Source organism: Micromonospora sp. NPDC048842 (genome assembly GCF_040649935.1).
GTDB classification, from domain to species: domain Bacteria; phylum Actinomycetota; class Actinomycetes; order Mycobacteriales; family Micromonosporaceae; genus Micromonospora; species Micromonospora hortensis.
Genome location: NZ_JBEZGK010000035.1, coordinates 1 through 56,115 on the forward strand (window position 1 = coordinate 1; position 56,115 = coordinate 56,115).

The following is a 56,115-nucleotide window of genomic DNA, read 5'->3' on the forward strand; positions in this document are numbered from 1 at the left end:
GTCTTAGAGTGACCACCCTCTATACCGGAGCTCCGCTGCTTTACGCCTCAGACACGCCTTGACGATCCGCCCAACCGCTTAACTGAACGGCGTTGCTTCTAGCTGTCGGCGACGAACACGCCCTGCCCCTGCTGACCGTGATCGAGACAAGGCGGCAGATCCGCTTCGAGTTTCTGGCCGTTCTTGCCGCCGGATCCCCAGGCGCGAACGTAGACGGCCCGGCGGTAGAAACCGTCGACCTGTCAGGCGTGCGCGGGCGGGTCGAGGAGGTCACGAGCGCCCTGCTGGAGCAGGTCGGCGGCGACGGAGGTCCCGAGGGTGATCGGATCCGCCGCCCATTCGTGTACGTCGAGCACTGTCTTACCGTCAACGCTGATCACCCTCGCCCGTAGGCCGAGGCGTCCGTCGGATTCGGTGCGGGCAAGCGCAGCGATGGGGGAGTGACAGTTCCCCTCCAGGATCCGCAGCATGGTCCGTTCCGCCACGGTCTCCCGCCAGGCCCGTGGGTCGCCGAGGCTGACTGCCAGGTCGCGGGTGCTCATGTCGTCCTCCCGGCACTGCAGGACCAGGGTGCCGGAGCCGACGGCCGGGACCATCGTGTCGACGCCGATCGGGTGGGTGATGCGGGCGGCCTGCCCGATCCGTTCCAGCCCGGAGACCGCGAGCAGCAGTGCGTCGTACCTGTCCCCGGCGTCGAGTTTGGCGAGCCTGCTGTTCGCGTTGCCCCGGATGGCCACCGGCACCAGGCTCGGCCAGTGCAGCGCCAGCTGCGCCACCCGCCGGACGGCGGAGGTGCCGATCCGGGTACCGGAGGGCAGTTGGTCGATCCGCAGCCCGCCCGGGTGCACGAGGCAGTCCCGGACATCGTCACGGGCCAGGTAGGCGGCCATCACCGTGCCGGCCGGTGCCGGCCGGTCTCCGGGGACGTCCTTGACGCAGTGCACAACCAGGTCCACATCCCCGGCGATCAGGGCCGCGTCCACCTCCTTGGTGAACGCCCCCTTGCCGCCCAGGGCAGCCAGGTCACCGTGCCAGCGGTCCCCGCTTGTCGACATCGACAGCACGTCCACTGTGACCTCTGGGTGCCGATCGGCGAGCATCGCGCGGACCCGCTCGACCTGGGCGAGAGCCATCGGAGAGTTGCGGGTGCCGATGCGCAGCAGGCGGGAGTCGGACATACCGGCGAGGGTAGTCCGCTCGCTGTGGGCGTCCGCGACCAGACCGGCCGCCCAGGCCGCGCGCCGTAACTTGACGCCCACATAGCAGATCAGAGCATGATCAGGGCTTCGTCCACAGTGGCGGTGGTTGTCCACAGGACGACGTCGTCACCCACCACCGTCCCGGCCGCCGCCATAGCGTCGCGCTGTGTCGCACGACGAGGAGACAGAGGTACGCCAGCGCCTGCGCCGGCTGACGGAGACGGCCGTCGTGCCACCGCCCCGGCCGGAGGTGCCGCTCGCGGGCGTACCCCCGTCGTCCCTGGTCGGCGCGCTGCCGGCGGACGTGCTGCCCTCCCAGCCCGCCGCGCTGGTCGCGGAGCCGACATCGGACGGCCTTGCGGTCCCGTCCGAGTCGCGGCTGCCCGGCCCCGGTGCGTTCGACCCTGGGCGGCGCGGTGTGCGGGCGTTGGCGGTGGTCGCCGTGGTGGTGGTAGTGGGCGCGGCAGGTTGGGCCTGGCAGGCCCGGCCGCAGTCGGAGCCGGTCGCCCCGCTGGCCAGCGACGCCGCGTCGGCCGCGCCGGCGGGTGACCCGAGCGTGTCCAGCTCCGCCGAGGTGGTGGTGGCGGTCGCGGGCAAGGTCCGAAAACCCGGTCTGGTACGCCTGCCGGCCGGGTCCCGGCTCGCCGACGCGGTGCAGGCGGCCGGCGGCGCGCTCCCGGGGGTCGACGTGGCGCTGCTCAACCCCGCCCGCAAGGTCACCGACGGCGAGCTGATCGTGGTCGGGGTGACGCCACCGCCACCGCCACCGCCGGTGCCGGGCGGCGCGGCCGGGCCTGCGGCGGGCGGCGCGGCACCCGCCACCGGGCCGCTGAACCTCAACACCGCGACGCTGGCGCAGCTCGACGCGCTGCCCGGGGTGGGGCCGGTGCTCGCCCAACGAATCCTCACCCATCGAGACCAGCACGGCGGGTTCAAGTCCGTCGGCGACCTACGCCAGGTCGACGGGATCGGTGATGCCCGTTACGAGCAGCTCAAGGATCTGGTGACGGTGTGAGCGAGTCCTCCGTCGCCGCTGGCCCTTCGCCGGCCGGTAGGGCTCAGCCCGAGCCGCTGGCCGGGCCGGCTCAGAGCACGCCACTGGTTGGCCGGGCCCGGCCCGAGCCGCCGGATCTGCGACTGGCTGGGCTCGCGGTGGCGGCCTGGCTGACGGCGCTCGCCGGCCTGCACCTCGGCAGCCGCACCACGCTGCTGGTGACGGGTACGGCAGCCGGGCTGACGGCAATTGGTGCCGTGCACCTGCTCGGCCGCCTCGGCAGTCCCCGAGCCGTGGTGCGGCGCTACGGGTGGGTCGCCGTGGCGGTCGGCCTCGGTGTGGTCTGCGGTGGTGCGGCTACCGCCGCCCAGCTCGCCGTCCGCGACGCGCCGGCGATCCGTGCCCTCGCCGAGCAACGCGCTCCGATCACCGCCGACCTGGTCGTCCGGGACGATCCGCGCCCGATCCGGAGCGCCGGGCGGCCGGGGATGCTGCTGGTGTCGTCCGAGCTGGTCCGGCTCACCGGCCCGGATGGTCGACGGATCCACGCATCGGTGCGGCTGCTCGTCCTGGCGACCGACCCGGCGTGGCGGGGGCTGTTACCCGGGCAGCGCCTCACCGTCGACGGCCGGCTCGGCGTTCCGCGGGGCGGCGACCTCACCGCGGCGGTGCTCAGCACCAACGGTCCACCGGAGCGGCACGGCGCGCCGTCCTGGGCGCAGCGCGCCGCCGGGACGCTGCGTACCGGCCTGCAACGGGCCTGCGCGCCGCTGCCCGACGACCCCGGCGGGCTGCTGCCCGGTCTGGTGGTGGGTGATACCAGCCGACTTCCACCCGCCGTCGAGGCGGACTTCCAGGCCACCGGGATGACACATCTCAACGCGGTCTCCGGCTCCAACGTCGCGATCGTGGTGGGTGCGGTGCTGTTACTGGCCCGCTGGTCGCGTGCCGGCCCGTGGCTCGCCGCGGCGCTGTGTGCGGTGGCGCTGGTGGGGTTCGTCATCCTGGTCCGCCCGTCACCGAGCGTCGTACGGGCCGCCACGATGGGAGCGATCGGGCTCGCCGCGCTCGCCGCCGGTCGACCTCGGGCGGCGCTGCCCGCGCTGGCCGCCGCCGTGACAGTGCTGGTGCTCGTCGACCCCGAGTTGGCCGGGGACCCCGGGTTCGCCCTCTCCGTGCTGGCCACCGGTGGCCTGCTGCTGCTGGCGCCGCGCTGGCGGGACGGATTGCGTCGGCGAGGCGTCCCGCCAGGGCTGGCCGAGGCGCTGGCCGTGCCGGCGGCCGCCCAACTCGCCTGCGGCCCGGTCGTCGCCGGGATCTCCGGCACTGTGAGCCTGGTGGCGGTGCCGGCAAACCTGCTGGCGGTGCCGGCCATCGCGCCTGCGACAGTGCTGGGCGTGCTGGCGGCCATGGTCTCGCCGATCTGGCCAGCCGGCGCCGAGTTCGTCGCGTGGCTGGCGAGTTGGCCGGCCTGGTGGCTGGTGGTCATCGCCCGCCACGGTGCTCGACTGCCAGGTGGCACCCTGCCGTGGCCGGGCGGGGTGCCCGGTGCCCTGCTGCTGACCGGGCTGACCGTCGCGCTGCTGATCGCTGTTCGCCGGCCACTCGTACGCCGGCTGGTGGCGGTGGTCGGGGTCGCCGCCGTGTTGGGTGCCCTGCCGGTCCGGCTGGTGGCTGCCGGCTGGCCGCCCGCCGGGTGGGTGGTGGTGGCCTGCGCGGTGGGGCAGGGCGACGCCCTGGTGCTCCCGGTCGACCCCGGCCGGGCCGTGGTGGTGGACGCCGGGCCGGAACCGGGTGCGGTGGACGGCTGCCTACGTCGGCTCGGCGTACGGGAGGTGCCCCTGCTGGTGATCAGTCACTTTCACGCGGACCACGTGGGCGGGGTGGCCGGGGTGTTCCGGGGACGGCGGGTGGGTGCCGTGTTGACGCCGTCGTCCACCGACCCGGAGAGCGGCCGGGACCTGGTTCGAGCGGCGGCCACCGGGGGGCGGGCCGCGCTGCTCACCACGGTGGCTGGCGCTCGCCACCCCGTGGGCGAGGTCGACCTGCTGGTGCTCGGCCCGCCGTACCCGCTGGCCGGGACCAGGTCCGATCCGAACAACAACTCGCTGGTGCTGCGCGCCACGGTGGCCGGGGTACGGATCCTGTTAGCCGGCGACGCGGAGACCGAGGAGCAGCACGCGCTGCTGGCGCGGGCGGCCCCCGGCCAGTTACGGGCGGACGTGTTGAAGGTCGCGCACCACGGGTCGGCGTATCAGGATCCGGGGTTCCTCGACGCGGTGCGGCCGACGGTGGCGCTCGTGCCGGTGGGCACGGGCAACACCTACGGGCACCCGAGTCCGGCGCTACTCGCCCAACTGGGCAGGGGCGGGGTGCGGGTGCTGCGCACCGACACGGATGGCGACGTGGCGGCGGTCCGAACGGGCGACGGTCTGGCGGTAGCCCGGCGAGGTGTGCCCGCAGGCCGGCAGCCCTGACCCGCGGGCGGACGGCCCTGACCCGCGCGGACGGCTCTGACCTGCGCGGACGGCTCTGACCTGCGCTGGCTGTTCTCGGTCACTGATCGACTCGGTTCCGCTGAACCCGGCGTATCACCGTGGTCCGACACCGCGGTCTCCTGATGGCGCATGTAGCAAGTAGGAACGCCGTTGCGTAAGACAGACTGCTGTTCGTCAATCCCACACTGCCCCGTCGATCATGGACTTATGGTGGGCGACAAAGGCCACCTTAAGGCGCAAAACAGGCACCACAACTCCATGATCGACAGGTAACCCCCGACCCCGCCCGCGATCTTGCAGTTGCTGTCGCGGCATGGAGGGCATTCCAGGCGTATGGGCGACCGAAAGTGCAAGATCGGGGAGATCGCGGACGCTGCGGCGTGGGTCATGAGGCGCGGGCGACTTGCGGATTAAGCGGGGAATTGAGTTGGATGTCTGGATTTGCGCTGTGTGCGGGCTGCGCCGATCAAGCAGCGAATGAGCAGGCACGATCCCGCCGCAGGCCGTGCGAATATGGGCGGCGTGACCCCCGCCAGCCTCGCCCCCATTCTGCTCGTCCTCGGTGACGAGGAACTGCTCGCCACGCGCGCGGTCACCGAAGCTGTCGCGAAGGTTCGCAGTGTCGACCCCGAGGTGGACGTCCGCGAGTACCAGGCCAGCGCGCTCACCGTCGGCGAGATCGCCGAGATGCTCAGCCCCTCGCTGTTCGGCGGGCGGCGGCTGTTGATCCTGCGTTCCGGCCAGGACGCCCGCAAGGACCTGGTCGCCGCGCTGTTGGCGTACGCGAAGAATCCCGACCCGGAGGTCCAGCTGCTGGTGCTGCACCTGGGCGGTGCCAAGGGCAAGGCGTTCGCCGACGGTCTGCGGGCGGCCGGCGCGACTGTCGTCCCGGCCGCCAAGCTCAAGGGGCACCGCGACCGGGTGGCCTTCGTCCGCGACGAGATCCGCCGGGCCGGCGGAAAGTGCACCGACGACGCCGCCGAGGCGCTCATCGCGGCGGTCGGCAACGACCTGCGTGAGCTGGCCGCCGCCTGTTCCCAACTGGTCGCCGACACCGATGGGCGAATCAGCGCCGAGACGGTCTCCCGTTACTACCGGGGCCGGGTCGAGGTGACCGGCTTCACGGTGGCGGACGCCACAATGGTCGGCGACGTGCCGGCGGCGCTGGAGGCACTGCGCTGGGCCCTGCACGTCGGGGTCGACCCGGTGCCCATCGCCGACGCCCTGGCCGACGGGGTACGCACTGTGGCCCGGGTGGCGTCGGCCGGGCGGGGTAGCGCGTACCAGCTCGCCAGCAGCCTCGGAATGCCCGCCTGGAAGATCGAGCGGGCGCAGCGGCAGGGGCGGGGCTGGACGCCGGAGGGCCTGGTCCGGGCCATGCAGGTCGCCGCCGAGTGCAACGCGGCCGTCAAGGGCGGCTCCGACGACAGGGCGTACGCCCTGGAGCGTGCGGTCTTCTCGGTCGCGGCGGCCCGGCAGGGCAGCACCAGGTGACGGGGGCGAACCGCCCAGCGTGGGCCACCATTCCCGTGGACGAGGAGCGCTACCGGCCGCTCTACGCCCGGCTGCTCGGCCTGCGGTTCGTCAACCCCGGCGGCGTGCTGTGCTTCCTCTTTTTCGAGGGTGCCATCGCTCTGGCGGTGCTGCTCGCCCTCGCCGAGCTGGTCAGCTGGTGGGCGGTGCTGGTGCTGCCGGTCGTGGTGGCCGCCATGGTGAAGCTCAACGACATGGTGGCCGCGATCGTGGTCCGCTCCGCCGCGCTCGTGCCCGAGCAGGAGCGGGACCGGTTTCGCCGGCAGATGGAACCGGTGGTCGGCCGAGCCCGGGTGGAGTGGGTCTCGCACAGCGTTCCCGGCGTGGTGATCACCGCCGATCCGGTGCCACCGCCCCGACGGGCCAACCCCTCAGACTGACCGCCGACCCGTCAGAGCCCACGCCCAGGGACGGCCGGCGGGAGAAACGCTGCCCGCATCCCGCACAGAACGGCCGGCCCGCAGAGAACGGCCGCCCGGATGAACACGGCCGGCCTCTGGACACACGGAAACCCCGGGCCTGGGGCCCGGGGTTTTCCGAATCAGTCTGACGGTTAAGTCGTCAGGCGGAGAGCGACACCACGCGCTTCGCGATCGCGGACTTGCGGTTCGCGGCCTGGTTGGAGTGGATCACGCCCTTGCTGACGGCCTTGTCCAGCTTGCGCGAGGCGTCCAGCATGAGCGCGGTCGCCTTCTCGACGTCACCGGCCTCGGCAGCCTCGTGGAACTTCCGGACGGCGGTCTTCAGCGACGACTTGACCGACTTGTTGCGCAGCCGGGCCTTCTCGTTCTGCCGGTTGCGCTTGATCTGGGACTTGATGTTCGCCACGCGACAGCCTCGTCTTGATAGCTCGGGTTGGTCAGCTTATTGCGCGTGATGACGAACGTGCGTCATCGCTGCGCGAAGAGCCAGGTTACCAGGTCGCCCGGGACGAGCCAAAACGGCTCGGCCTTCGCGCGGACGGACCCGGCCCGTCGGGGACCAGGTTACGCCCTCGAACACGGCGGCGGCCCACCGCCGGCCCTGGCGGCAGGCCGGTACGCGTGACCGGGAGTCCGGGCCGCTTCAGGCTGGTCAGCCGTCACCGCCAGCCCTGGCGGCGGGCCAGCCAGTCGAGCGACTGCTCGCCGCTCCACCGCTGGTGGGCGGGCAGGTGCGGCGAGGCCGTCGGCGGTGCCGCCGCCGCGCCGGTCAGGTAGTAGCCGGCCAACGCGGCCAGTGTCGCGTCCAACGCGTCCGCTGGCGCGCCGGCGGCGGCCGGGTGCGCGGCGAAGAGCCGGTCCGCGTCCAGCCCGCTGGCGTACGCGGTGAGCAGCAGGCCGGCCAGGTCGAACCAGGCCGGCCCGGAGCAGACCCAGGTCCAGTCGCAGAACCAGGCTCGGCCGTCCGTGCCGATCAGCACGTTGTCGACCCGCAGGTCGCCGTGGATCAGGCCGGTCGCGCCGACGGCGTACCGGGGGAGGAGGGACTCCAACTCCACCAGCTCGGGCAGCCGGCCCACCAGCGGCGCGGGCAGTGGTGGGGTCGGTTCCCGACCGGCGGCGACCTCCTCCCACCAGAGGATGTCCGACCGGGCCAGGTCGGCCAGGTGCGGCAGGTCGAGCGCTGTCAGCTCGGCCGGCGGGTCGGCCAGGGCGGCGGCGATGCGCGCGTACCCGGCGAGGGTGGCGTCCAACTCGGCGGGCACCCAGGGCAGGTGCGGTGTGTGCCCGTCGACCGCGTCGGTGCAGAGCACGAACCAGCCGGCCGCGGAGAGGGTCCACCGGGGGCGGGGCGCCGGCAGGTCGGCCGGCAGCCGGTCGAGGATCGCTGCCTCCCGGGCGTACCAGTCGACCAGATGCGGTTGCTCGGCGGCGGGTGCGGCCTTGACGAAGGCTTGACCACCGTCGGCGGTGTCGAGCACGGCGGCGAACCCGCGGGTGAAGCCCGCGCCCGCGATCCGGGCGGTGACCACCGGCGCGCCGAGCCGGTCGGCGACCGCGGTCCGCAGCGCCGCCGGCAACGCCGGCCACGACGGGCGCAGGGCACTCGCGTGGTACGGCACCGGCGGCAGCAGGGGAGGGGACATCCCACCATGCTGCCCCGGGGTACGTGCGCGACGCACGGCGACACTGCCAGACTGCCAAGCCATGAGGACCGAGGACTTCTGGAAGCTGATCGACGAGGCGCGGGCCGGCGGCGGGGGTGAACCCGGCCCGGTCGCCGCGCGGGCCGTGGCGTTGCTCGCGGAGCGCGACCCGGAGGACATCATCGGGTACGCGCGGCACCAGACGCGGGTGCTGGCCGCCTCGCACAAGGCGGATCTGTGGGGTGCGGCGTACCTGATCAACGGTGGTGCCTCGGCTGAGGGCTTCGAACACTTCCGGGGCTGGCTGATGACCCAGGGGCGGGCCGTCTTCGCCGGTGCGGTCGCCGAACCGGACTCGCTGGCCGAACTGCCCCAGGTGCGGGCAGCCTCGCTCAGCGGCGAGGAGTTCTCCGCCGAGCAGATGCTCTCGGTGCCCTGGGACGCGTACCGCAAGGCCACCGCCACCGAACTGCCGGCGGACCGCGACCCGGTGCGGACGCCGGATCTCAACGACTTCTGGGACTTCGACGACGAGGACGAGGCGCGTCGCCGGCTGCCCCGGCTGGCCGCGCTCTTCGTCGAGCCGCCGATGGAGTGAGGGGTCCTCGGGCCGTTCCATCGCCCGCGCAGTGGGCGCACCCCGGCGGCGTGGGAACATAGAGGGGGTCGGCGGCGCGCCGGCCTGTTCACGTCAGCCGACCAGAACGGACCGCTGTGCCACCGAAGCTCGATCCCGGCGCGAACGCCCCTGGTGCCACCGACCCCGGTCGCATCCGGAACTTCGGCATCATCGCCCACATCGACCACGGGAAGTCGACCCTGGCCGACCGGATGTTGCAGCTCACCGGTGTGGTCGACCCGCGGCAGATGCGCGCGCAGTACCTGGACCGGATGGACATCGAGCGCGAGCGCGGCATCACCATCAAGAGCCAGGCCGTCCGCATGCCGTGGACCATCCGCGAGGGTGAGCGGGCTGGTGAGCAAGCGGTGCTCAACATGATCGACACCCCGGGGCACGTGGACTTCACCTACGAGGTGTCGCGGTCGTTGGCTGCCTGCGAGGGTGCCGTGCTGCTTGTCGACGCCGCGCAGGGCATCGAGGCGCAGACCCTGGCCAACCTCTACCTGGCTCTCGAGAACGACCTGCGCATCATCCCGGTGCTCAACAAGATCGACCTGCCGGCCGCGCAGCCGGAGAAGTACGCCGAGGAGCTGGCCCACCTGATCGGCGGTGATCCCGCGGACTGCATCCGGGTCTCCGGCAAGACCGGCGAGGGCGTTCCGTACCTCCTCGACGAGATCGTCCGGCAGTTCATCCCACCGGTCGGTGACGCGGTGGCGCCCGCCCGGGCGATGATCTTCGATTCGGTGTACGACGTCTACCGCGGCGTCGTCACGTACGTCCGGGTCATCGACGGCCGGATCAGCGCCCGCGACCGGATCAAGATGATGTCCACCGGTGCTGTGCACGAGCTGCTGGAGATCGGTGTCATCTCACCCGAGATGGTCAAGGCTGAGGCGCTCGGCGTCGGCGAGGTCGGCTACCTGATCACCGGTGTGAAGGACGTCCGGCAGTCCCGGGTCGGTGACACGGTCACCATCAACACTCGGCCGGCGGCCGAGGCGTTGGGTGGCTACAAGGACCCGAAGCCGATGGTCTACTCCGGCCTCTACCCGATCGACGGGTCCGACTACCCCAACCTGCGCGAGGCGTTGGACAAGCTCAAGCTCAACGACGCCGCCCTGGACTACGAGCCGGAGACCTCCGGCGCGCTCGGGTTCGGCTTCCGCTGCGGCTTCCTCGGCCTGCTTCACCTGGAGATCATCCGGGAGCGGCTGGAGCGCGAGTACAACCTCGACCTGATCTCCACCGCGCCGAACGTCGTCTACCGGGCGATCACTGACGACGGCGAGGAGATCGTCGTCACCAACCCGAGCGAGTACCCCACCGGCAAGATCGCCGAGGTGTACGAGCCGGTGGTCCGGGCCACAGTGTTGACGCCCAACGACTACGTGGGCGCGGTCATGGAGCTCTGCCAGGGCCGTCGCGGCAACCTGCTCGGCATGGACTACCTCTCCGCCGACCGGGTGGAGCTGCGCTACACGCTGCCCCTCGCGGAGATCATCTACGACTTCTTCGACCAGCTGAAGAGCCGTACCAAGGGCTACGCCTCGCTCGACTACGAGCCCACCACCGAGCAGGCGTCCGACCTGGTGAAGGTGGACATCCTGCTGCACGGCGAGCCGGTGGACGCGTTCAGCGCCATCGTGCACAAGGACAAGGCGTACAACTACGGCGTCACCATCGCCGCCAAGCTGCGCACCCTGATCCCGCGCCAGCAGTTCGAGGTACCCATCCAGGCGGCCATCGGCAGCCGGGTCATCGCCCGGGAGACCATCCGGGCGATCCGCAAGGACGTGCTCGCCAAGTGCTACGGCGGCGACATCAGCCGTAAGCGCAAGCTGCTGGAGAAGCAGAAGGAAGGCAAGAAGCGGATGAAGATGGTCGGCCGGGTCGAGGTGCCGCAGGAGGCCTTCATCGCCGCCCTCTCCTCCGACTCCGGCGACGGCAAGGCCGCCGGCAAGAAGTAGTTCGCGCCGCCGTACGCGCCCGGGTGCCACCCGCACCCGGGCGCGTCGCGTTTCCGCGCACTTCGCCCGCACTGCCCCCCGTCGGGTCTGGCGGGCCGCCGAGACTGCCGGCCGAGCGCGCCCGTGTGGGGCGTGTGACCGCCGGGCGCGGAAAATTTTCTGTCGCTGTGCTGGGGCCGGCGGGTCGACGACATGGCCTCCTACCTGTGTGGACGTACTTACGCGCCAACCGACGCACCTCGAAAACATTGACGAGTGGCGTTGTCGATTGAGGTGAGTCGGTTTGGGCTTTCGGTGGCTCGGGCACTTAGCCGTCACGACAGGAAGCACACACCTCGTGTGTCACACATTCTTTGAAGGAGGGCGACCGTGGAGTTCACCGTGTGGGGCATCATCACTGCGATCGTTGTCGGTCTCATCGTCGGCGCGCTCGGCCGGCTGGTCGTCCCGGGCCGGCAGAACATGCCGATCTGGCTGCACATGCTGATCGGTATCGGCGCGGCCCTGCTGGGCACCGTCCTGGCGCGGGCCATCGGCATCGCGACCGAGACGAGCGGCATCGACTGGGGCGAGCTGCTGGTGCAGGTCGTGGTGGCCGCGATCGCTGTCGCGCTGGTGGCCGGTGTGGGTGGCCGCCGCCGCGTGACCCGGTAACACCACAGCACCAACTCGTACCACCGCGACACCTCCGATGGGCGTCCGACCGACAGGTCGGGCGCCCATCGGTGTTATGCCCGCCGCGAGGGCCGTCGCCGCGTCCTGCTCGACGTTCCCGGCGGGCTGGAACCCAGTGATCGACTCGGTTTTGGTGATGTCGCGGTGTCCCGGTCGGTCCAATGCCGCGGATTCAATGACCTCGTGTTGATCATGCGCCGACGGCTCGGCGGCTCGGCGGCTCGGCGGCCCGGCGGCCCGGCGGCTGGTGGGAGCGCTGTGGAACGTGTCCCTGTCGGCCAAGTCGTGATCGTTTGGTGAGTGAAGTCGGTTTGGATTTTCGGTGGGTAGGGCAATTAACGGTCACGACAGGAAGCACACGAACCGTGTGTCAGACATTCTTGAAGGAGGGTGGCCGTGGAGCTCACCGTGTGGGGCATCATCACTGCGATCGTTGTTGGTCTCATCGTCGGCGCGCTCGGCCGCCTGGTCGTCCCGGGTCGGCAGAACATGCCGATCTGGCTGCACCTGCTGATCGGTGTCGGCGCCGCGCTGCTGGGCACCGTCCTGGCGCGGGCCATCGGCATCGCGACCGAGACGAGCGGCATCGACTGGGGCGAGCTGCTGGTGCAGGTCGTGGTGGCCGCGATCGCTGTCGCGCTGGTGGCCGGTGTGGGTCGCCGCCGCAGCGTCACCCGATAACGACCCGGCATCATCTGGCGACACAGCACCACTGCTGGAACAGCACGACTGGAAAGGGCGCCCGGCCGAGAGCCGGGCGCTCTTTCGTGCTGGTAGGCCCGACTTTGGCCGGATGTTGGAGTGCCGGTCGTCGGGCCGCTGCGGTACGGTCGCCACGCTTCGGCCAGTCCCGCCCACTGTCGTAAAGGAATTCTCCGTACTAGGGTGCGGCGGAGAAGGTTAGTTCCAAGCGGCGCGAGGGGAGAAGTGGCGTGAACAGGTGGAAGCGGCTGGCCCCGGTCACCGCCATAGTGGCCTCGGCCGCGATGGTGCTGACCGGCTGTGGGGGCTCCAGCGACGATGCGGCCGACGACAGCAAGCTCACGGTCTGGATGATGGGCGAGGGCGGGGACGCGCAGAACTCCTTCCTCGACGGGGTCGAGGCCGAGTTCCGCCAGAAGCACCCCGACACCGATGTGGTCGTGCAGTACATCCCCTGGCTGGAGGCGCCCAAGAAGTTCCAGGCGGCGCTCGCCGGCGGTGAGGGGCCGGACATCACCGAGCTGGGCAACACCGAGACTCAGGGTTGGGCCGCCCAGGAGGCGCTCGCCGACGTGAGTGGTCGGATGGGCGGCTGGGCCGACGGCAAGGATCTGCTGCCCGACCTGGTGCGCAACGCTCAGCTCGACGGCAAGCAGTACGGCGTGCCCTGGTACGCCGGTGTGCGCGCCATCTACTACCGCACCGACTGGTTCGCCGAGGCCGGCGTGCAGCCCCCGAAGAACTGGGACGAGCTGGTCACAGTGGCCAAGGCCGTACAGGCGAAGAAGAAGGGCACCTACGGCATCGCGCTGCCCGGAAACTCCGAGCTGCCCTTCTACTCCTTCCTCTGGGGTGCCGGCGGCGAGATCGCCAGCAACCAGGGCGGCACCTGGAAGTCCGGCTACACCACGCCGGAGGCGCAGCGGGCCGTCAAGTTCTGGACCGACCTGGTGACAGTGCACAAGGTCGCCCCGCCGGCGGCGGCGGGTTGGAACGAGATCGACGCGCGTACCCAGTTCGCCACCGGCAAGGCCGCGATGGCCTTCGCCGGCAGCTGGCAGCAGGGCGCCATCAAGAAGGACAACCCCGAGATCGAGAAGGTCTGGGGCACGTTCCCGATCCCCGGCCCGGATGGCAAGGCGGCGCCCGGTTTCGCGGGCGGCTCGGACGTGGCGATCTGGAAGGACAGCGAGCGGCAGGACCTGGCCTGGGACTACCTGACCGTGCTGCTGAACAAGAAGAACGCACAGAGCTTCGCGAGCAGCCTCGGCTTCTTCCCGGTTTACAAGGACCTGGTCTCCGGTGACGCGTACGCGAACGACAAGGTGATGGCGTCGTTCGCCACCACGATGCAGAACACCAAGCTCACGCCGCTCACCCCGAAGTGGGTGGAGGTCAGCCGGACGAAGACGGTGACCCAGGCGATGAACAGCTCGGTCATGAAGGGTCAGAAGACGGTCGAGAAGGCTACCGCCGACGCGGCCGGTGAGATGGAAGGCATTTTGAACAGCAAGTGAGCTCACAGACCAAAAACCCGGAGACGGCCGCTGCGCGGGAGACCCCCGCGCGGCGGCCTCGCCGGGTGGACCGCCTGCCCTACCTGCTGCTCCTGCCCGCTCTGCTGATCATCGGGGTGCTGCTGCTCTGGCCGCTCGGCCAGGTGGTGGTGATGTCCTTCTACCGGCTGAACAGCGTCCGGCAACTGCGCGGCGATCGGGAGTGGCCGTGGGTGGGGTTCGGCAACTACGTCGACATCCTCTCCGACCCGTTCTTCCTGACCGTGCTGCGCAACACGGTTCTGTTCGCCGCGGCCAACGTGCTGCTCACCATGGTGCTCGGCACCCTGGTGGGGCTGCTGCTCAACCGGCTCGGTCGCAAGATGGCGACGTTCGTGGCCAGCTGCGTGATGCTCGCCTGGGCGACGCCGGCGCTGACCGGCACCATCGTCTGGAAGTGGATCTTCGATGACACGAGCGGCCTCGTGACGTGGTTGTTCAACGCGTTGCCGGACGGTCTCTCGAACAGCCTGTTCGGGCGCAGCGACTGGACCGGCTACGGCTGGTTCAACTCGCCACTGCTCTTCTTCGCCATCCTCACCCTGGTGGTGGTCTGGCACTCGTTCCCGTTCATCGCGGTGAGCGTGCTGGCCGGTCTGAAGAGCGTGCCGAGTGAGCTGCACGAGGCGGCCCGGGTGGACGGCGCCAGCCCGTGGCGGGTCTTCTGGAAGATCACTTTCCCGTTGCTGCGCCCGGTCTTCGGGATCCTGATCGTGCTCTCCACGATCTGGGACTTCAAGGTCTTCACCCAGCAGTTCGTGCTGGCCGGCGGCACCCAGGACCGGCCGACGTTCATGCTCGCCATCTACTCGTACGCCGAAGCCTTCTCCCCGCCGCCCAAGTACGGGCTCGGCGCGGCCATCGCGGTCATCCTCACGCTGATCCTGCTCGTGGTCACCGGCTTCTACGTACGGATGGTGCTCAGGCAGGAGGACGAGTCGTGAAGAAAATCGCCCTCAACGGCGCCGGGCTGCTGGTCGCGCTCTTCGCGGCGTTCCCGGTCTACTGGATGATCTCCACCTCGCTGAAGCCGAGCAACGAGATCTTCTCAGCCACCCCGCAGCCGGTGCCGACTCATCCGACGTTGGCGCACTATCGGGAGATCCTGACCGGCAACCTGATCCCCGGCGTCAGCTTCCTCGACTTCTTCCTCAACAGTGCGTTGGTAGCTGTCTCGACCGTGGTGCTCAGCGGTCTGGTGGCGTTGCTCGCCGCGACCGCTGTGGCCCGGTTCCGCTTCAAGCTGCGGACCAGCTTCCTGATCATGCTGCTGGTGGTGCAGATGATCCCGCTGGAGGCGTTGGTCATCCCGCTGTTCCTGATGATCCAGCGGCTCGGGCTCTACAACACCCTGCCCAGCCTGATCCTCACGTACCTTGGCTTCTCGCTGCCGTTCGCGGTCTGGATGCTGCGCGGCTTCGTCGCCGCGGTGCCGAAGGAGTTGGAGGAGGCGGCGGCGATCGACGGAGCCAGCCGGGCCCAGATCTTCCGCCGGGTGCTCTTCCCGCTGGTCGCGCCCGGCCTGGTGGCCACCAGCATCTTCTCCTTCATCACCGCCTGGAACGAGCTGATCTTCGCGCTGACCTTCATCAACGACCAGGGCAGCTACACGCTTCCGGTGGCGATGACCTTCTTCTTCGGTCGGGACGACACCAACTGGGGGCCGGTGATGGCCGCGTCGACCCTGTTCACCCTGCCGGTCATCATCTTCTTCCTGCTGGTGCAGCGTCGGATGGTCTCCGGCCTGGTGGCCGGCGCCGTCAAGGGCTGACCCCGCGTCAGCCCGAGGCCGACGTCGGCCTACGTGCGGGATGTCGACCCCCACGCTGCCGCCCTGCCCAGCCATGGACCGCCACTAGGCTGACGGTCATGACGGGCAGGGTGGCAGCGGTGAACCTCGGCATCGTGACCGAGGCTGGGTGGGCCAGCGACGCGAGCGGTCGCAGCGGCATCGACAAGCGGCCGGTCGACGGCCCGGTGTCGCTGCTCACCGGCGGCGTGGCGGGCGACTTCATCGCTGAGCGGCCCCAGCACGGCGGCCCGGACCAGGCGGTCTACGCGTACGCGGAGGAGGACGCCGCCTGGTGGGTGGCCGAACTGGGTCGCGCCATACCGCCCGGCGGCTTCGGCGAGAACCTGACCACCTACGCGGTCGACGTGACGGGTGCGGTGATCGGCGAGCAGTGGCAGGTCGGTTCGGCCCTGCTGCAGGTCACCAAGCCGCGTACGCCCTGCACCACGTTCGCCGGGTTCTGGGGCGTACCGGATCTGATCAAGCGGTTCACCGTCCGGGCATCGCCCGGGGCCTACCTGCGGGTGCTGCGCGAGGGGGAGGTCGGCGCGGGTGACCCGGTCGAGGTGGTGGACCGGCCGGCGCACGGTGTCACCATCGGCGAGGTGTTCCGGGCGACCAGCCTGGAACCGGAGTTGCTGCCCCGGCTGCTCGACGTCGAGGATCTGCCGGCGCCGATCAGGGAAAAGGCCCGACGACGCCTCGCCGCCCGGGGCTGACCGACCCCGACGACATCCGCCTCGACGCCGCGACGAGCACCGGCGGCGTCCGCGACGAGCACCGGCGACATCCGCCTCGACGCCGCGACGAGCACCGGCGGGCTCGGCGGATCCGACCCGGAAGAACCCCGATGACGGGTCCAGCGTCGGACTTGCCCGTATCGTCCCCACGGAGGGCGTGCGGCGGGGACCGGGTGGAGCGCGATGTCGATGGCGACGGACGGTGGTGCCGCAGGGGCGTCACCCCCCGATCCGGGCCTGGAGCGTCCGGCGTTCCTGGAGCTCTTCTTCGACCTCGTCTACGTCTTCGCGCTGGTCACCTTGGCGACGGTGCTGACCGAGAACCTGACCTGGACGGGCGCCGCGGAGACGCTGGTGCTGCTGCTCGGGTTCACGATGATCTGGGCGCTGACGGTGTGGACGGCGGACAGCGTCGACCTGACCCGCCCTGCCGGGCAGGGGCAGTTCATCTGGGTGGCGGCCGCCAGCCTGCTGTTGGCCGCGCTCGCGGCCGATGCGTACGGCGATCGCCGGCTGCTCTTCGCCACCACGTACGTGGTCATCCACCTCAGTACGGCGGCCTACTACATCCTGGTCGTCTCGCTCAGGAGGCCGCCGCGTCGCAGCATCCGCATCCTGATCTGGGAGGCCGTCGCGGGCATCGGCTGGATTGGTGGGGCGCTCGTCGGCGGTTCGGGGCAACTGGCGATCTGGGTGCTCGCTGTCGTCGTCGAGTACGGCGCAGCGGCGTTGGGCTGGCCGGTGCCCGGGATCGGTCGCTCACGACCGCGCGACTGGCGGCTGGTCGGCGGGCGGGTGGCCGAGCGGTACCGGCAGTTCGTCATCGTCGCGCTCGGTGTCTCGCTGTTCGTGACCGGAACGACCTTCAGCATGAGCGAGTACACGATGGAACGGGCCTGGGCGCTGGTGGTGGTGTTCAGCACGGTGGTGCTGATGTGGCGGATCTACATCTACCGCGCCGGTGAGCTGCTGACCGATGCGATCGCCAGGTCGTCCAACCCGGCGCTGCTCACCCAGTCCGCCGCGGTCACCCATTTGATCATGGTGGCCGGAATCGTCGGCGCGGCGGTCACCAGTCACCTGGTGGTGAGCCGCCCGTGGGGCGAGACCCCGTCGTCGTGGGCCGCGGTCATCCTCGGCGGCCCCGCGTTGTACCTGGTCGGCCGGGGTGTCCTCGACTTCACGGTGTTCGGGCGGATCTCAAGGTCCCGGCTGGCCGGGCTGGTGCTGCTGGCGGGCGTGGCGCCGGCCACGCCCCTGCTGCCGCCGGTGCTTGTCGCGCTGCTCGCCATGACCGTGCTGGCCCTGATCGCCGTGGCGAATCTGCTGAGCACCCGGCGACACGCGCGAACGCCGGCGCCGCCGATGCTGCGGTGACTCTTTCCCGGGGCCGCCGACGGCGCTTCATCGCGATGGCGCGGCGGCCCCGACCAGGCGGCTGCGCGCGGCCCACCCTTCGCCGACCAGGGTGATCAGCAGGACCAGGTTCGCCAGCACCAGGGCGGTCAGGGGTGTGAGCAGGAGTGTCGCGGGTGCCATCACGGCACACAGCACCACGATCGCCAGCACCCGGGACCAGAGGATCCGGCCGGTCACCACGGCGTCGAACAGGACGCTGCCGAGCAGGAACAGGACCGGTCCGCCGAGGGTGGCGACCACCAGCTCGGCCGGGGCGCGACCGAACGGCCGGTCGATGACCAGCGAGGTGCTGGTCGAGACCAGCACCACCCCGGCGACCATGACGAGGTGGCTGTACGAGGTGGAGGTGCCGGAGCGGACCCGTTCCACAGTTGCGACGCTCGGTGGTGCCAGGATCCGCTGGACCCGCTGGAAGTAGAGCTGGAACAGGAGAACCGCGCTGACGAACGCGACAGCGCCGGTAGCCACCGCGCCGGCCGTGAATCCGCTGCCGGCCAGCCCCGTGCCGGTGCTCAGGATCAACTCGCCGAGGGCGACGATGAAGATCGCCCGGTGCCGCTCGGAGAGGTGCACACCGGTGAAGATCTGGCTGGCGAGCTCGGTACGCCCCAGCCTCGGCGTCGGCCAGCCGATCCGAGCCGAGCCGAGGTCGATCGCCACCGCGAGCGACCAGAGCACCAGTCGGGCGGTCTCGTCCACGAACACTCCGGCCACCCAGGGCGTCACTGTGACGCCGAACCAGAAGAAGACCCGGATGCTCCTGGCCTGGATCGGGCGGTTCACTCGGGTGCCGGGGATCAGGACGGCGTCACGGACCAGGTGAATACCGAAGTACGCCGCGACGAAGAGCCACCCGTACCGACCGAAGGCGTACGGCGTCGCGATCGCCATCAGCAGGGTGCCGAGCATGACCACCAGGACTGTCGCCTGGATGATCGGCAGTCGGGGGTTGAACAGGTCGGTGAGCCACGCAGTCAGCACCCAGACCCACCAGGCGGCCAGCAGCAGGACGGCGGTCTGCGCCGCGCTCCGGACGGTGAGGTTCTCGGCCAGGCTGGCAGCGAGCCGGGAGAACATGAAGATGTAGACGAGATCGAAGAAGAGTTCCAGGAAGGTCGGGTATTCCGGCTCGCCGCGGCGGCGGAGGATCCGGGGGAGCGGAGCGGATGTCACTGCGCTGCCTCCTGTGCCACCCCACGCCCTGCGCACCACGCCCCGACCTGCGCACCCGCCACGCTACCGACAGTGCGGTCCCCGGTGGTCGGGAACGGGCTCGGCCCGAGCGGTCCGTCCGCGAACGTGGAACGGCCCCCTGCCAACGCTGAGCGTCGGCAGGGGGCCGTCCTACGAGCCGTGGATCAGCGGAGCCAGGGGATGTTGCGGTCGAGCAGACCGCGCTCCTTGAGCTCCTTACGCAGCGGGATCTCGTCGTCGACGTACCCGTCCCAGTTGATGCCCCAGTAGTTGGCGGTGTGGGTGCCCTCACCGATCAGCTGGCGCTGCACGGGGGTGCGGTTGCGGTACCACTCGCCGTCCACGTCGGGGTGCAGCTCGTCCAGGGGACGGATCCACCGGTAGGTGTACCCGACGAAGAGCATCTTGCGGGTGATGGTCGACAGGTTCGTCGACCGCGAGTGCCACTGCCGGCGGTCGAAGATGAAGGCGTCGCCCGGGTTGGCGGTGATCTCCACCGTGCCCTCCGGGTCGGGGTTCTGCACGGTGAGGTCCGCCGGCCGGGACAGCGAGTTCTTCAGGTGGCTGCCCGGGATGACCTTGGTGGCGCCGCGGCCGGTCTCGGAGAGGTCCGACAGCACGTACGCGACCTTCAGCGAGAACATCGGCCGAGGCAGGTTCGGGTCCATCGTCTCCGGGTCGGAGTTCTGGCGGTACCCGTCCTGGTGCCAACCCCAGTACGGCTTCTCCGGCTCGGCGGCCGGCGGGGTGACGTCCAGGTGGTTGTGGTGGGTGTAGATGTTCCAGCCGGCCAGCCCCCACATGTACGGGAAGGCGATCGGGTGGGTCAGCAGCTCACCGAAGAGCTCGTCGCGCTCCAGGAAGCCCAGCAGGTGCAGGGTGCCGTCCTTCTTGGTGGTGCCCTTGGCCTGCTCCTCCGCGTAGACGCGGTCGACCGCCGCCTCCAGCGCCGCCCGGTGGTCCTCCGTCAGGACGTTGCGCAGCAGGAGGAAGCCCTGCTCGTGGAACTCCTTGCGGTCAGTGTCGCTGATCGGTTCGTAACCGGTCCGGTCGCCGTAATCGAACACCGCGTCGTACCCCTCCCCATGAGGTGAAACCTTTTCTGGCACAGGCCGCCGATCGTAACGCGGCGGTCCAGGCATCGGGGAGGGTGTGGTGCGGGATTGGGCCAGTGTGGGACCCCGCGCAGCGAGAGAAACGCACAGAGTGAGATCCGGGAGATCAATAGTGCGATTAGATGGGCATTGCCCGATTGTGCGGTGACTGCCGGTTAAGAGATCCGGGTCGGTCAACCCTCGTTGAACACCTCGGCCACCACCTGGCCGGCGGGGTTCTGCCGACCGTCCACCCGGCCCCACGAGCCCTCGCGGGCGGTCCACTCCAGGTCGCCGAAGCGGACCCGCTTCACGCCGTGGTCCTGGGCGTGCGAGACCAGCCAGTGCGCGTACCGCCAGCCGTCGCGCTGGTCGCCCGGAGTCACCGCCAACCCGGTCGGGTCGGTCGGGTCGGTGCCCTTCAGTCCCCAGTCCAGCACCAGGTTGCGGGTCAGTTGCGCAGCCGCCGACGCGCCGTGCATCGCCGGGGTGCGCCCCACCGAGCAGGTGACCGCGCCGCTGGCGTCGCCGAGCAGGGCCCGGCTGAGCACCTCGGAGTCGTCGGCCCACTTCTGGTACGCCTCGGGGAACGCCGAGCGCTGCACCCGCTGCGCGGCGTCGGTGACCCGCATCTTCTCCCAGCCGCGCACCTTCTTGAGGGCCGCGTAGAACCGGTTGGCCGCGTAACGCGGGTCGCGGATCTGCGCCGGAGTGCCCCAGCCCTGGCTCGGCCGCTGCTGGAACAGGCCGACCGAGTCGCGGTCGCCGTCGGCGAGGTTGCGCAGCCCGGACTCCTGGTACGCGGTGGCGAGCGCGACCACGACGGCCCGCTCGGGCATTCCGCGCTTCGCGCCGATTGCCGCGATGGTCGCCGCGTTGGCCATCTGGTCGGCGTCCAGCGCGACACGTCCGTCGGCCTGCACCGTGCACTTCCGTGCCACCAGCGGCAACCTGAGGTTGTCGCCGACCTGTCGTACGACGAGCCAGATCGCGATCACGGCGACGAGGATGAGCACCACTCCACCCGCCACGGTTGCCCGAGTTCGCACCCACACCCCCAGATCGACAGTTCGCCAAGCGTACGTCCCCGCAGGCGCTGTCCGGGTCGTCCGCGCGGTTCGGGCCCAACCTGGCCGACTCTGACCGGTTCGGGGGCGCCTCCGCTGTCGCGTACCGGTTGGCGACGTTCCCGCTCTGGTCTCGATCTCACCTGCTGCGTCGTTCTGTCACCCGCCCCGGTGCGGGGCTGTCGTGAGCGTCACCGGGTAAGCGATATCGGGAAGCGATTGACCGGTCAAGGACTTAACCCGGTTGACATGTCAATTCGATCTACCACCGCATAGTCGGACGCGTGGGTCACCGCACGAGGAGGAGTTCCATGGGAACGCTCGATGGCAAGGTCGTTCTGATCACCGGCACCGGCGGTGGTCTGGGCCGCGTCGCGGCGCTGACTTTCGCCCGCGAGGGCGCGAAGGTCGTCGGGGCCGACCTCCAGGTCGCCGGTAACGACGAGACCGTCGAACTCGTCCGCCGCGCCGGCGGCGAGATGACCGGCATCGCGCCGGTCGACCTCACCGACCCCGAGCAGGTACGCAAGCTCGTCGACGACGCTGCCGCCGCCTACGGTGGCCTCGACGTGGTCTACAACAACGCGGCCGCGCTCCGCTTCGGCCCGATGCCCGACTTCTCCGTGGAGGACTGGCGCTACACCATCACCGGAGAACTCGACATTCCGTACTTCGTGTCGAAGTTCGCCTGGCCGCACCTGGTCCGACGCGGTGGCGGTGTCATCATCAGCGCCGCCTCCATGGCCGGCTTGATCGGCGGCCACGTCCCGCCGATGGTCGGTCACACCGCAGCGAACGCCGGCATCATCGGGATGACGCGACAGCTCGCGCTCGAAGGCGCGCCCCACGGCATCCGCGCGGTGGCGGTCAGCCCGGGGCCCACACTCACCCCGGCCAGCGAACGCGACCTCGGCGACAACCAGGAGGCCCGGGACGCCATCACCGCCAAGACGCTGCTCAAGCGCTTCGCGCGCCCCGAGGAGGTCGTCGAGCTGGTGGTCTTCCTCGCGTCCGACCGGGCGTCGTACATCACCGGGGCGAACTACCCGGTCGACGGCGGCGCGACCGCCTGGTGACCCGGCAGGACACCGGGGCGCCGCCGAACGACGGCGGCGCCCCCATCCTCAGTCGTCGAGAGCGGGCACCCAGCGCGCCGGTCGCTTTTCCCGGAACGCGGTGACCCCCTCGCGCCCCTCGTCGGAAAGGAAGTAGCCGGTCGAGACGGCGGAGAGCCGCGCCAGATCGGCGCGCAACTCGGCCGTACCCGGTCGGCGCAGCAACTCCTTCGCGCCGGCCAGCGCCCCGGGCGCACCGCGCACCAGCGAGTCGCAGTAGCCCCGTACCGCGTCGTCCAACCCGTCCGCCGGGACCGAGGCCGTCACCAGGCCGATCTCGGCGGCCCGGCGACCGTCGAAGGTGTCGCCGGTCAGGTACAGCTCGGCGGCGGCGCGAGGGTGCAGCCGGGGCAGCACTGTCGCCGAGATCACCGCCGGGATCACCCCGATGCGGACCTCGGTGAACGCGAACGTCGCCTCGTCGGCGCAGACCGCCAGGTCGGCGGCGGCGATCAGGCCCAGCCCACCGGCCCGCGCCGGCCCGCCGACCCGGGCCAGCACCGGCTTCGGGCACTCCCAGAGCGCCGCGAGCACGTCACCCAGCATGCCGGCCGGCACCGTCCCGCTGGCGTACGCCGCGGCGGTCTCCTTCAGGTCCGCTCCGGAGCAGAAGACCGGGCCGGTGTGGTCGAGCACGATCACACGGACCGCCTCGTCGGCGACCGCGTCAGCCAGCCCAGCCAGCAGTTGGGTCATCAGGCCGGTGGAGAGCGCGTTGCGGTTGTGCGGGCTGTCCAGGGTGAGGGTGGTCACCCCACGGGCCGTGGCGACCCGCACGAGGACGTCGGGAGAGGTCATGCCGGGCACACTAGTGGCCATGCCCGGCGTCCTTCCAGATGGTGAGACCGTCCCCGTCGACGGATCGTTGCCCGCCACCGCCACCACTGCGGTCGGCGCGCGCGGCTTCGGCGTGTACGTGCACGTCCCGTTCTGCGCCAGCCGCTGCGGATACTGCGACTTCAACACCTACACGGCGTCCGAGCTGGGCGGCGGCGCGAGCCGCGAGGGGTACGCGGACACGGTCCTGGCCGAGCTGAAGCTCGCCGGCCGGGTGCTCGGCGACACCCCGCCGCCCCGGGTCGACACCGTCTTCGTCGGCGGCGGCACGCCCACCCTGCTCCCCGCCGACGACCTGGCCCGCATCCTCGACGGCATCGACCGCACCTGGGGGCTGGCCGCCGACGCCGAGGTGACCACCGAGGCCAACCCCGAGTCGGTCACCCCGGAGTCGTTGAAGCTACTGCGGGCCGCCGGCTACACACGGATCTCGCTGGGCATGCAGTCCGCCTCCCCGGGGGTGCTGGCGATCCTGGACCGCAAACACAGCGCCGGCCGGGCCACCGCCGCCGCCCTGGAGGCGCGCGACGCCGGGTTCGAGCACGTCAACCTGGACCTGATCTACGGCACCCCGGGGGAGCGGGCCGAGGACTTCGCCGCCTCGCTGGAGCAGGTCGTCGCCGCCGGGGTGGACCACGTCAGCGCGTACGCCCTGATCGTCGAGGACGGCACCCGGCTCGCCGCCCGGATGCGACGCGGCGAACTGGCGTACCCCAGTGACGACGTGGCCGCCGACCGCTACCTGGCCGCGGAGGCCGCGCTCGACGCGGCAGGGCTCTCCTGGTACGAGGTCTCCAACTGGGCCCGCACCGAGGAGGCCCGCTGCCGGCACAACCTGCTCTACTGGACCGGCGCGGACTGGTGGGGGCTGGGCCCGGGGGCGCACAGCCACGTCGGCGGGGTGCGCTGGTGGAACGTGAAACACCCCTCGGCGTACGCCCAGCGGTTGGCAGCCGGCGCGTCTCCCGGCCTGGCCCGGGAGGTGCTCACTGTCGACGAGGCGCACATGGAGGACGTGATGCTCCGGCTGCGGCTGGCCAGCGGCCTTCCGTTGGCGGTGCTCGACGCCGCCGGCCGGGCCGGCGCCGAGCGGGCGTTGGCCGGCGGCCTCCTGGCCGCCGACGAGTACGCCGCCGGCCGGGCGGTGCTCACACTGCGCGGGCGGCTGCTCGCCGACGCTGTCGTCCGCGACCTGCTGCCCTGAGTGGCCCACCGCTGCCCGGACCGGGACCGCGGTGATCCGGACCGGCCGGGGGAGCGGCCGGCCCGGTTCACTTGATGAAGTTGGCAGTCATCGGGTAGCGGTACGGGGTGCCCTCGTTGGCCTTGATGCCGGCGATGATCCCGAACAGGATCTGGATCACCACGACGGCGATGCTGGGCAGGAAGAGCAGGCACCAGCTCACGAAGAGCAGCACGAACGCGATGATCGACCAGAGGATCTGGAAGTTCAGGGCGGCGAGGGCGTGCGCCCGGACGGTCGGCGACTGCTGGCCGCGGGCCAGGTAGGCGATCAGCGGGGCGACGAAGCCCAGCGGACCAAAGCTGACCAGCGCGCCGAGCGCGCCGCCGAAGTGCGCGACAAGCGCCCAGGTCTTGTCCTCGTTGGTGGCGTAGCCGCCGCCGGGGCCGCCGTAGGCCCCACCGGCCGGGTAGCCGCCGGGTGGGGGATAGCCACCGGGCGGGGGGTAGCCGCCTGCCGGAGGGTAGCCGCCTGACGGCGGTTGGTCACCGGTGGGCGGCGGATAGCCACCGGGCGGGGGATAGCCGGCTGGGCCGGGTGCCCCGGACAGTGGTGCGGTGGGCGGCTCGGCCGACGGAAACGGGCCTGGGGAGGTGGGCTCCGGCGGGTAGTTGCCGGGGTCGCCCGAGCCGGGAGGGCGAGGAGGTTCAGTCATGGATGTCACGGTAGGTGCCAGTGGCAACGCCGCACCAGAGCGACACCGCCTGGCAGTGTGGGCCGATCGGCCCCACAGGGTGGTGTGGGCCGCACCGAAGGGTGGCCGTTGATCATCGCGTCGGCGGGCCCGCCGACGTAGACTGGCACTCGTTACAGTCGAGTGCCAGGACGGCCCGACCGGCCCAGAGCGCCGGCGGCCGACGTGCGACAGGAGGTGCGGAGGATGGGTCTCGACGACCGGAAACTCGCAGTGCTCCGCGCCATCGTCGAAGACTACGTCTCCACCCAGGAGCCGGTCGGCAGCAAGGCGCTGGTCGAGCGGCACCAGCTCGGGGTCTCCCCGGCCACTGTCCGCAACGACATGGCCGTGCTGGAGGAGGAGGGCTACATCCGGCAGCCGCACACCAGCGCCGGCCGGGTGCCCACCGACCGTGGCTACCGCCTCTTCGTCGACCGGTTGTCCCGGGTCAAGCCGCTCAGCCCGGCCGAGCGCCGGGCCATCGAGCGCTTCCTGGTCGGCGCTGTCGACCTCGACGACGTGGTGCACCGCACGGTGCGGTTGCTCGCCCAGTTGACCAGGCAGGTCGCCGTCGTGCAGTACCCGAGCCTGGCCCGCTCCTCGGTGCGTCACCTGGAGCTGGTGCCGATCTCCACCACCCGGCTGATGCTCGTCATGATCGCCGACACCGGGCGGGTGGAGCAGCGACTCGTGGAGTTGCCCGGGCCGGTGCCCGCCGACGACGTCACCGACCTGCGCCGACTGATCAACGAGAAGCTCGCCAACGCCCGGCTGTCCGAGACGCCCCCGCTGGTGCAGGCGCTGGTCGAGGAAGCGCCGACCGGCCTGCGTCCGACAATGACCACGCTCGCCACCGTCCTGCTGGAGACGCTCGTCGAGCGGCACGAGGAGCGGATCGCGCTCGCCGGCACCGCGAACCTCACCAGGGGCGGCCTGCTCGACTTCCAGGGCTCCCTGCGGCCGATCCTCGAAGCCCTGGAGGAGGAGGTCGTGCTGCTCAAGCTCATCGGTGAGACCGAGCCGAGCACGACCCGGGTGCTGATCGGCGACGAGAACGAGTTCGACAACCTGCGCGCCGCCTCGGTGGTCAGCACCGGGTACGGCCCGGGCACCACGATCGTTGGCGGCCTGGGGGTGCTGGGGCCCACCCGGATGGACTACCCCGGCAACATCGCCACGGTGCGCGCCGTGGCACGCTACGTGGGCGAGTTGCTGGCCCAGAACTGATTGGTCAGGGCCGATGCGGCCGGCTGCGGCCGCCGACCGGCGCAACGCGAGACGAACATGAGGACACGGAACGCAGTGGCCAGGGACTACTACGGCATTCTCGGTGTGAGCCGGGAAGCCTCCGATGACGAGATCAAGCGCGCCTACCGCAAGCTGGCGCGCCAGTTCCACCCGGACGTCAATCCGGACCCGGAGGCTCAGGAGAAGTTCAAGGACATCAACGCCGCGTACGAGGTCCTCTCGGACGACCGGAAGCGGCAGATCGTCGACCTGGGTGGCGACCCGCTCGCCCCGGGTGGTGGCGGTGCCGGCGGCCCGGGTGGTCCCGGAGGCGCCGGCCCGTTCGTCGGTTTCCAGGACATCATGGACGCGTTCTTCGGCGGTGCCGGAGGTGGCGCCCGTGGCCCACGGCCGCGTACCCGCCCGGGCGCCGACGCGATCCTGCGACTCGAACTCGACCTGCACGAGACGGCGTTCGGCGTCGAGGCCCCGATCACCGTCGACACCGCGGTGCTCTGCACCACCTGCTCCGGCGCCGGCACTGCCGCCGGCACGCACCTGGCGACCTGCGAGGCGTGCGGCGGTCGGGGCGAGGTGCAGTCGGTGCAGCGCACCTTCCTCGGCCAGGTGGTCTCCGCCCGGCCGTGCACCGTGTGCCAGGGCTACGGCACCACCATCCCGCACCCCTGCCCCACCTGCGCCGGCGACGGCCGGGTGCGGACCCGCCGCTCGCTGACCGTCAAGATCCCGGCCGGCGTCGAGGACGGCATGCGGATCCGGCTGGCCCAGCAGGGCGAGGTGGGCCCCGGCGGCGGCACCGCCGGTGACCTCTACGTGGAGATCCACGAGCGCCCGCACGACGTGTACTCGCGCAAGGGCGACGACCTGCACTGCCGGGTCACAGTGCCGATGACGGCGGCGGCGCTGGGCACCCGGCTGACCATCAAGACGCTGGACAGCGAGGAGACCGTCGACGTCAAGGCCGGCACCCAGCCGGCCAGCACGCTGCGACTGCGCGCGCGGGGCGTGCCGCACCTGCGCGGCACCGGCCGAGGCGACCTCTACGTCCACCTGGACGTGCGGACGCCGACCAAGCTCGATCCGGACCAGGAGAAGATGCTGCGCGACTTCGCCAAGACCCGTGGTGAGGAGGTCGCCGAGCTGTCAAAGCAGGGCGGCTTCTTCTCCCGGATGCGCGACGCGTTCAACGGGCACGCCTGAGGTGTCCGCGCCGCTGTTCCTGGTCGAGGCGCTGCCCACCGGCGACGCGCTGACACTGGACGGCCCCGAGGGGCACCACGCCGCGACAGTGCAGCGGTTGCGCGTCGGCGAGGAGCTGCTGCTCGCCGACGGCCGGGGTGGCACGGCCGCCGCAGTGGTCACCGCCGTCGGCCGGGGCAGCCTGGAGGTCACCATCACCTCCCGGGGGTACGCGGACGCGCCAGTACCCCGTCTGGTGACGGTGCAGGGCATCGCCAAGGGCGACCGAGGTGAGCTGGCCGTGCAGGCGATGACCGAGGTCGGGGTGGACGAGATCGTGCCCTGGGCGGCCTCGCGTTCGGTGACCCAGTGGCGCGGTGACCGGGGCGTACGCGCCCGCGAGAAGTGGGTGGCCACCGCCCGGGAGGCGGCCAAGCAGGCCCGCCGGCCGTGGCTGCCAGTGGTGGCCGGTGCGCCGGACGAGTCCACCGCCACCGTTGCCCGTCGGATCGCCGGCGCCGCCGCCGGGTTCGTGCTGCACGAGGAGGCCGACGAGCGGCTCACCACCGCCGAGCTGCCCTCCACCGGCGAGATCGTGCTGGTGATCGGCCCGGAGGGTGGCATCGCCCCGGCCGAGCTGACCGCCTTCGCCGAGGCCGGCGGGCGACCCGTACGCCTCGGGCCGGCCGTGCTGCGCACCTCCACCGCCGGGGTGGCGGCCCTCAGCGTGCTCGCCACCCGCCTCGGCCGCTGGTGACAGCGGGCCTCGGGCTCGTTCAGGGCCGGGGAAAGACCGGCACCACCTCTTCCTCGGGCCCCAGGTCCAGCCCGGCCGGCCCGATGATCTGCGGGTCCGGTGCGCCGACCACCTCGGGGTCCTTGCCGGTGTAGTCGAAACGGTGCAGCACGTGCCGCATCGCCTCGAGCCGGGCCCGCTTCTTGTCGTTGCTCTTCACCACCGTCCACGGCGCGTCGGCCGTGTCGGTCCAGAAGAACATCGCCTCCTTGGCCTCGGTGTACTCGTCCCACCGGTCGAGTGAGGCGATGTCCATCGGGGACAGCTTCCACTGCCGGACCGGGTCGACCTGGCGGATCGCGAACCGGGTGCGCTGCTCGTTCTGGGAGACGGAGAACCAGAACTTGACCAGCCGGATGCCCGAGCGCACCAGCATCCGTTCCAGCTCCGGGGCCTGCCGCAGGAACTCCAGGTACTCCTTGCGGCTACAGAAGCCCATCACCCGCTCCACGCCGGCCCGGTTGTACCAGGAACGGTCGAACAGCACGATCTCACCTGCCGCCGGCAGGTGCGCCAGCCACCGCTGGAAGTACCACTGGGCGGCTTCCCGCTCGTCCGGCTTGGCGAGCGCCACCACCGACGCGCCACGCGGGTTGAGGTGCTCCATGAAGCGTTTGATGGTGCCGCCCTTGCCGGCCGCGTCCCGGCCCTCGAAGAGGATCACCAAACGCTCGCCGGACTCCTTGATCCAGTCCTGGAGTTTCAGCAGCTCGATCTGGAGCAGCCGCTTGTCGTGGTCGTACTCCTCGCGGTCCAGTCGCTCGTCGTACGGGTAGTCCTCGCGCCAGGTCTCGACGGGGGTGCCGTCGGGGCGGAGCAGGACAGGGTCGTCGTCGTGGCCGTCGGCCACCCGGTAGTCGGCGGTGAGGTCCAGCAACGCGGAGTCGGCCATGTCGGTGGGACTTACCCTCCCGCGAACCGCGAACCACCTCCCCGGTCGGGTGATCTGCCGAATGCGTCGACCTCAGCTGCGCAGGTAGGAGGCGCCGTTGAGGTCGACGATGGTGCCGGAGGCCCACTCGGACTGCGGCGAGGCCAGCCAGTGCACGGCGGCGGCGATCTCCTCCGGTTGGCCGACCCTGTCGAACGGGCTCTGCGCCCGGATGGCCGCGCCCCGCTCGCCGCGCAGGTGCTCGGTGGTCATGTCGGTCGCCACGAAGCCCGGCGCGACGGTGGCGACAGTGATGCCGTACGGCGCGAGCGCCACGGCGAGCGACTGGCCCAGCGCGTTCAGCCCCGCCTTGCTGGCGCCGTACGCCGGCTGCTCCGGTTCGCCGCGGAACGCGCCACGGGACGAGACGTTGACGATCCGCCCGCCGCGTTCGCGCATGTGCTGGGCGGCGCACCAGGTGACGTTGCCGGCGCCGGTCAGGTTGGTCTCCATGACCTGCCGCCAGCGCTTCTGCCACTCCTCGTACGAGGCGCCGAAGATCGGGTGCGGGTCGTCGCGGTCGCCGTACGTCCCGGCGTTGTTGACCAGCACGTCCAGTCCGCCGAGCAGTTCGGCGGCCCGGTCGACCATGACCCGGACCGCGTCCGGATCGGTGAGGTCGGCGCGGACCACGGCGTGCCCGGTGCCCGGCAGGTGCGCGCGCAGTTCCTCGGCCGCGTCGGCGGAGTCGCGATGGTGGATGGCCACCCGGTCGCCGCCGGCTGCGAACGCCTTCGCCACGGCGCGGCCGATCCCGCGCGAGGCCCCGGTCACGAGTACCGCCCGATCCGTCATGCCGGCCATCCTGCCTCAGCAGTGCCTTGGCCTACGAACGGGCCGGGAGCACTCCGGCGCGTGCTGCGCCGGAGTGCTCCCGGCCCGTTAGTCCTTACACTGCCCCGATGGGATCCGACTGCCTGTTCTGCCGCATCGTCGCCGGGGAGATTCCGGCCACAGTGGTCCGGGAGACCGACACCACGCTCGCCTTCCGCGACATCGACCCGAAGGCGCCGGTGCACGTCCTGGTCATTCCGAAGGAGCACTACGCCGACGTCGCCACGCTCGCCCAGGGTGACCCGGCGCTGGCCGCCGACGTGCTGGCGACGTCCGCCGCCGTGGCCGAGGACGAGGGGCTGCTCGGCGACGGTTTCCGGCTGATGTTCAACACCGGCGCGTACGGCGGGCAGGAGGTCTTCCACGTGCACGCGCACCTGCTCGGTGGTGCGCCGCTCGGCCCGATGCTCGCCCGGGACCTGGCGTGAGCGAGCGCAGCGAGCGAACCAGAAGGCTCAGTGGGGTGCCTCACGCCGACGCGCAGCGAAGCGGAGCGGGGGCGTGACCGGAGGTGCGGCGCCTGGCTCTCGGGCGGATGAGCACCTGGACCGGTTGGTCCGGCGGGTGCAGGCCGAAGCCCGGGTGCCGGCGGTGTCCGCGGCGCTGCACCGGGCCGACCGACCGCTCTGGAGCTGCACCGTCGGCGAGACCGGCACCGACAGCCCCCTGGGCGCGGGCACCCAGTTCCGGATCGGCTCGATCACCAAGACGTTCACAGCGGTGCTGGTCCTACAGTGCCGCGACGACGGGCTGCTGGACCTGGACGACCCGGTGGGACGGCACCTGGAACTGCCGGCGCACGGCGAGCTGACAGTGCGCCGGTTGCTGTCGCACACCGGCGGCCTGCAACGCGAGCCGTTCGGCGATGTGTGGGACAGCCTGCGCGCACCGGACGACGACAAACTGGTCGCCGAGCTGGGCCGAGCCGAGCGGGTGCTGCCGACCGGCCGGCGGTTCCACTACTCCAACCTGGGCGTGGCCGTCCTCGGCCAACTCGTCGCCCGGCTCCGCGGCGGCGGCTGGGCGCAGGCGCTCACCGAGCGGATCCTGACGCCGTTGGGGCTGACCGACACCACAGTGACCCCACTGCCGACGGCGGCCACCGGGTTCCTGGTCGACGCGTATTCCGACGAGGCGCACCCGGAACCGCCGACCGACTTCGGCGCTGTCGGCCCGGCCGCCCAGCTCTGGAGCACCGCCACCGATATGGCCCGCTGGGCGGCGTTCCTGGCCGACCCGGCGGCGCTGGACCCGACCGGCGCGGTCCTCGCCCCGGCCACCCTGGACGAGATGCGCTGGCCGCTGACCACCACCGACGAGACGCTCTGGGGCGCGGGCTTCGGGCTCGGGCTGATCCTGATCCCGCAGGGGGAGCGGGTGATGCACGTGGGGCACGACGGGGCGATGCCCGGCTTCCTCGCCGGGGCGTACGGCCGTCGCGGCGGTGACGGCACACCCGGCGCGATGGGCGCCGCGGTGCTCGGCTCGTCCGGAACGGCGAGCGAACTGTTCGACCTGTCGCACCGGCTGCTCGCCGCGGCGGTCGAGCACGACCCGGCCGAGATCGAGCCCTGGCGGCCCGGCGCACCCGCGCCGGCGGCCCTGCGGGGTGCGCTCGGCCGCTGGTGGGGCGAGGGCTCCGAGTACGTCTTCTCCTGGCACGACGGCACCCTGCGGGCGCGGGGGGTCGGTGATCCGACCGGACGTCCGCCGGCGATCTTCACCCCGCTGCCGGACCAGCCGGACGTGTTCCGGGTGGTCTCCGGTCGGGAGGTCGGTGAGCTGCTGCGGCTGACCCGGGATGAGGCCGGCGCGGTGGTCCGGATGCACTGGGCGACGTACCGGTTCACCCGCCACCAGGAGACCTTCGACAGGTACGACTTCCGGGCCGGGAGTTGATCGCGGCCAGCGGAAATGGGCGCGATGCGGCCCGCGTTGAACCGATACGATGGGTGTAACGTCCGCACGCCAGGCCAGGAGGCCGGCGCCGAGATCGAGAGCAGGTGGCGCAGGGCCCTTCGGCCCAACCTATGACCGGCACCCCACCTCCCGGCCCGCCCCGGGTGCAGACCAGGATCACAGTGCCCGACCCGAAGATCATGGTCAATCTGCTCGGCGCAGGCGACGAGATCCTCAGACTCGTCGAACGCTCGGTCACCAGTGACGTGCACGTCCGCGGCAACGAGATCACCATCACCGGTGACCCCGCTGACAACGCCCTCGCCGAGCGGGTCTTCAGCGAGCTCCTCGAACTCATCGAGAAAGGCGAGACCCTGACCACTGACGCCGTCCGGCGTACCGTCGGCATGCTCGAGCAGGGCAGCGCCGAGCGGCCCGCCGAGGTCCTGACACTCAACATCCTCTCCCGGCGCGGGCGCACCATCCGCCCCAAGACGCTCGGGCAGAAGAAGTACGTCGACGCGATCGACACCCACACCATCGTCTTCGGCATCGGCCCGGCCGGCACCGGAAAGACCTACCTGGCGATGGCGAAGGCCGTCCAGGCGTTGCAGGCCAAGCAGGTCAACCGGATCATCCTCACCCGGCCGGCGGTCGAGGCGGGCGAGCGACTGGGCTTCCTGCCCGGCACGCTCAACGAGAAGATCGACCCGTACCTGCGCCCGCTCTACGACGCGCTGCACGACATGCTCGACCCGGAGACCATCCCGAAGCTGATGGCCGCCGGCACGATCGAGGTCGCCCCCCTCGCCTACATGCGGGGTCGGACGCTCAACGACGCGTTCATCATCCTGGACGAGGCGCAGAACACCACGCCCGAGCAGATGAAGATGTTCCTCACCCGACTCGGCTTCAACTCCAAGATCGTCGTGACCGGTGACATCACCCAGGTGGACCTTCCCGGCGGGACGAGCAGCGGCCTGCGGGTGGTTCGGGAGATCCTGGAAAACGTCGACGACGTGCACTTCTCCCAGTTGTCCAGCTCTGACGTGGTCCGCCACCAGCTGGTCGGGGAGATCGTCGACGCGTACGCCCGCTGGGACGCCGAGCGGGAGAACCAGCAGGCGCAGGGCGTTCACGCCGTGCCTGGGCGACCCGCCCAGGGCGGCCGGGCCGCCCGCCGCCGCTAAAGCAGAGGAAAGCAGTTGTCCATCGAGATCGCCAACGAGTCCGGTGTCGACGTCGACACCGACGCCGTGCTCGCCGTCGCCCGGCACGCCCTCGACGAGATGGGGGTCAACCCCCTCGCCGAACTGTCAGTGCTGCTGGTCGACATCGACTACATGACCGAGCTGAACCACCGCTGGATGGGTGGCGACGGCCCGACCGACGTGCTCGCCTTCCCCATGGACGAGGGCAGCGTCGACCACGGCCCGGGTGAGTCCGCACCGGCCGGCGGCGAGCCCGCCCTGCTCGGCGACATCGTGCTCTGCCCGGAGGTGGCGGCCAAGCAGGCGGCGACCGCCGGGCACGCGCCGGCCGACGAGCTGCACCTGCTCACCGTGCACGGGGTGCTGCACCTGCTTGGCTACGACCACGCCGAGCCGGAGGAGGAGCGGGAGATGTTCGCACTCCAGGCTCGGCTGCTGGCGAGCTGGCGGTCGACCCGCACCCAGTGATGTCCACTCCTCCGTTACTCGCGGCCGGCGCCACCGCCGGCCTTCCCGACTTTCAGCTGATCGTCTTCGCGGCCGGTCTGGTGGTGCTGGCCGGCCTGATCGCGATGACCGAGGCGGCCCTCGCCGCTGTCTCACCGGCACGAGCCGCCGAGCTGGCCCGCGACGGCGTGCGCGGCGCTCGTACCCTCCAGGTCGTGGCCGGCGACGTCGTCCGGCACCTCAACCTGCTTCTGCTGTTGCGGCTGCTCGCCGAGCTGACCGCCACCACGCTGGTGGCGCTCGTGGCGGTGGACAGCTTCGGCGCCGGCTGGCGGGCCGCGCTGGTGACCGCCGGCGCGATGACAGTGGTCAGCTTCGTGGTGGTGGGCGTCGCCCCGCGCACCATCGGCAGGCAGCACGCCTACGCGGTGGGTCGTGCGGTGGCGCCGCTGGTCCGCTGGTTGGGCCGGGCGCTCAACCCGCTCGCGTCGCTGCTGATCCTGATCGGCAACGCGGTCACCCCGGGGCGCGGTTTCCGGGAAGGTCCGTTCGCCACCCAGGTGGAGCTGCGGGAGCTGGTCGACCTGGCCGAGCAGCGCGGCGTTGTCGAGCACGGCGAACGCCAGATGATCCACTCCGTCTTCGCGCTCGGCGACACCATCGCCCGTGAGGTGATGGTGCCGCGTACCGAGATGGTGTGGATCGAGGAGGGCAAGACGCTCGCGCAGGCGCTGGCGCTCTTCCTGCGCTCCGGTTTCTCCCGCATCCCGGTGATCGGCGAGAGCGTCGACGACGTGCTGGGGGTGCTCTACCTCAAGGACCTGATCCGGCGCTCCCGTGGCGGGGACCCGAGGGCCGAGCAGTTGCCGGTGGCCGAGCTGATGCGCCCGGCGACCTTCGTACCCGAGTCGAAGCCGGTCGACGACCTGCTGTCCGAGATGCAGGCGGCCCGCAACCACCTGGTCATCGTGGTCGACGAGTACGGCGGCACCGGCGGTCTGGTCACCATCGAGGACATCCTCGAGGAGATCGTCGGCGAGATCACCGACGAGTACGATGTCGAGCGCCCGCCCGTCGAACGTCTGGCGGACTCCTCGGTGCGGGTGACCGCTCGCCTGCCGGTGGAGAATCTCGGCGAGATGTTCGACACCGACCTGCCCACCGACGAGGTGGAGACGGTCGGCGGTCTGCTCGCCCAGTCGCTGGGGCGGGTGCCGATCCCAGGTGCCGAGGCCGAGGTCGCCGGTCTCCGCCTGGTCGCCGAGGGCACCACCGGCCGGCGCAACCGAATCGACACCGTCCTGGTCAGTCGGGTGGAGCCGGGCGATGAACAGGACACCGCGGGGCGCGGCGAGCACGCTGGCCCCGGAGACGACACTGACAACTATCGAGACGACGAGAGGCAACCCGCCGATGCCTGACACACCCGCCGCGCCTGCCGCCCGGCCCACCCCCACCGCGTCGGGCGCGCTGAGCGCCGAGGACGGCAAGCTCGTCGTCCTGGCCCGGGGAGCCCGCGCGCGGGTCGGCGCCGTGGAGGGCGCCGCGGTTCGCGACCAGGACGGCCGGACGTACGCGGCTGCCAGCGTCGCGCTGCCGTCGCTGACGCTCACCGCGCTGCAGTTGGCGGTCGCTTCGGCAGTGGCGGCCGGGGCGACTCGGTTGGAGGCGGCGGTGGTGGTGACCGAGGCGTCGACGCTGGATGGTGCCGGGCACGCTGCGGTACGCGACCTCGCGGCGGACGCACCGGTCCACGTGGCCGCTCCGGACGGCACTGTCCTCGGCACGGTGACCCAGTGAGCCCGGTGCAGGACCCGGAGGCGCGTCCGTACCGGGCCGGGTTCGGCTGCTTCGTCGGTCGCCCCAACGCCGGCAAGTCGACGCTGACGAACGCCATCGTCGGCACCAAGATCGCCATCACCTCGAACAAGCCGCAGACCACCCGGCACGTCATCCGGGCGGTGCTGCACCGACCGGAGTCGCAGCTGGTCCTCGTCGACACGCCGGGCCTGCACCGCCCCCGTACGCTGCTCGGCGAACGTCTCAACGACCTGGTCCGGTCCACCTGGACCGAGGTCGACGTGATCGGCCTGTGTATCCCCGCCGACGAGCCGGTCGGGCGCGGTGACCGGTTCATCACCGGCGAGTTGGCCGAGTTGAAGGCGACAGTGCTGGCGGTGGTCACCAAGACCGATCTGGTGGACAAGCGTCGCCTGGCCGAGCAGCTGCTGGCGGTCAGCAAGATGGGGGAGTTCGCCGAGATCGTGCCGGTGAGCGCGGTGTCCGGGCACCAGGTGGACACCCTCGTCGACGTGATGACCAAGTACCTGCCACCGTCGCCGCAGCTCTACCCGGACGACATGCTCACCGACGACCCGGAACAGGTGCTGGTCGCCGAGCTGATCCGGGAGGCCGCCCTGGAGGGGGTCCGCGACGAGCTGCCGCACTCCATCGCCGTGGTGGTGGAGGAGATGATCCCCGAGGGTCAGGTCATGAAGATCTACGCCGACCTGTACGTGGAGCGGCCCAGCCAGAAGGCCATCGTGCTCGGGCACAAGGCGAGTCGGCTCAAGGAGGTCGGCACCAACGCCCGCAAGCAGATCGAGGAGCTGCTCGGCGGTCGGGTCTACCTCGACCTGCACGTGCGGGTCGCGAAGGATTGGCAGCGCGACCCGAGGCAACTGCGCAAGCTGGGCTTCTGACTCACCTCATTCACCGCTGCCCGACCGGCGGCACGATCGCCCTCGGTCGGGCAGCGGTGGACGATCAGCGAGAGCCGAGATCAACGCTCGCTGATCGTGAGGTTGCCGCTGTTTGCCGAACCGTCGAGCACCAGGGACGCCGCCGGGTTGTCGGCGACGGTGACGGTCTTGTCGCCGGAGTCGGCGCTGGACCGGACCCGGTAGCTGCCCTGCGGCACCACAAGCGTGACGTCACCACTGGAGGCGTGGACCCGGGCCGAGGCGGGCTTGTCCAGCTCGACGTTGACATTGCCCGAGCTGGCCTCGGCGTCGACAGTGCCGCCCAGCCGGCGTGCGCTGATGTCTCCGGACGAGGCACGCAGCCGTACCGCCGCGGCGGCCTCACTCACCTCGATGTTGCCGGAACGGGCCTCCACCCCGACCGCGCCCGACGCACCGGAGATCCGCACGTCGCCCGAGCGCACCTGGAGGTCCACGGTGCCGACCCGACTCAGCTCGACGTTGCCGGAGCTGGTCTCGCCCTGCACCGCCACACCCTCCGGCACCGTCACCTCGTACGAGACGCTGCACCGTGAGCCACAGTCGGTGTCCAGCACCAGCTCGCTGCCCTTGATCTCGTAGCGGGTGTTGTCCGGTTCGCCGCCCTGGTAGCGAACCACTCGCTTGATCCGCACCTCGGACGCCGGGCCGGTGCCGCGGACCACCACGTCGCCCGAACCCCCGGAGACCCGGACCGTGGTGATCCGGACGGCCTCGGTGTTGTCGTAGTCGAGCCGACGGAACGACAGGTTGTCGCACCCGGCGAGCACGATGAGCGTGGTGGCGAGCCCTAGCGCGACGGGAGCGGCGACGCGACGACGGCGGGGGGTGGTGGTGGTCAGGTGCAGTGCCATGACCAGCACGCTACGACCGAGCACGAGGCGGCCGCATCGGGGTTCATCCGCGCTTGCACCCCGAACCAACCCTGATTTCACACCCCGAGGGAGAATGGTCCGATGGCCGGGTATCGCCGACAGCTCTACCGCGACGACGCGGTGGTGCTGCGTGTGCAGAAGCTCGGCGAGTCCGACCGGATCATCACCCTGCTCACCCGCCGGCACGGCCGGCTGCGCGCTGTGGCTCGAGGGATCCGCCGCACCACCAGCAAGTTCGGTGCCCGACTGGAGCCGTTCGGCCACGTCGACCTCCAGCTCGCCGGTGACCCGAAGGGCAACCACGGCAGTTCTCTGCACACCGTGAGTCAGGTCGAGGGCATCGACCTGTACGGCAAACGGTTCCTGGGCGACTATCCGCGCTACACGGCGGCCAGCGCGATCGCCGAGACCGCCGAGCGGCTGACCCCGGTGGAACGGGAGCCGTCGCTGCGGCTGTTCCAGCTCACCATCGGCGCGCTGAAGGCGCTGTCCCGGGGCGAGCACGCCACCACCCTGGTGCTCGACGCGTACCTGCTGCGCGGGATGTCCCTGGCCGGCTGGGCGCCGGCGCTGGTCGCCTGCGCGGTCTGCGGCACGCCCGGTCGGCACCGGGCGTTCTCGGTGCCGGCCGGCGGCGCGGTCTGCCCGGATTGTCGGCCCCCCGGGGCGGCTCATCCCGCCCCGGCCACCATCGATCTGATGTCCGCGCTGACCTCCGGCGACTGGGTGATCGCCGACGCCACCGACGCCGCCGTACGTCGGGAGTGCAGTGGGCTTGTCGCGGCTCACCTGCAGTGGCACCTGGAGCGCGCGTTACGCTCGCTGCCGCTGGTCGACCGGGGTTCCTCGGCGGCCGGCACGGCCCCGCCGCCGGAGGGCACCGGGGCCGTGGTGCTCCGGCCACGCGGTGACGTCGAGGCCGGGGCGGACGGCGCGAACAGGGAGTGACCGAGTGATCCGAACGAAAAAGGCCGACCGGCGCGAGCCGACGCCGCCGGTGCCACACCCGTCCGGGGCCCGCCCCCCGGCGCTGCCCACCGAGGCGGTGCCGAAGCACGTCGCGGTGGTGATGGACGGCAACGGCCGCTGGGCCAAGGACCGCGGGCTGCCCCGCACCAAGGGGCACGAGGCGGGGGAGCACAGCCTCTTCGACACCATCGAGGGTGCCATCGAGATGGGCATCCCGTACCTGTCGGCGTACGCGTTCTCCACCGAGAACTGGCGGCGCTCGCCCGACGAGGTCCGGTTTCTGATGGGGTTCAACCGAGACGTGATCCGTCGCCGCCGTGACCAGCTGGTCGACCTGGGCGTACGGGTGGTGTGGTCGGGCCGGCCCGGTCGGCTGTGGAAGAGCGTCATCTCCGAGTTGCAGACCGCCGAGGAGATGTCCCGCGACAACTCGACGCTGACCCTGCAGTTCTGCGTCAACTACGGCGGGCAGGCCGAGATCGGCGACGCCGCCGCCGCGATCGCGCGGGACGTGGCGGCTGGCCGGCTGGATCCGGCGAAGGTCACCGAGAAGACCGTGGCGAAGTACCTCTACCACCCGGAGATTCCGGAGGTGGACCTGTTCCTGCGCCCCTCCGGGGAGGAGCGGATCTCCAACTTCCTGCTCTGGCAGACCGCGTACGCCGAGTTGGTCTTCCTGGACACGCTCTGGCCCGACTTCGACCGTCGCCACCTCTGGTACGCGTGCGAGTTGTACGCCCAGCGGGACCGACGCTTCGGCGGCGCGTTGCCCAACCCGGTCGCGCCGGTTATCTGAGCCGACGCGCTTACCCGCACGTCACTCTGGGTATCAGAGACGTCAGAAGCCACTGACGGAGGTGAACCCACATGATCCAGAAGCGCATTGCCCAGTGGGCGGTGATGGCGATCGCGGTGCCGCTGGCCGCGGCCGGCGCCCGACGGCTCAGCCACACCCTGGAGGCCCGGCGTGGTCCCTCCGGGGCTACCCGGTTGCTGACCAAGGGTGCGGACCTGATCCGTCCGCAGAAGGCCAAGCGCCGCCGCTTCTTCTGACCGACCCCCCAACTGTCCCCGGCGCCCCCGCACCCCTCGTGCGGGGGCGCCGCCGCATCCCCCCGCCCCGCCCCGCCCCGCCCGTCGATCATGGAGTTGTGGTGGCCGGGTTAGGCGCCCTTGTGACTTATGTTCACCACCACAACTCCATGATCGACGCGACCCGGGGTGGGCGCGCGGCCGGTGGGCGGGTTGGGGTGGGTTGGTTGTTTCGGGGTCCTGCGCACGGGCGGCGGGTAGGGTCCGGAGGTGGTGGGACGACGGCGGTTGGGGGGCAGATGCGTGATCTCCGCTTCAAGATGATCATGGCGTTGAACGCCGCCGACCTGGGCGACCCGATGTGCGAACAGGTGGCCGAGATCTGCGCCGAGATCGCCGAGCAGCACTGCGCCGAGTTCGGCCACACAGCGCAGCTGCGCACCGGTGAGATCGCCGAACTGGCCACCGGTGAGCCGGCCCTGACCTGGGCGCCGTCGACCCCCGACGCCGGGCAGCGTGCCTGGTGACCGCGCCCGCGCCCGCCGTCGACATCCGTCGTGCCGATGATCGCTTCGCCACCCGAATCTCCTGGCTGGACTCCAAGCACTCCTTCTCGTTCTCCCGGCACTACGACCCGGCCAACACCCACCACGGCCTGCTGCTTGTCAACAACGACGACGTGGTCCGACCGGGGGCCGGCTTCGAGACCCACCCGCACCAGGACATGGAGATCGTGACCTGGGTGCTGCGTGGTTCCCTTGTGCACCAGGACTCCACCGGGCACTCCGGGGTGATCTACCCGGGTCTGGCCCAGCGGATGAGCGCCGGCACCGGCATCCTGCACTCGGAGAAGAACGACGCCTGGCGGCTCCACAACCAGGAGCCGCACACCGACCCGGTGCACTTCGTGCAGATGTGGGTGCTCCCCGACGAGCAGGGCGTCGACCCCGGCTACGAGCAGCTCGAGATCGAGGACGAGTTGCTACGCGGGGGCCTGGTGCCGATCGCCTCCGGCATGGACCGGTACGACGGCGCGTCCGCGATCCGGATCCGCAACCGGTACGCGACCCTGCACGCCGCCCGTCTCGCCCCCGGCGACGAGGTCACCATCCCGGACGCGCCCTACGTGCACGTCTACGTGCCCGACGGCACTGTGACCCTGGAGGGCAGCGGTCCGCTCGGCAGCGGCGACGCCGCCCGGCTCACCATGACCGGTGGCCGGCGTGTCACCGCCGACGAACCGGCCGAGATCCTCGTCTGGGAGATGCACGCCACTGTCGCCTGACCGTCACCCGCGCGGCCTACCTCCATGATCTCGCCCGAACATGGATGTAGTGGTCTCCCCGCCGGGGGGAGACCACTACATCAAGGATCGAGCACGATCACGGTGGCGCGCAGGGCGCCACCGCGGCTACGCCGGCGACTCGGTGCGATCGGCGGCCCAGGTGGTGTGGAACGAGCCCTCGCGGTCCACCCGCTGGTAGGTGTGCGCGCCGAAGTTGTCCCGCAGACCCTGAATCAGCGCGGCGGGAAGCCGCTCCGCCCGCAACGCGTCGAAGTACGCCAGCGACGACGAGAACGCGGGCGTCGGCACACCGGCCCGGGTCGCGTCGGCCACCACCCGCCGCCAGCTCGGCACGCCAGCGCTGACCGCCTCGGCGAAGTACGGCGCCACCAGCAGCGTCGGCAGGTCCGGCTGCTCGTCGTACGCCTCACGGATCCGGTTGAGGAAGCGGGCCCGGATGATGCAGCCGCCCCGCCAGATCGTCGCGGTGCCGCCAAGGTCGATGTCCCAGTTGTATTCCTGGCTGCCCGAGCGGATGTGGTCGAAGCCCTGCGCGTACGCGACGATCTTGGAAGCGAGCAGCGCCCGGCGGACGTCCTCGACGAAGGTCTCCCGGTCGGTCACCTGCCACTTCTCACCCGCGTCGGGGAACGCCCGGCGGGCCGCCTCGCGCTGGTCGACGTGCCCGGAGAGCGAACGGGCGAACGTCGCCTCGGCGATCCCGGTGATCGGGATGCCCAGGTCCAGGGCACTCTGCACGGTCCACCGACCGGTGCCCTTCTGCTCGGCCCGGTCCTGCACGATGTCCACGAACGACCGGCCGGTCGCCGCGTCGGTGTGCGCGAGCACGTCAGCGGTGATCTCGATGAGGAACGACTCCAGCTCGCCGTTGTTCCACTCTCGGAAGATCTCCGCGATCTCGGCCGGCGTTGCGTCCAGGCCTGCCCGGAGCAGGTCGTACGCCTCGGCGATGAGCTGCATGTCGGCGTACTCGATGCCGTTGTGCACCATCTTGACGAAGTGCCCGGCGCCGTCCGGCCCGACGTGCGTGCAGCACGGCACGCCGTCCACCTGGGCGGCGATCTTCTCGAACATCGGCCCGAGCTTCGCGTACGACTCGGCGGAGCCGCCCGGCATGATGCTCGGCCCGCGCAGCGCGCCCTCCTCGCCGCCGGAGACGCCGGTGCCGCTGAAGTGCAGCCCCTGCGCCCGCAGCGCCTCCTCACGGCGACGGGTGTCGGCGAAGTGGGCGTTGCCACAGTCGACGATGATGTCGCCCTCGTCGAGCAGCGGCACCAACTCGTCGATCACCGCGTCGGTGGGCGCACCGGCCTTCACCATGACGATGACCGCGCGGGGTCGTTCCAGTGACGCCACGAAATCGGCCATCGTCTCGCCCGGCAGGAACGTCCCCTCGTCGCCGTGCTCGGCGACCAGGCTGCGGGTGCGCTCCGGCGAGCGGTTGTGCACTGCCACCGTGAAGCCGTTGCGGGCCAGGTTGCGGGCCACATTGCGACCCATCACCGCCAGCCCGGTCACACCGATTTGTGCCCTCGCCTGATCAGCCATTCGTGCCGCCACCTCTCGTCACACCACTATCAGCGTTTGGAAACTTACCGTGATGTGAGCCGATACGGACCAGTGATCGACGTCCCTTTACTGCACGTAATGTGGACGTTGCCCCTGGCGGCTCGGGCTCTCGGCAGTGGTCGGTGAGCCCCGGGCAGGGAAACGTGTCGTCATCCCGCGCCGCGCGCGTCAGCCTTCGGCGAGACGGGCTTCGATTCGGGCGATCTTCCCGGTCAGCGCGTCGGTGACCCCGGGCCGGACGTCGGCCTTGAGCACCACACTCACCCTGGGCGCCCGTGCGGCGACCACGTCGACCGCCTGCTTCACCACCGCCATCACCTCGTCCCACTCGCCCTCGACGGTGGTGAACATGGCATCGGTCCGGTTGGGCAGACCGGACGCACGGACCACCCGCACCGCCTCGGCGACCAGGTCACCCACGGAGTCGTCACCGCCGAGCGGGGTGATCGAGAACGCGATCAGCATGTGTTGATCGTGCCAGTAAAAACGGATGCGCGTCGGTCGGGCGGTGGCTACGGTACGAACATGCGTAACTGACGCCCCCACTTCCGAGCCGGCCCGCCGTCCCGCGTCGCGGTCCGTGCGCTTCCGGGCGTCCCGCATTCCCTCCCCGCCGTTCGGCGGCGATGGCCCTGCCTGGCCCCGGTGAGCAGTCCCTTCCCCACTCGACCGTCGCGCAACGGCGGTCACCAGCCGATCCGACCGACCGCCGCAGCGCGGGACCGGCCGTGCCGGTCGGCATTTGAAGGAGGCCCGGATGCCTGCCAGGCGTAACCCGAAGAAGACCCGTACCCCGAGAGCGACGCCGCTCGGCGTCGACCCGGCGGCCGGCAACGGCCCGTTTCCACCCACCCGCCCCGACCTGGACCTCACGGTCGAACCGGCCCTGCCGGCGGTGCTGGTGGAGCCGGCCCTGCCGGCCGAGCCGGCCCTGCCGGCGGTGCTGGTGGAGCCGGCATCTGGCCTGGGCGAGGTGGCGCCGCCGGTCGATGTGCCGGCAGCGGTCGACGCGCCGACGGTGGGAGATCTGCCCAAGCCAGCCGCACGACCGAAGGCACCGACAGCAGGGCCACCGCAGGGTGGCGGCAACCGCTCCGGCGGCCGCAGCCAGCAGGCCGGCCAGGCCCGCCGCTACGCCTTCCGCCGCAGCTGATCGAGCCGCCCACCCCGCCCCGTCCGCCCGAGGCCGCCCGGCCCCGCCGCGCCCCACCCCGCCCCGGATCGCCCGGCCTAACCCACCCTGCCCCGGGCCGCCCGGCCCCGCTGCGCCCCGTGATCTTGCACTTCCTGTCCTCGCATAAACGGTATATCGGGATGAACCAACGACAGAAGTCGCAAGATCGGCGTAGGCGGGCGAGGGCGGGGGCGCTGGGCGCGGGGTGGTGACAGCAACATCAGGGATGTAGTGGCCTCCATGGCGAGCGAGGCCACCACATCCCTGATGCTGTGTGGATCTTGGTGCCTCGGCGGATCGCCCCGACCAGCAGGGCGAACGCGGTGGAGGCGAACAGCCGCAGCTTGGCCACCGGATCGCGGCCGGCGTCCACCCCGCGCGCCCGGCGGGCCATGGTGATCATCTGCCACTCCTGGCCGAGGAGCGGCACCAGCCGGAACGCGGCCAGCGCCCCGATGGCGAAGCGGGCCGGCGCCTTCGCGTTCTGGACCAACGCGTCGGCCAGGTCGGTGGGGTCGGTGGTCGCGAAGACGAGCACACCGGGTAGGGCCACCGCGAACACCCGCAGCACCAGGCCGAGCGCGGTGAGCAGCACGCCGGTGCTCACCAACACCGGCCCGGCGTCCAGCAGGACCCGGCCGGACCGGTCGGCGGCGAACAGCACCAGTGTGACCAGGATGCCGGCGGCGCTGAGCAGTAGGCGCACCGGAGAAACCAGTGGGGCCCGGCCGCGGCTGGGGTCCGTTCCCGGATTCGCGGGGCAGCGGGGCGTCGGCCGCCGTGCTAGAAACTCTCCGACGTGGCACGGGCGGGGCGTGCCGCGCGGACGGGGAGCGGTCTGGTGGAACAACAGGAGGCGGCCGGAGATCTCAACTCCGAACTGCTGGCCAGCGACGTGTGGACCGACGAGATGCTGGCCGGCGCCGGCATACCGGTGGTGGATGTCCCGTTCGTGACGGTCGGCGGCGGGATCGGCTCCTTCGTCACTGTGGACTACCTCCGCATCGCCGGAGTGGCTGCCGACCGGATCCGGGTGCTGTCCAACATCGACCATCCCTGGCAGACGTACGAATATCTGACCCGGGTGTCGCAGATTCCGCGCCACGAGCGGATCCGCTCCGACTCGTCCTCCCGGCCCGACAACATCTGGGGCTTCCCGTCGTACGCGGTGGCGGAGGCCTGGCAGGAGCGCAGCCTTCGGCCGCTGCTGCACGTGCTGGGTGAGCCGCTGTTCAGCGACTACTGGACGCCCCGGGCCGGGCAGGTGTTCGCCGGCCTGGAGCGGGAGGCGGAGCGGATCGGATACCGGGACATGCTGGTCGACGGCGTGGTGCGGATGGTCCGGCGGCGTGCCGGGGGCGGCTACTTCACCATCCTCACTCCGCCGGCCGGCAGCTCGTCGACCCGGCGGGTTGCCTACCGGTCCCGATTCGTGCACCTCGCGGTCGGCTATCCCGGCCTGCGTTTCCTGCCGGACCTGCAGCAGTTCCGCGAGACCCACCAGGATTTCGAGCACGTGGTCAACGCCTACGAGCCGCACGAGCACGTGTACGAGGTGCTCAAGACCCGGCCGGGCACCGTGCTGGTCCGGGGCGGCGGCATCGTCGCGTCCCGGGTGCTGCAGCGCCTGATGGACGACCGGGAACGGCACGGTCTGGGTACCGAGATCGAGCACCTGTTCCGCACCTATGTCAGCGGCGCGCACGGGCCGCACCCGTGGCTGCGCCGCCGGGGCGGCGACGGATGGGCGTACCAGGGGTTCAACTATCCCAAGTCGGTGTGGGGCGGCCAGCTCAAGGCCCGGATGCGCCGCCTCGAGGGCGCGGACCGGGCCGCCGCGTACGCCGCGATGGGCGGCACCAACACGCCGAAGCGCCGCCGCTGGCAGGAACAGATGCGCGCCGGCCGGAAAGGCGGCTGGTACCGCACCTGGCAGGGCACGGTCGACCAGGTGGAACCGACCGCCGACGGCCGGATCGCCAGCCGGGTCACCGGCGACGCCGGCACGAGGACGCTGCTCGCGGACTACGTCATCGACTGCACCGGCTTGGAGGCCGACATCGCCGAGCACCGAGTCATCGCGGACCTGCTCGAACATGGCGGCGCCGGCCGCAACCCGGTCGGCCGCCTCGACGTGGAGCAGCACTTCGAGGTACGCGGGACAGCGAGCGGCGACGGTGCCCTCTACGCCTCGGGCACGGCTACCCTCGGCGGCTACTTCCCCGGCGTGGACACCTTCCTGGGGTTGCAGATCGCAGCCCAGGAGATCGCCGACGACCTGGCGCGCCGAGGCTTCGGCGCCCGCCTCGGGCCGGTGCGCTCCACCGTGGAGTGGGTGCGGTGGATGCGTGGCCGGCCTGCCGGTCAGAAGGGCTGAGACGATGGTGCCCACCCTCGCCGGACGGATCCAGACCCGGCTCGTGCTCCTGGCGGTCGTCGGCTCACTCGTGACCGCGATCGTGACCCCGCTGCTGCCCTCCGGTGTCGGCTACCGGGACACCTTCGGGGTGCTGCTCGCCGTCGCCGTCCTCGGCGTCGGCTGGGAGCTGGTCTACCACCTGCTCATGCAGTTCCGCTGGGAGAAGGACTGGCCGCTGCTGTTCGGTCTGGGCACGGGGGTGCCCGAGGCGGCGCTGATCTGGCTGCTGCTCGACCACCACGCGCTGCCGGGGCTCGCCGGGCCACCTCCGCTCGGTGCGTTCCTGCTGCACTTCTCGGCGGTCTGGCTGGCGGTCTGGCTGGTCGCCAACGGCCCGATGCGGGTGCCGTTCCTGCGCTGGCGCTTCTTCGGCGGGCGGATCGGGTGAGCGGCCGGGAGCCGGACCCGGCCGTGCCGTTCACCGCGGTGCTGCTCGTCGCCGGCGCCACCGAGGTGGTCGCGACGACGGCCGGTGAGCCGACGGTCGTGCTGCCGGCGATGGTCGAGGGCGTGGACTGCCGGAACGGCCATTTCAACGACCCCGGGCTGCGCTACTGCCAACGCTGCGGCATCGCCATGCATCAGCAGACGCTCGCCACCCGGCTGGCGCCGCGGCCGCCACTCGGCGTGCTGCTCACCGACGATGGGGTCACCTTCCGGCTGGACACGGACTATGTCGTCGGGCGCCGTCCGGAGCAGCATCCGGACGTCCGGGCCCGGCGGGCGCGGCAGGTCCGGCTCACCGGCGAGATCTCCGGAGTCTCCCGCCTGCACTTGCGGATCCAGCTGCGCGGCTGGCAGGTGGCGGTGGTGGACCTAGGCTCCGCCAACGGCACCATGCTGCGCGAGGCAGCGGACGCCGACACCCGGCGGGTGCCCGCCGGCGAGCCGGTCGTGATCCGGCCCGGCACCCAGATCGAGTTCGCCGCACGGTGGCTGCGGTACGAATCCCACCGGAACCCCTGAGGAAGCCCGTGCGCGGCATCGCCGACTACACCTTCATCCGCCCGCTCGGCTCAGGTAACCACGGGACCTTCTACCTGGCGAACCGGCCGGCCCGGCTCCCGATCCCGGCCGACCTGGTCGCCGTCAAGGTGCTGCACGCCGAGTCCGAGGAGACGGCGTTCCGGCGGGCGACCCGAGAGCTCGCCGCGTTCGCCGCGGTCAGGTCCCCGTGCCTGGTCGACCTGTACGACGCGGGTCAGCACGACGGCTTCTTCTACTACTCGACCGAATACCTGCCGGACGGCTCGCTAGCCCAGCCCGCCGTACCGGTCGACCGGTCGACCGCGCTGCGGGCGCTCGCCGACGCGGCCCGGGCGCTGTCGGCCCTGCACGCTGCGGGCATCGCGCATCGCGACATCAAGCCGGGGAACGTGCTCCTGCGCGACGGTGGCGGTCGGCTGGCCGACCTCGGCCTCTCGCAGATCTTCACCGAGGGCGCCACCATCACCGGGATGGGGTCGGCCGACTCGGTCGAGTACGTCGACCCGGCGGTGCTCCTCGGCGACCCCGCCGGACCCGACGGTGACGTCTGGTCCCTCGGCGCGACCGTGCACCGGGTGCTCGCCGGCAGCGGCGTCCACGGCGAGTTGCCCCCGGGAAACGCGCTGCTCGCCCTGCGGGCGGTGCTCGCGCGGCCGCCCCGCGTCGACCCCGACCTGCCGGACGCGCTGCGCGGGCTGGTGGCGGACTGCCTGGCGCCCGCGGGCGACCGTCCCACCGCGGCGCAGGTCGCGGCCCGGCTCGACGGGATCGCCGCGGAGAACGAGGCGTGACCGCGCACGCGGTCGGCCAACTCCTGCTCGCCCTGGCCGTCGTGATTGCGCTCGCCCGCCTGCTCGGGGCGGCGGCGAAGCGCCTCGGGCAGCCGCCGGTGGTGGGCGAGATCGTGGCCGGTGTGCTGCTCGGTCCGACCATCTTCGGTGCCGAGCTGAGCGGGCGGCTGTTCCCCACCGAGATCCGGCCCGCCCTGTCCGGGCTCGCGAACGTCGGTCTCGTGCTGTTCATGTTCATCATCGGCTACGAGCTGGACCAGTCGCTGGTGCGGGGCCGGCTGCGGGCGGCGGCCGCGGTCTCGCTGGGATCGATCGTCGTGCCACTTGGCCTCGGCGTCGGTCTGGCCGGGTGGTTGGCGGGGCGGCACGACGTCGACCGGGTGGTGCCGTTCGCGTTGTTCCTCGGCGCCGCGATGGCGGTCACCGCCTTTCCGGTGCTGGCGCGGATCCTCGCCGATCGGGGGATGGTCCGGACGGAGTTGGGCGGACTGGCGCTTGCGAGCGCCGCCGTCGACGACGTGGTCGCCTGGTGCCTGCTGGCCGGGGTCGTCGCGGTGGGCGGTGCGGAGGCCGGATTCCCGTGGCAGGTGCTGCTCGTGGCACCGTACCTGCTGGTGATGTTCGGCTGGGTGCGGCCGATGCTGCGCCGGTTGACGGTCGTCCGGGCACGTGCCGGCCGACTCACCCCGGACGTGCTCGGTGTCATCCTGGTCGGCCTGCTGCTGTCCTGCTATGCCACGGAGCTGCTCGGCCTGCACGCCATCTTCGGTGCCTTCGTCTTCGGCGCGATCATGCCGCGGGTGGACGGTGCGGCGCTGCGGGAGGAGATCCTGGAGCGCCTGGAGCAGGTCTCCGTGCTGCTTCTGCTCCCGGTCTTCTTCGTGATCGCCGGGCTCCAGGTCGACCTGTCCCGGATCGGTCTCTCCGGTGTGGTGGACCTCGCCCTCATCCTCGTCACGGCGATCGGCGGCAAGTTCGTCGGCGCGTACCTCGGCGCCCGTTCGCAGCGGGTCGCCCGACGGCCGGCGGGGGCGCTCGCGGCCCTGATGAACACCCGTGGCCTCACCGAGATCGTCATCCTCACCGTGGGTCTGCAGCTCGGCATCCTCAACCCTGAGTTGTTCTCGCTGATGGTGGTCATGGCCCTGGTCACCACCGTGATGGCCGGGCCACTGCTCAATGTGATCTATCCCCGTCGCCTGGTGGACCGGGACATCGCCCAGGCACAGCGGGCCGCGCTCGGTGGGCCCGACACCCACCGGGTGCTGGTGGTCGTGCCGGAGGGTGAGCGGGCGGCCGAACTGACCGCGCTCGCGGTCGACCTGGCCGGATCCCGAAGACCCGCCGAGGTGGTGCTGAACCGCCTGCTGCCGTACCCGGTAGCCGCCGTGGAGGTCGGTGCGGGCCTGCACACGGAGCTGGCGGGGATGACCGCCGCGATGGGGGAGCTGGCCCGGTTGGCCGAGTCGGTCCGCAGCGCGGGTCTCGGCGCGCCGGTGCTGGTGCGGTATGCGACCGACCCCCGAGGTGAGCTGGCGGGCGAGGTGGCGACGGCGCAGCCGGCCGTGGTGCTGTCCACCCAGCCCGCCGACGTGGATGTGCCCGACGCGGTGTGGGTCACGGCGCACCGGTTGCCGGCCCGCCCCTGGCCCGCCGTGGCGGTCGCCGCGGACGGCGCCGACGGGCCGGCTGCGCTGCGGGTGGCCGCCCAGCTCGCGGCGGGCGCGGGGGTGCCGCTGATGGTGGAGCCGGTCGGTTCCGGCGGCGGGGCCCGGCGGGCCAACGCGGCTGTTCGCGCGCTGGTCCGGCAGGGGGTGACCGTGGACACTGGCGGGGAGGCGCCGACGGGGGTCCTACGGATTGCCGGCCGCGACGCCGCCTCCGACGGGGCGCACCTCACCGTCCAGGGTGGAAGGTCGGTGGACGCCGCCGCTGGGCAGTGGTTGGTTCCGCCGCGGTCCCGGGATGAGCGGGACGGGTGCGATACTGTGCCGGCTCCCGGCGCGGACCGGGCGTGAGGCACGGAAGTGGGACGGGATGACGGGCGATACCACCGAAGACCTCCAGCCGCTGCGCCCTGGCGATCCCCGGCACCTCGGGACGTGCCGGCTTCTCGGCCGGCTCGGCGAAGGTGGGATGGGCACCGTCTTTCTGGCGGAGCAGCCGGGTGGCCGACGGGTGGCGGTCAAGGTGATCCGCACCGACCGCTCCGACGACGCCGAGTTCCGGCGGCGCTTCCGGGGCGAGGTGAAGCGGGCCCGGCAGGTTCCTCCCTTCTGCACGGCCGAGGTGCTCGACGCGGACCCCGATCATGAGCCGCCCTACCTCGTCGTCGAATACGTCGACGGACCGAGCCTGGCTGCCGTCGTGGCGGAGCGGGGGCCGCTGACCGCTGGCAACCTGCACGGCCTGGCGATCGGCGTGGCGACGGCGCTGACCGCCATCCATGGTGCCGGCGTGATCCACCGCGACCTCAAGCCGAGCAATGTGCTGCTGCCGCCGGGCAGCCCGAAGGTGATCGACTTTGGCATCGCCCGGGCGGTTGAGGGCAGCGCCGTCACCCGGACCGACCAGGTGGTCGGGACGGTCGCGTACATGGCGCCGGAGCGGTTCGAGCCGGCCGGCAGTGGGACGCTGACCGCCGCGGCCGACGTGTTCGCCTGGGGCGCGGTCGTCGCGTTCGCCGGTACGGGTCGGACCCCGTTCGCAGCGGACACGCCGCAGGCCACCGCGGTGCGTATCCTCACCCAGGAGCCGGGCCTGGACGGGTTGACCGGCCCGTTGCGCACACTGGTGGAGCAGGCGCTGGCGAAGGATCCGGCGGGCCGGCCCGGTGCGCGGGAATTGCTGGACCGGTTGCTGACGGTCGCTCCGCGGCCGGAGACCGGCTCCGCCGAAGTGACGGCCGACCGGTCCGCGCTGCTCGCCGCCGTCGAGCAGGCGCAGGCGGCGACCGACCAGCGTCCCCTCCTCGAAACCGAGCTCGCCGGTCGGCGGCACACCACCCACGGGTCCGTGGTCGCGTCCGGTGCCCCTGCCACGCCGCCTGCGGACGACGACGCCACCACCCGGTGGGGTGTCTCGTCCGCCACCCCGACGCCGAGGCCGACCTCCGTCGCGAGGCCGGCGGACGCCCTACCCGCCTCCGCGCCCCCGCCCGCGACCTCCGCGCCCGCGATGAGCCCGCCCGCGCCGACTCCCCGGCGGTGGCCGTTCGTCGCCGCCACGGTGCTCTCCGCCCTGGCGCTGGTCGCCGCACTGGCCGGCGTCGGCGTGCTGACCGGGGTGCTGCGGGGAGGCCCGGGCGAGCCGCTCGGCCTCGCCCCGACGCCGTCCGTCGGGCCGTCCGTCGGGCCGTCCGTCGGGCCGTCCGGCGCGACGCCGGCACTGCCGTCGGTGGTGATCCGGGATCCGCTCACCGTCACCAACTACTGGCGGACCCGCACCGACGAGAAGAACCGGGTCAGCTGCGCGTTCGACGGGGCGTACGTGGTGACGAAACGGTCCGAGGGTCCGTACCGCTGCCTGGGGCCGCAGCAGTCCTTCGCCGACTTTCAGGTCGAGGTGGACGTGGCGTTGCGGCGGCCCGGCAGTTGCGCCGGCATCTGGTTCCGCTTCACCGACCTGACGGGTGGGCACGCGCTGCGGGTCTGCCCGGACGGATATCACCTCGTGGCGCACGGAGTGGACAGCCCGAACGCGGTCACCCCGGCGGGCACCTTCCCCTACCCGGCTGGGCAGCTGGCACTGGGCCGGACGATCCAGGTGGGCATCGTCGCCAGGGGCGGGCAGCTGCGGTTCCTCCGGGAAGGTGTGGAGATCGGCGCGGCCCGGGACGGCGCCCCGGTGCCGGGCCGGGTGGTGCTCGGCATCTTCCGCGACCCGGGCCGGGACGAGCCCGCAGAGCCGCCGTACGAGGTGGCCTTCCGCGACGTCGAGATCCGGCAGCTCGACTGAACGTCCGGTCAGTGCTGCCCGGCGCAGCAGGGCAGCGGGTCCGGCACCTCGCACGGGGCGACGCCGGCGGCCCGGTACGGCGTGGCCATCAGGATCAGCTCGCCGGCCTGCCACTGCGGCCGGACGAAGTCCCGGGTCTGCACCACGGTCTCCCGTCCGGCCGGCGGCGCGCCCAACACGATCACCCGCTGGATGGCGCTGGCGTCGAGCAGCTCGGCGACGGTCAGCGTCCCGACCAGACGGTCGACCCCGGGTTAGCGCACCGCCCGACCCGAACGGCGGGTGGCGTGCTCCATGGCCGCATGGTCGGCGGCCTGTCTCAGCTCGGCGGGGCTCGCCGGCAGCCCGGCCAGCCGGTCGTCGGACAGGTGCTGCCCAGGCTCAGGGCCACGTGTGGATGCGGTGCCCAGGACAGGTGGGTGCAGGCCACCAGGTCGGGCAGGTCGAGCGGGGGTACGTGCTCGGCCAGCCAGTGCTCGGCCTCCCGTACTGTCCGGTGGCCCAGGCTCAGTCCGACGATCACCGGTTCAGCGCCCAGGCGTAGCAGCCCGACCCGTACGCGCGGCAGTGCTCGGCGACCGGGGCGGAGCGGTCCAGCGCCGGGAGTCCGTCGGTGGCGGCCGTCTGGTCGTGGTCATCGCGGGGAGCCGGTCCGTGTCCCATGTGCTGCTCCAGTCGCGTTCGCGGGAGGCGTCCGGGTCAATCTGCTGCGGCCAGCGGAACGTCGGGTGTCCCGGTCACGGCAGGAACGCGAACAGGTGACTGCGTAGCCGCCCTCAGCCGAGCAGCGGGCGGAACGTGCCGAGCAGCACGCTGACCGTCAGCGCCGCCCCGGCCAGCGCCGCTGCACCGGCGACCAGCAGCCCGTCGGCCGCCGTGAAGCGCTGCCGCCGGGCGACGGTACGGGGTGTGCCGGCGTCGAAGCCCCGCGCGTCCATCGCCACGGCCAGCCGGGTGCCTCGACGGATCGCCCCGACCAGCAGGGCGAACGCGGTGGAGGCGAACAGCCGCAGCTTCGCCACCGGGTTGCGTCCCGCGTCGACGCCCCGCGCGCGTCGGGCCATGGTGATCATCTGCCACTCCTGGCCGAGCAGCGGCACCAGCCGGAACGCGGCCAGCGCCCCGATCGCGAAGCGGGCCGGCGCCTTCGCGTTCTGGATCAACGCGTCGGCCAGGTCGGTGGGGTCGGTGGTCGCGAAGACGATCACACCGGGCAGGGCCACCGCGAACACCCGCAGCACCAAGCCGAGCGCGGTGAGCAGGACGCCGGTGCTCACCAACACCGGTCCCGCGTCCAGCAGGACCCGACCGGACCGGTCGGCGGCGAACAGCACCAGGGTGACCAGGATGCCGGCGGCACTGAGCAGCAGTGGCCAGGCCCGGCGGGCCAGCACCCGGTAGCGGATGCCGAACAGCGGCAGGACGGCCAGTTCGAGAGCGATGGCGATCCCCGGGGCCACCGGGTCCAGGGTCGCCAGCAGTGTGAACGAGAAGACCAGTGCGGCGGCGACCTTCGCCACCGGGTTGCGGCGGGCCAACGGCGCGTCCGGCGCGGCGACCGGCTCGATGCTGATCATCGGTGGTCGTCCGGGGCCCGGTGCAGGGTGACGGTGCGGTCGGCGAGCGCGGCGACGAAGTCCGCGTCGTGGGTGACAGTGACCACGCCGTGCCCGGCGTCGCGCAGGTCGGCGAAGAGGTCGACCAGCTCCCGCCAGGTCCGCCGGTCCTGGCCGAAGGTGGGTTCGTCGCAGATCAGCAGGCGTGGCGCGGTGGCCAGGGCGGTCGCCACGCTCAGCCGCCGCGCCTCGCCACCGGAGAGGGTGTACGGGTTGGCGGCGGCGAGCCGGGCCAACCGCAGCCGGTCCAGCAGCCCGGCCACTGTCTCCTTGACGGCCGCCTCGGGTTGACCGGTGCGGCGCGGGCCCAGCGCCAGCTCGTCGAAGACCGTGCTGGTGACGAACTGGTGCTCCGGATCCTGGAAGACCGACCCGATCCGTCGGGCCAGCGCGGGCGCCCGCCACCGGTGTGGGGGAGTGCGGTGGTCCGCGCCGGCCAACTCGGTGGACGCGGTGACCCGCCCGCTGCCCGGCCGGAGCAGACCGCCGAGCAGCAACGCCAGGGTGGACTTGCCGGCACCGTTCGGTCCGCGTACGGCGAGTGCCTCACCGGCGCGTACCGCCAGGTCGGTGGAGCCCAGCCGGGGCGGCAGGCCGAGCCGGTCGGCGGTGAGCAACAGCTCCCCGGGGCCGGCGGTGGCCGGCCGGGGCGCGATGGGGTGACCGGGCACCCAGACCCCCTCGGCGGCCAGGGCGGCGCCGTGGGTGGCGAAGACCGCCTCTGGTGTGCCGTCCGCGCGGACGCCGCCGCCCGGTTCCAGGACGACCACCCGGTCGACGAGCGGCAGTGCCTCGGCGACCCGGTGCTCGACCAGGATCAGCGTGGTGTCGGCGTCGAGCGCGCCGGCCACCGCGTGTCGGACCAGCTCAGCCCCGGCCGGGTCGAGGTTGGCGGTCGGCTCGTCGAGCAGCAGCAGGGCGGGGCGCAGGGCCAGCGCGCCGGCCAGGGCGAGGCGTTGCTGCTCGCCGCCGGAGAGCGCCGCGGTGTGGCGGTCCCGGGAGTACGGGAAGCCGACCCGGTGCAGCGCCTCGTCCACCCGGGGCCAGATCTCGTCGGCCGGCACTCCCCGGTTCTCCAGCCCGAACGCGACGTCGTCGCCGCAGCGCGCCATCACCAGTTGGGTCTCCGGGTCCTGGAAGACGATGCCGACCCGTTCCCGCCCCTTGCGTGGGTCGAGCCCGTCGATCTCGACGGTGCCCTCCTGCTCGCCGGAGTCCTCGGGGAGCAGCCCGGCCAGCGCGGCGAGCAGGGTGCTCTTCCCAGCCCCCGAGGGCCCGAGAAGCAAAACCCGCTCCCCAGCCTCGACCCGCAGGTCAACCCGGCGAACGGCCCAGGCGCGCCGCCCAGCGTGCCGCCACCCGAACCCCCGCAGCAGTACCCCGCCCACCGAACCCCCTTCCGGTCCGCGCTCTCGTCCGTTGATCAAGAGGTTTGCGTCAGGAAATCGCCGTCCGCTGACGCAAACCTCTTGATCAACGTAATCAGGTGGGGGTTAGATCAGGGCTCGGTTTCGGCCTGCGGGGAAGCGGTCCAGGACTCCGGTGTTGGCCAGGGCGTTCGTCAGCAGCCAGCCGCCCAGGCCGGCGATCACTGTGGCGCTGACGATGGTGAGCAGCGCGTACGGGATGCGGTAGTCGGTCAGCGCGTAGTCGACGTTCCACACGAAGAAGTCGAACAGCGCGGCGCTGAGGCCGGTCAGCGCGCCCGCGAACACAGCGGTCGGCAGCCGGAACGACCGGTACCGGAAGGCGGCGAAGGCCAGCTCGGCGCCGATGCCCTGCACGATGCCCTGCGGGATGACCGTGCCGGCCCACTGGCTGCCCAGCAGCGCGGACAGGACCGCGGCCACGGTCTCGCAGTAGAGCGCGGCGCCGGGCTTGCGGATCACCAGCCCACCGATCACCGCCGGCATCAGCCAGACGCCGTAGAGCAGCGTCTGCGCCGGCGGGAAGAAGGCGAACGCGCCCTCGGTGGCGCTCCAGACCAGGCCCCAGGCCCAGAAGATGACGCCGAACGCGACAGCGATCACCGAGGCGACCACGATGTCGATGGTGCGCCAGCGGTGTGTGTCGGTGGTGGAATTCATGTGTTGCTCCCAGTTCGTGAGTGCGAACCAGGAGAAGACGCACGCCGCGTCCGGTGGCACCGGACTGCGGCGCGGCTGGAGGTCGACCGAACTCCCTGCGCTGGCATTACCCAGATCAGGTTCGAGGGTCTGCGGGCGTGCCCGCACTCTCAGCGCTGTGCGCTCCCCTGTCGGATATGAAGTTGTCTCGCTGACGCTAACACCGACCGGGGTCGCGGGCCCAGCAGGGCATCCGCCTGACCTGCGGGAGCGACCGGCCGACCGCCGGCTGGGTACGCTTCCGATCATGCGGGTTGACGCGCGAGGCTTCACGTTCGAGGTGACCGTCGGCGGTCCGACGGACGGCGTACCCGTCCTGCTGCTGCACGGTTTCCCTCAGCACAGCGGCGAGTGGGACGACGTGGTGCCGGCGCTGCACGCGGGTGGGCTGCGCACGTACGCGCTGGACCAGCGCGGTTACTCACCCGGCGCCCGGCCGACGGCGGTGGCCGACTACCGGATCCCCGAACTCGTCACCGACGTGGTGGCGGTGCTCGACGCGCTCGGGCTGGACGCCGTGCACCTGGTCGGCCACGACTGGGGCGCGGTCGTCGCCTGGGCGGTTGCCGCCGGGCACCCCGAGCGGGTTCACACGCTGACCGCGGTGTCCGTACCGCATCCGGCGGCCATGGCGCACGCTCTGAGCACCGACGCGCAACAGAAGGCCCGCTCGTCGTACATCGCGCTGTTCCGCAAGCCCGACAAGGCGGAGAAGGTGCTGCTGGCGTGGCACGCCACCGCGCTGCGCAAGCTGCTCGGCGGGGTGGGCGACACGTCCCGGGTGAACCGGTACGCCGACCCGATGCGTGAGCCGGGGGCGCTGACGGCCGCGCTGAACTGGTACCGGGCGATGTCCGGCGCCGACCTGGCCGGCGTCGGCCCGGTCGCGGTGCCCACCACGTACGTCTGGAGTGACAGGGACGTCGCAATCGGCCGGACCGCCGCCGAGTCGTGCGCGCAGAACGTCACCGGGGACTACCGCTTCGTGCAGCTGCCCGCTGTGAGTCACTGGAT

At 71.6% G+C, this 56,115-nt stretch carries 57 protein-coding genes, 1 pseudogene and 1 riboswitch (1 of these 59 only partly in view); of the genes and pseudogenes, 38 read left to right on the plus strand and 20 right to left on the minus strand.

What is annotated here, in order from left to right:
• Window positions 1-242: 242 nt before the first annotated feature.
• Entirely contained in the window at window positions 243-1,178 is a 936-nt protein-coding gene (hemC, locus tag AB0C19_RS30955) for a hydroxymethylbilane synthase (protein WP_357191037.1), read from the minus strand.
• 187 nt (window positions 1,179-1,365) lie between these two features.
• Here hemC and AB0C19_RS30960 point away from each other — a divergent pair, with 187 nt between their 5' ends.
• From AB0C19_RS30960 to AB0C19_RS30975, 4 genes are all read left to right on the plus strand, one after another.
• Window positions 1,366-2,214 (plus strand): ComEA family DNA-binding protein, encoded by an 849-nt coding sequence (locus AB0C19_RS30960; RefSeq protein ID WP_357191039.1) that lies wholly within the window; start codon window positions 1,366-1,368, stop codon window positions 2,212-2,214.
• Window positions 2,215-2,270: 56 nt separating this feature from the next.
• Window positions 2,271-4,670, plus strand: a complete 2,400-nt coding sequence (locus AB0C19_RS30965; RefSeq protein ID WP_357191141.1) for a ComEC/Rec2 family competence protein — start codon at window positions 2,271-2,273, stop codon at window positions 4,668-4,670.
• Between the two features lie 534 nt (window positions 4,671-5,204).
• A complete protein-coding gene (gene holA, locus AB0C19_RS30970; protein WP_357191042.1) occupies window positions 5,205-6,185 on the plus strand; it encodes a DNA polymerase III subunit delta in 981 nt (326 codons plus the stop codon).
• On the plus strand, window positions 6,182-6,604 hold the full coding sequence (locus AB0C19_RS30975; protein ID WP_091409841.1) for a hypothetical protein: 423 nt from the start codon (window positions 6,182-6,184) through the stop codon (window positions 6,602-6,604). Before holA ends, AB0C19_RS30975 begins: the two co-directional genes overlap by 4 nt.
• A gap of 181 nt (window positions 6,605-6,785) precedes the next feature.
• Here AB0C19_RS30975 and rpsT read toward each other — a convergent pair whose 3' ends face one another.
• Both rpsT and AB0C19_RS30985 read right to left on the minus strand, forming a co-directional pair.
• Entirely contained in the window at window positions 6,786-7,052 is a 267-nt protein-coding gene (rpsT, locus tag AB0C19_RS30980) for a 30S ribosomal protein S20 (RefSeq protein WP_030491765.1), read from the minus strand.
• A gap of 253 nt (window positions 7,053-7,305) precedes the next feature.
• Window positions 7,306-8,292, minus strand: coding sequence for a phosphotransferase (locus AB0C19_RS30985; protein ID WP_357191045.1), 987 nt, complete (start codon window positions 8,290-8,292; stop codon window positions 7,306-7,308).
• A 61-nt stretch (window positions 8,293-8,353) separates the two neighbouring features.
• Between AB0C19_RS30985 and AB0C19_RS30990 the strand changes: the two genes are divergently transcribed.
• From AB0C19_RS30990 to AB0C19_RS31030, 9 genes are all read left to right on the plus strand, one after another.
• The gene (locus AB0C19_RS30990) at window positions 8,354-8,890 is read left to right on the plus strand and encodes a DUF4240 domain-containing protein (protein WP_357191047.1); all 537 of its coding nucleotides are present in this window, start codon (window positions 8,354-8,356) and stop codon (window positions 8,888-8,890) included.
• A 116-nt stretch (window positions 8,891-9,006) separates the two neighbouring features.
• On the plus strand, window positions 9,007-10,884 hold the full coding sequence (lepA, locus tag AB0C19_RS30995) for a translation elongation factor 4 (protein ID WP_357191050.1): 1,878 nt from the start codon (window positions 9,007-9,009) through the stop codon (window positions 10,882-10,884).
• Between the two features lie 369 nt (window positions 10,885-11,253).
• Entirely contained in the window at window positions 11,254-11,538 is a 285-nt protein-coding gene (locus AB0C19_RS31000; protein WP_091409827.1) for a GlsB/YeaQ/YmgE family stress response membrane protein, read from the plus strand.
• Window positions 11,539-11,955: 417 nt separating this feature from the next.
• Window positions 11,956-12,240: a GlsB/YeaQ/YmgE family stress response membrane protein gene (locus AB0C19_RS31005; RefSeq protein ID WP_203122726.1), complete on the plus strand. Its 285-nt coding sequence runs from the start codon at window positions 11,956-11,958 to the stop codon at window positions 12,238-12,240.
• A 251-nt stretch (window positions 12,241-12,491) separates the two neighbouring features.
• Window positions 12,492-13,778, plus strand: coding sequence for a sugar ABC transporter substrate-binding protein (locus AB0C19_RS31010; RefSeq protein ID WP_357191053.1), 1,287 nt, complete (start codon window positions 12,492-12,494; stop codon window positions 13,776-13,778).
• Window positions 13,775-14,761, plus strand: coding sequence for a sugar ABC transporter permease (locus tag AB0C19_RS31015; RefSeq protein ID WP_357191055.1), 987 nt, complete (start codon window positions 13,775-13,777; stop codon window positions 14,759-14,761). The genes AB0C19_RS31010 and AB0C19_RS31015 overlap by 4 nt, the downstream gene beginning before the upstream one ends.
• Window positions 14,758-15,588, plus strand: a complete 831-nt coding sequence (locus AB0C19_RS31020; protein ID WP_238678492.1) for a carbohydrate ABC transporter permease — start codon at window positions 14,758-14,760, stop codon at window positions 15,586-15,588. The genes AB0C19_RS31015 and AB0C19_RS31020 overlap by 4 nt, the downstream gene beginning before the upstream one ends.
• Window positions 15,589-15,686: 98 nt before the next feature.
• Window positions 15,687-16,328, plus strand: a complete 642-nt coding sequence (locus AB0C19_RS31025) for an MOSC domain-containing protein (protein ID WP_357191058.1) — start codon at window positions 15,687-15,689, stop codon at window positions 16,326-16,328.
• Between the two features lie 204 nt (window positions 16,329-16,532).
• Complete coding sequence (locus AB0C19_RS31030; RefSeq protein WP_357191060.1) at window positions 16,533-17,726, plus strand: low temperature requirement protein A; 1,194 nt, start codon at window positions 16,533-16,535, stop codon at window positions 17,724-17,726.
• Between the two features lie 27 nt (window positions 17,727-17,753).
• On the opposite strand, the gene AB0C19_RS31035 is transcribed toward AB0C19_RS31030, so the two are convergent.
• From AB0C19_RS31035 to AB0C19_RS31045, 3 genes are all read right to left on the minus strand, one after another.
• Window positions 17,754-18,941, minus strand: coding sequence for a low temperature requirement protein A (locus AB0C19_RS31035; RefSeq protein WP_357191062.1), 1,188 nt, complete (start codon window positions 18,939-18,941; stop codon window positions 17,754-17,756).
• 185 nt (window positions 18,942-19,126) lie between these two features.
• The gene (locus AB0C19_RS31040) at window positions 19,127-20,029 is read right to left on the minus strand and encodes a phytanoyl-CoA dioxygenase family protein (RefSeq protein WP_357191064.1); all 903 of its coding nucleotides are present in this window, start codon (window positions 20,027-20,029) and stop codon (window positions 19,127-19,129) included.
• A 221-nt stretch (window positions 20,030-20,250) separates the two neighbouring features.
• Window positions 20,251-21,111: a hypothetical protein gene (locus tag AB0C19_RS31045; RefSeq protein WP_357191066.1), complete on the minus strand. Its 861-nt coding sequence runs from the start codon at window positions 21,109-21,111 to the stop codon at window positions 20,251-20,253.
• A 323-nt stretch (window positions 21,112-21,434) separates the two neighbouring features.
• Between AB0C19_RS31045 and AB0C19_RS31050 the strand changes: the two genes are divergently transcribed.
• Entirely contained in the window at window positions 21,435-22,199 is a 765-nt protein-coding gene (locus AB0C19_RS31050; protein WP_328652545.1) for an SDR family NAD(P)-dependent oxidoreductase, read from the plus strand.
• A 48-nt stretch (window positions 22,200-22,247) separates the two neighbouring features.
• Here the strand turns inward: AB0C19_RS31050 and AB0C19_RS31055 are convergent, their stop codons facing one another.
• On the minus strand, window positions 22,248-23,036 hold the full coding sequence (locus AB0C19_RS31055) for an enoyl-CoA hydratase-related protein (protein ID WP_238690179.1): 789 nt from the start codon (window positions 23,034-23,036) through the stop codon (window positions 22,248-22,250).
• Window positions 23,037-23,055: 19 nt separating this feature from the next.
• On the opposite strand from AB0C19_RS31055, the gene hemW reads away from it, so the two are divergent.
• Complete coding sequence (gene hemW / locus AB0C19_RS31060) at window positions 23,056-24,279, plus strand: radical SAM family heme chaperone HemW (RefSeq protein ID WP_357191143.1); 1,224 nt, start codon at window positions 23,056-23,058, stop codon at window positions 24,277-24,279.
• 67 nt (window positions 24,280-24,346) lie between these two features.
• On the opposite strand, the gene AB0C19_RS31065 is transcribed toward hemW, so the two are convergent.
• The gene (locus tag AB0C19_RS31065; protein WP_357191070.1) at window positions 24,347-24,973 is read right to left on the minus strand and encodes a DUF4870 domain-containing protein; all 627 of its coding nucleotides are present in this window, start codon (window positions 24,971-24,973) and stop codon (window positions 24,347-24,349) included.
• A 225-nt stretch (window positions 24,974-25,198) separates the two neighbouring features.
• Here AB0C19_RS31065 and hrcA point away from each other — a divergent pair, with 225 nt between their 5' ends.
• From hrcA to AB0C19_RS31080, 3 genes are all read left to right on the plus strand, one after another.
• Window positions 25,199-26,221 carry a heat-inducible transcriptional repressor HrcA gene (hrcA, locus tag AB0C19_RS31070; RefSeq protein ID WP_091409786.1) on the plus strand — a complete coding sequence of 341 codons (1,023 nt, stop codon included), beginning with the start codon at window positions 25,199-25,201 and terminating at the stop codon, window positions 26,219-26,221.
• Window positions 26,222-26,296: 75 nt separating this feature from the next.
• Entirely contained in the window at window positions 26,297-27,442 is a 1,146-nt protein-coding gene (gene dnaJ, locus AB0C19_RS31075) for a molecular chaperone DnaJ (RefSeq protein ID WP_181518639.1), read from the plus strand.
• 1 nt (window position 27,443) lies between these two features.
• A complete protein-coding gene (locus tag AB0C19_RS31080) occupies window positions 27,444-28,178 on the plus strand; it encodes a 16S rRNA (uracil(1498)-N(3))-methyltransferase (RefSeq protein ID WP_357191072.1) in 735 nt (244 codons plus the stop codon).
• 19 nt (window positions 28,179-28,197) lie between these two features.
• Here AB0C19_RS31080 and ppk2 read toward each other — a convergent pair whose 3' ends face one another.
• Together ppk2 and AB0C19_RS31090 are read right to left on the minus strand one after the other, a co-directional pair.
• The gene (ppk2, locus tag AB0C19_RS31085; protein ID WP_330438603.1) at window positions 28,198-29,109 is read right to left on the minus strand and encodes a polyphosphate kinase 2; all 912 of its coding nucleotides are present in this window, start codon (window positions 29,107-29,109) and stop codon (window positions 28,198-28,200) included.
• Between the two features lie 72 nt (window positions 29,110-29,181).
• Window positions 29,182-29,943 carry an SDR family oxidoreductase gene (locus AB0C19_RS31090; RefSeq protein WP_357191075.1) on the minus strand — a complete coding sequence of 254 codons (762 nt, stop codon included), beginning with the start codon at window positions 29,941-29,943 and terminating at the stop codon, window positions 29,182-29,184.
• Between the two features lie 107 nt (window positions 29,944-30,050).
• Here AB0C19_RS31090 and AB0C19_RS31095 point away from each other — a divergent pair, with 107 nt between their 5' ends.
• The 7 genes from AB0C19_RS31095 to era all read left to right on the plus strand — a co-directional run bounded on the left by AB0C19_RS31095 (window position 30,051) and on the right by era (window position 36,241).
• On the plus strand, window positions 30,051-30,410 hold the full coding sequence (locus tag AB0C19_RS31095) for a histidine triad nucleotide-binding protein (RefSeq protein WP_088988083.1): 360 nt from the start codon (window positions 30,051-30,053) through the stop codon (window positions 30,408-30,410).
• Window positions 30,411-30,483: 73 nt separating this feature from the next.
• Window positions 30,484-31,881 (plus strand): serine hydrolase domain-containing protein, encoded by a 1,398-nt coding sequence (locus tag AB0C19_RS31100; protein ID WP_357191078.1) that lies wholly within the window; start codon window positions 30,484-30,486, stop codon window positions 31,879-31,881.
• Window positions 31,882-32,012: 131 nt separating this feature from the next.
• Window positions 32,013-33,071 (plus strand): PhoH family protein, encoded by a 1,059-nt coding sequence (locus AB0C19_RS31105; protein WP_091409765.1) that lies wholly within the window; start codon window positions 32,013-32,015, stop codon window positions 33,069-33,071.
• Between the two features lie 15 nt (window positions 33,072-33,086).
• Window positions 33,087-33,560, plus strand: coding sequence for an rRNA maturation RNase YbeY (gene ybeY, locus AB0C19_RS31110; RefSeq protein ID WP_030491788.1), 474 nt, complete (start codon window positions 33,087-33,089; stop codon window positions 33,558-33,560).
• Window positions 33,536-34,960, plus strand: coding sequence for a hemolysin family protein (locus AB0C19_RS31115; protein ID WP_112619635.1), 1,425 nt, complete (start codon window positions 33,536-33,538; stop codon window positions 34,958-34,960). The genes ybeY and AB0C19_RS31115 overlap by 25 nt, the downstream gene beginning before the upstream one ends.
• Window positions 34,953-35,339, plus strand: coding sequence for a cytidine deaminase (locus AB0C19_RS31120; protein ID WP_266304669.1), 387 nt, complete (start codon window positions 34,953-34,955; stop codon window positions 35,337-35,339). The genes AB0C19_RS31115 and AB0C19_RS31120 overlap by 8 nt, the downstream gene beginning before the upstream one ends.
• Window positions 35,336-36,241, plus strand: coding sequence for a GTPase Era (gene era / locus AB0C19_RS31125; protein WP_181518637.1), 906 nt, complete (start codon window positions 35,336-35,338; stop codon window positions 36,239-36,241). Before AB0C19_RS31120 ends, era begins: the two co-directional genes overlap by 4 nt.
• An 80-nt stretch (window positions 36,242-36,321) precedes the next feature.
• Here the strand turns inward: era and AB0C19_RS31130 are convergent, their stop codons facing one another.
• Window positions 36,322-37,134 (minus strand): DUF4097 family beta strand repeat-containing protein, encoded by an 813-nt coding sequence (locus AB0C19_RS31130; protein ID WP_357191082.1) that lies wholly within the window; start codon window positions 37,132-37,134, stop codon window positions 36,322-36,324.
• 102 nt (window positions 37,135-37,236) lie between these two features.
• On the opposite strand from AB0C19_RS31130, the gene recO reads away from it, so the two are divergent.
• The 5 genes from recO to AB0C19_RS31155 all read left to right on the plus strand — a co-directional run bounded on the left by recO (window position 37,237) and on the right by AB0C19_RS31155 (window position 40,441).
• Window positions 37,237-38,103: a DNA repair protein RecO gene (gene recO, locus AB0C19_RS31135; RefSeq protein WP_091409749.1), complete on the plus strand. Its 867-nt coding sequence runs from the start codon at window positions 37,237-37,239 to the stop codon at window positions 38,101-38,103.
• 4 nt (window positions 38,104-38,107) lie between these two features.
• Window positions 38,108-38,920, plus strand: coding sequence for an isoprenyl transferase (locus AB0C19_RS31140; protein WP_357191084.1), 813 nt, complete (start codon window positions 38,108-38,110; stop codon window positions 38,918-38,920).
• A gap of 71 nt (window positions 38,921-38,991) precedes the next feature.
• Window positions 38,992-39,177, plus strand: coding sequence for a hypothetical protein (locus tag AB0C19_RS31145; RefSeq protein WP_030336441.1), 186 nt, complete (start codon window positions 38,992-38,994; stop codon window positions 39,175-39,177).
• Window positions 39,178-39,455: 278 nt separating this feature from the next.
• Window positions 39,456-39,683 carry a thioredoxin reductase gene (locus AB0C19_RS31150; protein WP_357191086.1) on the plus strand — a complete coding sequence of 76 codons (228 nt, stop codon included), beginning with the start codon at window positions 39,456-39,458 and terminating at the stop codon, window positions 39,681-39,683.
• Entirely contained in the window at window positions 39,680-40,441 is a 762-nt protein-coding gene (locus AB0C19_RS31155) for a pirin family protein (protein WP_357191088.1), read from the plus strand. The genes AB0C19_RS31150 and AB0C19_RS31155 overlap by 4 nt, the downstream gene beginning before the upstream one ends.
• A 126-nt stretch (window positions 40,442-40,567) precedes the next feature.
• On the opposite strand, the gene gndA is transcribed toward AB0C19_RS31155, so the two are convergent.
• The gene (gene gndA / locus AB0C19_RS31160) at window positions 40,568-42,010 is read right to left on the minus strand and encodes an NADP-dependent phosphogluconate dehydrogenase (RefSeq protein ID WP_357191090.1); all 1,443 of its coding nucleotides are present in this window, start codon (window positions 42,008-42,010) and stop codon (window positions 40,568-40,570) included.
• A 189-nt stretch (window positions 42,011-42,199) separates the two neighbouring features.
• Window positions 42,200-42,496, minus strand: coding sequence for a thiamine-binding protein (locus tag AB0C19_RS31165; RefSeq protein ID WP_196919265.1), 297 nt, complete (start codon window positions 42,494-42,496; stop codon window positions 42,200-42,202).
• 292 nt (window positions 42,497-42,788) lie between these two features.
• Here AB0C19_RS31165 and AB0C19_RS31170 point away from each other — a divergent pair, with 292 nt between their 5' ends.
• The gene (locus AB0C19_RS31170) at window positions 42,789-43,184 is read left to right on the plus strand and encodes a hypothetical protein (protein ID WP_357191092.1); all 396 of its coding nucleotides are present in this window, start codon (window positions 42,789-42,791) and stop codon (window positions 43,182-43,184) included.
• A gap of 298 nt (window positions 43,185-43,482) precedes the next feature.
• On the opposite strand, the pseudogene AB0C19_RS31175 reads toward AB0C19_RS31170, so the two are convergent.
• Window positions 43,483-43,905, minus strand: a pseudogene (locus AB0C19_RS31175) (energy-coupling factor transporter transmembrane component T); the annotation flags it as partial.
• A 141-nt stretch (window positions 43,906-44,046) separates the two neighbouring features.
• On the opposite strand from AB0C19_RS31175, the gene AB0C19_RS31180 reads away from it, so the two are divergent.
• The 6 genes from AB0C19_RS31180 to AB0C19_RS31205 all read left to right on the plus strand — a co-directional run bounded on the left by AB0C19_RS31180 (window position 44,047) and on the right by AB0C19_RS31205 (window position 51,359).
• The gene (locus tag AB0C19_RS31180) at window positions 44,047-45,582 is read left to right on the plus strand and encodes a hypothetical protein (protein ID WP_357191094.1); all 1,536 of its coding nucleotides are present in this window, start codon (window positions 44,047-44,049) and stop codon (window positions 45,580-45,582) included.
• 4 nt (window positions 45,583-45,586) lie between these two features.
• Window positions 45,587-46,012 (plus strand): hypothetical protein, encoded by a 426-nt coding sequence (locus AB0C19_RS31185; protein WP_357191096.1) that lies wholly within the window; start codon window positions 45,587-45,589, stop codon window positions 46,010-46,012.
• The gene (locus AB0C19_RS31190; RefSeq protein ID WP_266304679.1) at window positions 46,009-46,590 is read left to right on the plus strand and encodes an FHA domain-containing protein; all 582 of its coding nucleotides are present in this window, start codon (window positions 46,009-46,011) and stop codon (window positions 46,588-46,590) included. Before AB0C19_RS31185 ends, AB0C19_RS31190 begins: the two co-directional genes overlap by 4 nt.
• Before the next feature lie 8 nt (window positions 46,591-46,598).
• Complete coding sequence (locus AB0C19_RS31195) at window positions 46,599-47,402, plus strand: protein kinase (RefSeq protein WP_330438591.1); 804 nt, start codon at window positions 46,599-46,601, stop codon at window positions 47,400-47,402.
• Window positions 47,399-49,420, plus strand: a complete 2,022-nt coding sequence (locus AB0C19_RS31200; protein ID WP_357191099.1) for a cation:proton antiporter — start codon at window positions 47,399-47,401, stop codon at window positions 49,418-49,420. Before AB0C19_RS31195 ends, AB0C19_RS31200 begins: the two co-directional genes overlap by 4 nt.
• Window positions 49,421-49,538: 118 nt before the next feature.
• Window positions 49,539-51,359, plus strand: coding sequence for a serine/threonine-protein kinase (locus AB0C19_RS31205; protein ID WP_357191101.1), 1,821 nt, complete (start codon window positions 49,539-49,541; stop codon window positions 51,357-51,359).
• An 8-nt stretch (window positions 51,360-51,367) separates the two neighbouring features.
• Here AB0C19_RS31205 and AB0C19_RS31210 read toward each other — a convergent pair whose 3' ends face one another.
• The 6 genes from AB0C19_RS31210 to AB0C19_RS31235 all read right to left on the minus strand — a co-directional run bounded on the left by AB0C19_RS31210 (window position 51,368) and on the right by AB0C19_RS31235 (window position 55,062).
• Window positions 51,368-51,544, minus strand: a complete 177-nt coding sequence (locus AB0C19_RS31210) for a hypothetical protein (protein WP_357191103.1) — start codon at window positions 51,542-51,544, stop codon at window positions 51,368-51,370.
• Between the two features lie 134 nt (window positions 51,545-51,678).
• Window positions 51,679-51,882 (minus strand): hypothetical protein, encoded by a 204-nt coding sequence (locus AB0C19_RS31215; RefSeq protein WP_357191105.1) that lies wholly within the window; start codon window positions 51,880-51,882, stop codon window positions 51,679-51,681.
• Window positions 51,879-52,022 carry a hypothetical protein gene (locus AB0C19_RS31220; RefSeq protein WP_266304685.1) on the minus strand — a complete coding sequence of 48 codons (144 nt, stop codon included), beginning with the start codon at window positions 52,020-52,022 and terminating at the stop codon, window positions 51,879-51,881. The genes AB0C19_RS31215 and AB0C19_RS31220 overlap by 4 nt, the downstream gene beginning before the upstream one ends.
• Window positions 52,023-52,135: 113 nt before the next feature.
• Window positions 52,136-52,936, minus strand: a complete 801-nt coding sequence (locus AB0C19_RS31225; RefSeq protein WP_357191109.1) for an energy-coupling factor transporter transmembrane component T — start codon at window positions 52,934-52,936, stop codon at window positions 52,136-52,138.
• A complete protein-coding gene (locus tag AB0C19_RS31230) occupies window positions 52,933-54,363 on the minus strand; it encodes an ABC transporter ATP-binding protein (protein ID WP_357191111.1) in 1,431 nt (476 codons plus the stop codon). Before AB0C19_RS31230 ends, AB0C19_RS31225 begins: the two co-directional genes overlap by 4 nt.
• Before the next feature lie 105 nt (window positions 54,364-54,468).
• On the minus strand, window positions 54,469-55,062 hold the full coding sequence (locus AB0C19_RS31235) for an ECF transporter S component (RefSeq protein WP_266304688.1): 594 nt from the start codon (window positions 55,060-55,062) through the stop codon (window positions 54,469-54,471).
• A gap of 74 nt (window positions 55,063-55,136) precedes the next feature.
• Window positions 55,137-55,241: riboswitch (TPP riboswitch) on the minus strand.
• Between the two features lie 107 nt (window positions 55,242-55,348).
• On the opposite strand from AB0C19_RS31235, the gene AB0C19_RS31240 reads away from it, so the two are divergent.
• Window positions 55,349-56,115, plus strand: the 5' portion of a protein-coding gene (locus tag AB0C19_RS31240; RefSeq protein ID WP_357191114.1) for an alpha/beta fold hydrolase. Its footprint extends 64 nt past the window's final position; only the first 767 of its 831 coding nucleotides appear in the window; its start codon is at window positions 55,349-55,351; the stop codon falls past the right edge of the window.

Bases quoted from the DNA above. Each gene is read 5' to 3' on its own strand.
- AB0C19_RS31090 (WP_357191075.1), bottom strand. From the start codon at position 29,943: ATGACGGATCGGGCGGTACTCGTGACCGGGGCCTCGCGCGGGATCGGC.
- AB0C19_RS31025 (WP_357191058.1), top strand. From the start codon at position 15,687: ATGACGGGCAGGGTGGCAGCGGTGAACCTCGGCATCGTGACCGAGGCT.
- AB0C19_RS31120 (WP_266304669.1), top strand. From the start codon at position 34,953: ATGCCTGACACACCCGCCGCGCCTGCCGCCCGGCCCACCCCCACCGCG.
- AB0C19_RS31095 (WP_088988083.1), top strand. From the start codon at position 30,051: ATGGGATCCGACTGCCTGTTCTGCCGCATCGTCGCCGGGGAGATTCCG.
- AB0C19_RS31165 (WP_196919265.1), bottom strand. From the start codon at position 42,496: ATGCTGATCGCGTTCTCGATCACCCCGCTCGGCGGTGACGACTCCGTG.
- AB0C19_RS31145 (WP_030336441.1), top strand. From the start codon at position 38,992: ATGATCCAGAAGCGCATTGCCCAGTGGGCGGTGATGGCGATCGCGGTG.
- AB0C19_RS31130 (WP_357191082.1), bottom strand. From the start codon at position 37,134: ATGGCACTGCACCTGACCACCACCACCCCCCGCCGTCGTCGCGTCGCC.
- AB0C19_RS31105 (WP_091409765.1), top strand. From the start codon at position 32,013: ATGACCGGCACCCCACCTCCCGGCCCGCCCCGGGTGCAGACCAGGATC.
- AB0C19_RS31235 (WP_266304688.1), bottom strand. From the start codon at position 55,062: ATGAATTCCACCACCGACACACACCGCTGGCGCACCATCGACATCGTG.
- recO (WP_091409749.1), top strand. From the start codon at position 37,237: ATGGCCGGGTATCGCCGACAGCTCTACCGCGACGACGCGGTGGTGCTG.
- AB0C19_RS30985 (WP_357191045.1), bottom strand. From the start codon at position 8,292: ATGTCCCCTCCCCTGCTGCCGCCGGTGCCGTACCACGCGAGTGCCCTG.
- AB0C19_RS30990 (WP_357191047.1), top strand. From the start codon at position 8,354: ATGAGGACCGAGGACTTCTGGAAGCTGATCGACGAGGCGCGGGCCGGC.
- AB0C19_RS31185 (WP_357191096.1), top strand. From the start codon at position 45,587: ATGGTGCCCACCCTCGCCGGACGGATCCAGACCCGGCTCGTGCTCCTG.
- AB0C19_RS31225 (WP_357191109.1), bottom strand. From the start codon at position 52,936: ATGATCAGCATCGAGCCGGTCGCCGCGCCGGACGCGCCGTTGGCCCGC.
- hemW (WP_357191143.1), top strand. From the start codon at position 23,056: ATGCCCGGCGTCCTTCCAGATGGTGAGACCGTCCCCGTCGACGGATCG.
- gndA (WP_357191090.1), bottom strand. From the start codon at position 42,010: ATGGCTGATCAGGCGAGGGCACAAATCGGTGTGACCGGGCTGGCGGTG.
- hrcA (WP_091409786.1), top strand. From the start codon at position 25,199: ATGGGTCTCGACGACCGGAAACTCGCAGTGCTCCGCGCCATCGTCGAA.
- AB0C19_RS31050 (WP_328652545.1), top strand. From the start codon at position 21,435: ATGGGAACGCTCGATGGCAAGGTCGTTCTGATCACCGGCACCGGCGGT.
- AB0C19_RS31220 (WP_266304685.1), bottom strand. From the start codon at position 52,022: ATGGGACACGGACCGGCTCCCCGCGATGACCACGACCAGACGGCCGCC.
- holA (WP_357191042.1), top strand. From the start codon at position 5,205: ATGGGCGGCGTGACCCCCGCCAGCCTCGCCCCCATTCTGCTCGTCCTC.
- AB0C19_RS31205 (WP_357191101.1), top strand. From the start codon at position 49,539: ATGGGCACCGTCTTTCTGGCGGAGCAGCCGGGTGGCCGACGGGTGGCG.
- AB0C19_RS31170 (WP_357191092.1), top strand. From the start codon at position 42,789: ATGCCTGCCAGGCGTAACCCGAAGAAGACCCGTACCCCGAGAGCGACG.
- AB0C19_RS31065 (WP_357191070.1), bottom strand. From the start codon at position 24,973: ATGACTGAACCTCCTCGCCCTCCCGGCTCGGGCGACCCCGGCAACTAC.
- AB0C19_RS31055 (WP_238690179.1), bottom strand. From the start codon at position 23,036: ATGACCTCTCCCGACGTCCTCGTGCGGGTCGCCACGGCCCGTGGGGTG.
- AB0C19_RS31150 (WP_357191086.1), top strand. From the start codon at position 39,456: ATGCGTGATCTCCGCTTCAAGATGATCATGGCGTTGAACGCCGCCGAC.
- AB0C19_RS31030 (WP_357191060.1), top strand. From the start codon at position 16,533: ATGTCGATGGCGACGGACGGTGGTGCCGCAGGGGCGTCACCCCCCGAT.
- hemC (WP_357191037.1), bottom strand. From the start codon at position 1,178: ATGTCCGACTCCCGCCTGCTGCGCATCGGCACCCGCAACTCTCCGATG.
- ppk2 (WP_330438603.1), bottom strand. From the start codon at position 29,109: ATGGCCGACTCCGCGTTGCTGGACCTCACCGCCGACTACCGGGTGGCC.